The 55792-nt window shown below is 70.6% G+C and carries 53 protein-coding genes (1 of these 53 only partly in view); 24 read left to right on the plus strand and 29 right to left on the minus strand.

Annotation, left to right across the window (positions count from 1 at the left end):
* The first annotated feature begins 157 nt into the window (after nt 1–157).
* From ACFSCV_RS12765 to ACFSCV_RS12780, 4 genes are all read left to right on the plus strand, one after another.
* Nucleotides 158–1270, plus strand: coding sequence for a microcin C ABC transporter permease YejB (locus tag ACFSCV_RS12765; RefSeq protein WP_378799971.1), 1113 nt, complete (start codon nt 158–160; stop codon nt 1268–1270).
* Nucleotides 1271–1438: 168 nt separating this feature from the next.
* Nucleotides 1439–2650, plus strand: coding sequence for an ABC transporter permease (locus ACFSCV_RS12770; RefSeq protein ID WP_378799972.1), 1212 nt, complete (start codon nt 1439–1441; stop codon nt 2648–2650).
* Nucleotides 2647–4278, plus strand: a complete 1632-nt coding sequence (locus ACFSCV_RS12775) for an ABC transporter ATP-binding protein (RefSeq protein WP_378799973.1) — start codon at nt 2647–2649, stop codon at nt 4276–4278. Before ACFSCV_RS12770 ends, ACFSCV_RS12775 begins: the two co-directional genes overlap by 4 nt.
* Entirely contained in the window at nt 4275–4907 is a 633-nt protein-coding gene (locus ACFSCV_RS12780; protein WP_378799974.1) for an NUDIX domain-containing protein, read from the plus strand. The genes ACFSCV_RS12775 and ACFSCV_RS12780 overlap by 4 nt, the downstream gene beginning before the upstream one ends.
* Before the next feature lie 33 nt (nt 4908–4940).
* Here the strand turns inward: ACFSCV_RS12780 and ACFSCV_RS12785 are convergent, their stop codons facing one another.
* The 8 genes from ACFSCV_RS12785 to mmsB all read right to left on the minus strand — a co-directional run bounded on the left by ACFSCV_RS12785 (nt 4941) and on the right by mmsB (nt 12101).
* Nucleotides 4941–5642: an orotate phosphoribosyltransferase gene (locus ACFSCV_RS12785; protein ID WP_271199966.1), complete on the minus strand. Its 702-nt coding sequence runs from the start codon at nt 5640–5642 to the stop codon at nt 4941–4943.
* A gap of 88 nt (nt 5643–5730) precedes the next feature.
* Entirely contained in the window at nt 5731–6726 is a 996-nt protein-coding gene (locus ACFSCV_RS12790; protein WP_378799975.1) for a branched-chain amino acid ABC transporter permease, read from the minus strand.
* The gene (locus ACFSCV_RS12795) at nt 6723–7610 is read right to left on the minus strand and encodes a branched-chain amino acid ABC transporter permease (protein ID WP_378800036.1); all 888 of its coding nucleotides are present in this window, start codon (nt 7608–7610) and stop codon (nt 6723–6725) included. The genes ACFSCV_RS12790 and ACFSCV_RS12795 overlap by 4 nt, the downstream gene beginning before the upstream one ends.
* Before the next feature lie 6 nt (nt 7611–7616).
* On the minus strand, nt 7617–8339 hold the full coding sequence (locus ACFSCV_RS12800; protein ID WP_378799976.1) for an ABC transporter ATP-binding protein: 723 nt from the start codon (nt 8337–8339) through the stop codon (nt 7617–7619).
* Complete coding sequence (locus ACFSCV_RS12805; protein WP_378799977.1) at nt 8332–9087, minus strand: ABC transporter ATP-binding protein; 756 nt, start codon at nt 9085–9087, stop codon at nt 8332–8334. Before ACFSCV_RS12805 ends, ACFSCV_RS12800 begins: the two co-directional genes overlap by 8 nt.
* Before the next feature lie 127 nt (nt 9088–9214).
* The gene (locus ACFSCV_RS12810; protein ID WP_378799978.1) at nt 9215–9769 is read right to left on the minus strand and encodes an amino acid synthesis family protein; all 555 of its coding nucleotides are present in this window, start codon (nt 9767–9769) and stop codon (nt 9215–9217) included.
* 100 nt (nt 9770–9869) lie between these two features.
* Nucleotides 9870–11084: an ABC transporter substrate-binding protein gene (locus tag ACFSCV_RS12815; protein ID WP_378799979.1), complete on the minus strand. Its 1215-nt coding sequence runs from the start codon at nt 11082–11084 to the stop codon at nt 9870–9872.
* A gap of 99 nt (nt 11085–11183) precedes the next feature.
* Nucleotides 11184–12101, minus strand: a complete 918-nt coding sequence (gene mmsB / locus ACFSCV_RS12820; protein ID WP_378799980.1) for a 3-hydroxyisobutyrate dehydrogenase — start codon at nt 12099–12101, stop codon at nt 11184–11186.
* Between the two features lie 192 nt (nt 12102–12293).
* Between mmsB and ACFSCV_RS12825 the strand changes: the two genes are divergently transcribed.
* Nucleotides 12294–13190, plus strand: a complete 897-nt coding sequence (locus tag ACFSCV_RS12825; protein WP_271199972.1) for a LysR family transcriptional regulator — start codon at nt 12294–12296, stop codon at nt 13188–13190.
* A gap of 4 nt (nt 13191–13194) precedes the next feature.
* Here ACFSCV_RS12825 and ACFSCV_RS12830 read toward each other — a convergent pair whose 3' ends face one another.
* Nucleotides 13195–14091, minus strand: coding sequence for a LysR family transcriptional regulator (locus tag ACFSCV_RS12830; RefSeq protein ID WP_378799981.1), 897 nt, complete (start codon nt 14089–14091; stop codon nt 13195–13197).
* Between the two features lie 115 nt (nt 14092–14206).
* Between ACFSCV_RS12830 and ACFSCV_RS12835 the strand changes: the two genes are divergently transcribed.
* A complete protein-coding gene (locus tag ACFSCV_RS12835) occupies nt 14207–15703 on the plus strand; it encodes a CoA-acylating methylmalonate-semialdehyde dehydrogenase (protein ID WP_378799982.1) in 1497 nt (498 codons plus the stop codon).
* A gap of 7 nt (nt 15704–15710) precedes the next feature.
* On the opposite strand, the gene ACFSCV_RS12840 is transcribed toward ACFSCV_RS12835, so the two are convergent.
* From ACFSCV_RS12840 to ACFSCV_RS12860, 5 genes are all read right to left on the minus strand, one after another.
* On the minus strand, nt 15711–16700 hold the full coding sequence (locus tag ACFSCV_RS12840) for an Ldh family oxidoreductase (RefSeq protein ID WP_378799983.1): 990 nt from the start codon (nt 16698–16700) through the stop codon (nt 15711–15713).
* 37 nt (nt 16701–16737) lie between these two features.
* Nucleotides 16738–18030 (minus strand): ATP-dependent protease ATPase subunit HslU, encoded by a 1293-nt coding sequence (hslU, locus tag ACFSCV_RS12845; protein ID WP_271199976.1) that lies wholly within the window; start codon nt 18028–18030, stop codon nt 16738–16740.
* A gap of 10 nt (nt 18031–18040) precedes the next feature.
* Entirely contained in the window at nt 18041–18502 is a 462-nt protein-coding gene (locus tag ACFSCV_RS12850) for a GNAT family N-acetyltransferase (protein WP_378799984.1), read from the minus strand.
* A gap of 32 nt (nt 18503–18534) precedes the next feature.
* A complete protein-coding gene (gene hslV, locus ACFSCV_RS12855) occupies nt 18535–19083 on the minus strand; it encodes an ATP-dependent protease subunit HslV (protein ID WP_271199978.1) in 549 nt (182 codons plus the stop codon).
* A gap of 121 nt (nt 19084–19204) precedes the next feature.
* Nucleotides 19205–19729 carry a Dps family protein gene (locus ACFSCV_RS12860; RefSeq protein WP_378799985.1) on the minus strand — a complete coding sequence of 175 codons (525 nt, stop codon included), beginning with the start codon at nt 19727–19729 and terminating at the stop codon, nt 19205–19207.
* A gap of 209 nt (nt 19730–19938) precedes the next feature.
* On the opposite strand from ACFSCV_RS12860, the gene hisB reads away from it, so the two are divergent.
* The 8 genes from hisB (at nt 19939) to coaA (ending at nt 25718) form a co-directional block, all read left to right on the plus strand.
* The gene (gene hisB, locus ACFSCV_RS12865) at nt 19939–20532 is read left to right on the plus strand and encodes an imidazoleglycerol-phosphate dehydratase HisB (protein WP_378799986.1); all 594 of its coding nucleotides are present in this window, start codon (nt 19939–19941) and stop codon (nt 20530–20532) included.
* A gap of 22 nt (nt 20533–20554) precedes the next feature.
* Nucleotides 20555–21052 carry a DUF2628 domain-containing protein gene (locus ACFSCV_RS12870; protein ID WP_378799987.1) on the plus strand — a complete coding sequence of 166 codons (498 nt, stop codon included), beginning with the start codon at nt 20555–20557 and terminating at the stop codon, nt 21050–21052.
* Nucleotides 21049–21684: an imidazole glycerol phosphate synthase subunit HisH gene (gene hisH / locus ACFSCV_RS12875; RefSeq protein WP_378799988.1), complete on the plus strand. Its 636-nt coding sequence runs from the start codon at nt 21049–21051 to the stop codon at nt 21682–21684. The genes ACFSCV_RS12870 and hisH overlap by 4 nt, the downstream gene beginning before the upstream one ends.
* On the plus strand, nt 21681–22421 hold the full coding sequence (hisA, locus tag ACFSCV_RS12880) for a 1-(5-phosphoribosyl)-5-[(5-phosphoribosylamino)methylideneamino]imidazole-4-carboxamide isomerase (RefSeq protein ID WP_378799989.1): 741 nt from the start codon (nt 21681–21683) through the stop codon (nt 22419–22421). The genes hisH and hisA overlap by 4 nt, the downstream gene beginning before the upstream one ends.
* An 89-nt stretch (nt 22422–22510) precedes the next feature.
* Nucleotides 22511–23503, plus strand: coding sequence for an HWE histidine kinase domain-containing protein (locus ACFSCV_RS12885; RefSeq protein WP_378799990.1), 993 nt, complete (start codon nt 22511–22513; stop codon nt 23501–23503).
* Between the two features lie 111 nt (nt 23504–23614).
* Nucleotides 23615–24406, plus strand: a complete 792-nt coding sequence (gene hisF / locus ACFSCV_RS12890) for an imidazole glycerol phosphate synthase subunit HisF (protein ID WP_378799991.1) — start codon at nt 23615–23617, stop codon at nt 24404–24406.
* Nucleotides 24407–24438: 32 nt separating this feature from the next.
* Nucleotides 24439–24762, plus strand: coding sequence for a phosphoribosyl-ATP diphosphatase (locus ACFSCV_RS12895; protein WP_378799992.1), 324 nt, complete (start codon nt 24439–24441; stop codon nt 24760–24762).
* Nucleotides 24762–25718, plus strand: coding sequence for a type I pantothenate kinase (gene coaA / locus ACFSCV_RS12900; protein WP_378799993.1), 957 nt, complete (start codon nt 24762–24764; stop codon nt 25716–25718). The genes ACFSCV_RS12895 and coaA overlap by 1 nt, the downstream gene beginning before the upstream one ends.
* Before the next feature lie 45 nt (nt 25719–25763).
* On the opposite strand, the gene cysK is transcribed toward coaA, so the two are convergent.
* The 8 genes from cysK to ubiE all read right to left on the minus strand — a co-directional run bounded on the left by cysK (nt 25764) and on the right by ubiE (nt 32121).
* Complete coding sequence (cysK, locus tag ACFSCV_RS12905; RefSeq protein WP_378799994.1) at nt 25764–26750, minus strand: cysteine synthase A; 987 nt, start codon at nt 26748–26750, stop codon at nt 25764–25766.
* A gap of 114 nt (nt 26751–26864) precedes the next feature.
* Nucleotides 26865–27326, minus strand: a complete 462-nt coding sequence (locus ACFSCV_RS12910; RefSeq protein WP_378799995.1) for an RrF2 family transcriptional regulator — start codon at nt 27324–27326, stop codon at nt 26865–26867.
* A 19-nt stretch (nt 27327–27345) separates the two neighbouring features.
* Nucleotides 27346–27795: a dUTP diphosphatase gene (gene dut, locus ACFSCV_RS12915; RefSeq protein WP_378799996.1), complete on the minus strand. Its 450-nt coding sequence runs from the start codon at nt 27793–27795 to the stop codon at nt 27346–27348.
* On the minus strand, nt 27792–29000 hold the full coding sequence (gene coaBC / locus ACFSCV_RS12920; protein ID WP_378799997.1) for a bifunctional phosphopantothenoylcysteine decarboxylase/phosphopantothenate--cysteine ligase CoaBC: 1209 nt from the start codon (nt 28998–29000) through the stop codon (nt 27792–27794). Before coaBC ends, dut begins: the two co-directional genes overlap by 4 nt.
* Nucleotides 28997–29431, minus strand: coding sequence for a type II toxin-antitoxin system VapC family toxin (locus tag ACFSCV_RS12925; protein ID WP_378799998.1), 435 nt, complete (start codon nt 29429–29431; stop codon nt 28997–28999). The genes coaBC and ACFSCV_RS12925 overlap by 4 nt, the downstream gene beginning before the upstream one ends.
* Entirely contained in the window at nt 29428–29697 is a 270-nt protein-coding gene (locus tag ACFSCV_RS12930; RefSeq protein WP_378799999.1) for a FitA-like ribbon-helix-helix domain-containing protein, read from the minus strand. Before ACFSCV_RS12930 ends, ACFSCV_RS12925 begins: the two co-directional genes overlap by 4 nt.
* A 63-nt stretch (nt 29698–29760) precedes the next feature.
* Nucleotides 29761–31332 carry a 2-polyprenylphenol 6-hydroxylase gene (gene ubiB / locus ACFSCV_RS12935; RefSeq protein WP_378800000.1) on the minus strand — a complete coding sequence of 524 codons (1572 nt, stop codon included), beginning with the start codon at nt 31330–31332 and terminating at the stop codon, nt 29761–29763.
* 12 nt (nt 31333–31344) lie between these two features.
* Nucleotides 31345–32121, minus strand: coding sequence for a bifunctional demethylmenaquinone methyltransferase/2-methoxy-6-polyprenyl-1,4-benzoquinol methylase UbiE (gene ubiE / locus ACFSCV_RS12940; protein WP_378800001.1), 777 nt, complete (start codon nt 32119–32121; stop codon nt 31345–31347).
* A 109-nt stretch (nt 32122–32230) separates the two neighbouring features.
* On the opposite strand from ubiE, the gene mutM reads away from it, so the two are divergent.
* Both mutM and ACFSCV_RS12950 read left to right on the plus strand, forming a co-directional pair.
* Nucleotides 32231–33094, plus strand: a complete 864-nt coding sequence (mutM, locus tag ACFSCV_RS12945) for a bifunctional DNA-formamidopyrimidine glycosylase/DNA-(apurinic or apyrimidinic site) lyase (RefSeq protein WP_378800002.1) — start codon at nt 32231–32233, stop codon at nt 33092–33094.
* A gap of 124 nt (nt 33095–33218) precedes the next feature.
* On the plus strand, nt 33219–34001 hold the full coding sequence (locus ACFSCV_RS12950) for an enoyl-CoA hydratase (RefSeq protein WP_378800003.1): 783 nt from the start codon (nt 33219–33221) through the stop codon (nt 33999–34001).
* 4 nt (nt 34002–34005) lie between these two features.
* Here the strand turns inward: ACFSCV_RS12950 and ACFSCV_RS12955 are convergent, their stop codons facing one another.
* The 4 genes from ACFSCV_RS12955 to ACFSCV_RS12970 form a co-directional block, all read right to left on the minus strand.
* Nucleotides 34006–35157 (minus strand): hypothetical protein, encoded by a 1152-nt coding sequence (locus tag ACFSCV_RS12955; protein WP_378800004.1) that lies wholly within the window; start codon nt 35155–35157, stop codon nt 34006–34008.
* A gap of 4 nt (nt 35158–35161) precedes the next feature.
* The gene (locus ACFSCV_RS12960; RefSeq protein ID WP_378800005.1) at nt 35162–36550 is read right to left on the minus strand and encodes an aminotransferase class I/II-fold pyridoxal phosphate-dependent enzyme; all 1389 of its coding nucleotides are present in this window, start codon (nt 36548–36550) and stop codon (nt 35162–35164) included.
* Nucleotides 36547–44127: an SDR family NAD(P)-dependent oxidoreductase gene (locus ACFSCV_RS12965; protein WP_378800006.1), complete on the minus strand. Its 7581-nt coding sequence runs from the start codon at nt 44125–44127 to the stop codon at nt 36547–36549. The genes ACFSCV_RS12960 and ACFSCV_RS12965 overlap by 4 nt, the downstream gene beginning before the upstream one ends.
* Nucleotides 44128–44529: 402 nt before the next feature.
* Entirely contained in the window at nt 44530–44877 is a 348-nt protein-coding gene (locus ACFSCV_RS12970) for a hypothetical protein (RefSeq protein WP_378800007.1), read from the minus strand.
* Nucleotides 44878–45032: 155 nt separating this feature from the next.
* Between ACFSCV_RS12970 and ACFSCV_RS12975 the strand changes: the two genes are divergently transcribed.
* Nucleotides 45033–45953 (plus strand): DMT family transporter, encoded by a 921-nt coding sequence (locus tag ACFSCV_RS12975; protein WP_378800008.1) that lies wholly within the window; start codon nt 45033–45035, stop codon nt 45951–45953.
* 122 nt (nt 45954–46075) lie between these two features.
* Here the strand turns inward: ACFSCV_RS12975 and ACFSCV_RS12980 are convergent, their stop codons facing one another.
* The 3 genes from ACFSCV_RS12980 to ACFSCV_RS12990 all read right to left on the minus strand — a co-directional run bounded on the left by ACFSCV_RS12980 (nt 46076) and on the right by ACFSCV_RS12990 (nt 48579).
* Nucleotides 46076–47749 carry a formate--tetrahydrofolate ligase gene (locus ACFSCV_RS12980; RefSeq protein ID WP_378800009.1) on the minus strand — a complete coding sequence of 558 codons (1674 nt, stop codon included), beginning with the start codon at nt 47747–47749 and terminating at the stop codon, nt 46076–46078.
* Between the two features lie 113 nt (nt 47750–47862).
* Nucleotides 47863–48036: a hypothetical protein gene (locus ACFSCV_RS12985; protein WP_378800010.1), complete on the minus strand. Its 174-nt coding sequence runs from the start codon at nt 48034–48036 to the stop codon at nt 47863–47865.
* A gap of 72 nt (nt 48037–48108) precedes the next feature.
* A complete protein-coding gene (locus ACFSCV_RS12990; RefSeq protein WP_378800011.1) occupies nt 48109–48579 on the minus strand; it encodes a pilus assembly protein N-terminal domain-containing protein in 471 nt (156 codons plus the stop codon).
* 343 nt (nt 48580–48922) lie between these two features.
* Between ACFSCV_RS12990 and ACFSCV_RS12995 the strand changes: the two genes are divergently transcribed.
* The 7 genes from ACFSCV_RS12995 to ACFSCV_RS13025 form a co-directional block, all read left to right on the plus strand.
* Nucleotides 48923–49087: a Flp family type IVb pilin gene (locus ACFSCV_RS12995; RefSeq protein WP_378800012.1), complete on the plus strand. Its 165-nt coding sequence runs from the start codon at nt 48923–48925 to the stop codon at nt 49085–49087.
* 214 nt (nt 49088–49301) lie between these two features.
* Nucleotides 49302–49802 (plus strand): A24 family peptidase, encoded by a 501-nt coding sequence (locus tag ACFSCV_RS13000; RefSeq protein WP_271200009.1) that lies wholly within the window; start codon nt 49302–49304, stop codon nt 49800–49802.
* A 227-nt stretch (nt 49803–50029) separates the two neighbouring features.
* The gene (gene cpaB, locus ACFSCV_RS13005) at nt 50030–50815 is read left to right on the plus strand and encodes a Flp pilus assembly protein CpaB (protein ID WP_378800013.1); all 786 of its coding nucleotides are present in this window, start codon (nt 50030–50032) and stop codon (nt 50813–50815) included.
* Nucleotides 50816–50904: 89 nt separating this feature from the next.
* Nucleotides 50905–52392 carry a type II and III secretion system protein family protein gene (locus tag ACFSCV_RS13010; RefSeq protein ID WP_378800014.1) on the plus strand — a complete coding sequence of 496 codons (1488 nt, stop codon included), beginning with the start codon at nt 50905–50907 and terminating at the stop codon, nt 52390–52392.
* Nucleotides 52393–52419: 27 nt separating this feature from the next.
* Nucleotides 52420–53160 carry a CpaD family pilus assembly protein gene (locus tag ACFSCV_RS13015; RefSeq protein WP_378800015.1) on the plus strand — a complete coding sequence of 247 codons (741 nt, stop codon included), beginning with the start codon at nt 52420–52422 and terminating at the stop codon, nt 53158–53160.
* Between the two features lie 8 nt (nt 53161–53168).
* A complete protein-coding gene (locus ACFSCV_RS13020; RefSeq protein ID WP_378800037.1) occupies nt 53169–54437 on the plus strand; it encodes an AAA family ATPase in 1269 nt (422 codons plus the stop codon).
* Between the two features lie 34 nt (nt 54438–54471).
* Nucleotides 54472–55792, plus strand: partial view of a CpaF family protein gene (locus ACFSCV_RS13025; RefSeq protein WP_378800016.1) — the 5' portion only. 155 nt of this gene lie beyond the right edge of the window; only the first 1321 of its 1476 coding nucleotides appear in the window; it begins with the start codon at nt 54472–54474; its stop codon lies beyond the right edge, outside the window.

Genomic DNA, 55792 nt, shown 5'->3' on the forward strand with positions numbered 1-55792 from the left:
GCGAGGCGAAGCCGAGCGGGTGAGGGGGCTTCGACCCGTCCTGCTTCATCTGGCCAGCCCCCTCACCCGGCCCTTTGGGTCGACCTCTCCCCGCCGGGGAGAGGTGAAGAGGCGCCGCGGCGCGGCCTCGCTCCCTATGTCGAGGGCCTGACCCCGCATGCTCGCCTATGTCGCGCGGCGCCTGCTGCTGATCATCCCGACCATCCTCGGGATCATGCTGATCTCGTTCGTCATCATCCAGTTCGCCCCCGGCGGGCCGGTGGAGCGCGTGATCGCGCAGGTGACGGGCCAGGACACCTCCGCCACCGCCCGGTTCTCCGGCGGGTCGGGCTCCGACCTGTCGCAGGCGCAGACCCAGCGCGGCGGCTCCAACGATCCGATCTCGTCCAAGTACCGCGGCGCGCAGGGGCTCGACCCCGAATTCATCAAGCAGCTCGAAAAGCAGTTCGGCTTCGACAAGCCGGCGCACGAGCGCTTCCTGAAAATGCTGTGGGACTACGCCCGGTTCGATTTCGGCCGCAGCTACTTCCGCGACATCGACGTAATCGACCTCATCCTCGAGAAGATGCCGGTGTCGATCTCGCTCGGCCTCTGGATGACGCTGATCTCGTACCTGATCTCGGTCCCGCTCGGCGTCGCCAAGGCGGTGCGCGACGGCTCGCGCTTCGACGTCTGGACCTCGACCGTGATCGTGATCGGCTACGCCATCCCTGGCTTCCTGTTCGCGATCCTGCTGATCGTGCTGTTCGCGGGCGGCACCTTCCTCGACTGGTTCCCGCTCCGGGGACTGACCTCCGACAACTGGGACCAGCTCTCGCTCTGGGGCAAGATCGTCGACTACTTCTGGCACCTGACGCTGCCTCTGCTGGCGCTCGGCATCTCCGCCTTCGCCACCACCACGCTGCTGACCAAGAACTCGTTCCTCGACGAGATCCGCAAGCAGTACGTCCAGACCGCGCGCATGAAGGGCCTGACCGAAAACCAGGTGCTCTACGGCCACGTGTTCCGCAACGCCATGCTGCTGCTGATCGCGGGCTTCCCCGGCGCCTTCATCGGCGCGTTCTTCTCCGGCTCGCTGCTGATCGAGACGATCTTCTCGCTCGACGGGCTCGGCCTGCTGGGCTTCGAGGCGATCGTGAACCGCGACTACGCCGTGGTGTTCGCGAACCTCTACATCTTCTCGCTGCTGGGGCTCGTCGTCGCGCTGATCTCCGACCTCAGCTACATGTGGGTCGACCCCCGCATCGACTTCGAGACGCGGGAGGTGTGACGGCATGAGGATCCGACCCTTTCCGACACACGCCCCGTCATGCCCGGCGAAGCCGGGCATCCACGACTTCGGCGTCGAGCGCGGCCCCAAGTCGTGGATGCCCGCGCGAAGGTGCGGGCATGACGGCGAGGGTCACCTGATCCGACCGCGTTCCGGCCGAGGCGCGGTATGACCGACGCCGCCACCGCCGTCCCCCCGCCCTCGCCTGGCGCGCCGCCGATGCCGGCCGTCCCGCGCGGAAAACTGTCGCCGATCAACCGGCGGCGGTTCGCGAACTTCCGCGCCAACCGGCGCGGCTACTGGTCGCTCGCGCTGTTCCTGCTGCTGTTCTTCGTCACGCTGTTCGCCGAGTTCATCGCGAACGACAAGCCGTTCCTCGTGAAGCACGACGGCGCGTTCTACGTGCCGGCGGTGATGTTCTATCCGGAGACCGCCTTCGGCGGCGACTTCGACACCGAGGCGGACTACCGCGACCCCTATCTGCAGAAGCTGATCAAGGACAGCGGCGGCTACATGGTCTGGCCGCCGATCCGCTACTCCTACCGCACCATCAACCTGAACCTGCCGACGCCGGCGCCCTCGCCCCCGACCTGGATGCTGACGGACGAGCAATGCTCGAAGGCCTCCGTCGGGCGGACGCCGGACGGCGACGCCGCGCCGACGCAAGGCGGGAACGCGCCGAAGGCCCGCAGCTGCTCCCAGCTCGAATGGAACTGGCTCGGCACCGACGACCAGGGCCGCGACGTGCTCGCCCGGCTGATCTACGGCTTCCGGCTCTCCGTGCTGTTCGGGCTCGCGCTCGCCATCCTGTCGTCGGTCATCGGCGTGGTCGCCGGCGCGGTGCAGGGCTATTTCGGCGGCTGGATCGACCTGCTGTTCCAGCGCTTCATCGAGATCTGGACCTCGGTGCCGACGCTCTACCTGCTGATCATCATCTCGTCCGTGCTGGCGCCGAACGTGTGGGTGCTGCTCGGCATCCTGCTGCTGTTCTCCTGGACCGCGCTCGTCGGCGTGGTGCGCGCCGAGTTCCTGCGCGGACGGAACTTCGAATATGTCCGCGCCGCGCGCGCGCTCGGCGTCTCCGACGGCGCCATCATGTTCCGCCACCTGCTGCCGAACGCGATGGTGGCGACGCTGACCTTCATGCCGTTCATCCTGTCCGGCTCGATCACCACGCTGACCGCGCTCGACTTCCTCGGCTTCGGCCTGCCGCCGGGATCGCCCTCGCTCGGAGAACTGCTCAGCCAGGGCAAGTCGAACCTGCAGGCCCCCTGGCTCGGCATCTCGGGCTTCCTCGTCATCGCGATCATGCTGTCGCTGCTGATCTTCGTGGGCGAAGCCGTCCGCGACGCCTTCGACCCGCGGAAGACGTTCCGATGACCGACGCTCCCCTGCTCTCCGTCCGCGACCTGTCCGTCGACTTCGCCCGCGAGGGCGGGCGGACGCTCGCGGTCGACCGCGTGTCGTTCGACCTCGCCAAGGGCGAGACGCTCGCGCTCGTGGGCGAAAGCGGCTCGGGCAAGTCGGTGACGGCGCTGTCGATCGTGAAGCTGCTGGCCTACCCGGCCGCGGGGCATCCCTCAGGCGAAATCCTGTTCAAGGGCCGCGACCTGCTGAAAGCCTCGGAGCGGGAGCTGCGCAAGGTGCGCGGCGCGGACATCACCATGGTGTTCCAGGAGCCGATGACCTCGCTCAACCCGCTGCACACGATCGAGCGGCAGGTCGGCGAGGTGCTGAAGGTCCATCGCGGCTGGTCGGCGGCGAAGTGCCGCGAGCGGACGCTGGAGCTCCTGGCGCAGGTCGGCATCCCGAACCCGGAGGAGCGGCTCGACGCCTTTCCGCACCAGCTGTCCGGCGGCCAGCGCCAGCGCGTCATGATCGCCATGGCGCTCGCGAACGAGCCGGACCTGCTGATCGCCGACGAGCCCACCACCGCGCTCGACGTCACCGTGCAGGCGCAGATCCTCGCCCTGCTGAAGGAGCTGCAGGGCCGGCTCGGCATGGCCATGCTGTTCATCACCCACGACCTCGGCATCGTGCGGCGCATCTCGGACCGGGTCTGCGTCATGACCGAGGGCCGGATCGTCGAGCATGGCGAGACGGCCCGCGTGTTCGCCTCCCCCGAGCACGCCTACACCCGAAAACTGCTCGCGGCCGAGCCGAAGGGCGCGCCGCCGCCGACGGACGCCGAGGCGCGCGCCGTGGTCGAGGTCGACGACCTCAAGGTGTGGTTCCCGATCCGGCGCGGCCTGCTGCGCAAGACGGTCGGCCATGTGAAGGCGGTCGACGGCGTCTCGGTCACGGTGCGCGAGGGCCAGACGCTCGGCGTGGTCGGCGAGAGCGGCTCGGGCAAGACCACGCTGGGCCTGGCGATCCTCAGGCTGATCGCGAGCGAAGGCCGCATCGCCTATCTCGGGCAGGCGATCGACGGCTTCTCCTCCGCCGCCATGCGGCCGCTGCGCGCCGACATGCAGATCGTGTTCCAGGACCCCTACGGCTCGCTGTCGCCTCGGATGACGGTGGTCGACATCGTGACCGAAGGCCTCGACGTGCAGGGCAAGGCGCTGAAGCCCGCGGAACGGCGGGAGGCGGCGGCGCGCGCTCTCGCCGACGTCGGCCTTGGCGCCGACGCGCTCGACCGCTACCCCCACGAGTTCTCCGGTGGCCAGCGCCAGCGCATCGCGATCGCCCGCGCGCTTGCGCTGGAGCCGGCCTTCATCGTGCTGGACGAGCCGACCTCGGCGCTCGACATGTCGGTGCAGGCGCAGATCGTCGACCTGCTGCGCGCGGTGCAGGCGAAGCGGAAGCTGTCCTTCCTGTTCATCAGCCACGACCTCAAGGTGGTGCGCGCGCTCGCCAACGATCTGGTGGTGATGCGCGGCGGCAAGGTGGTGGAGCACGGACCGGCGGCGGAGCTGTTCGCCGCCCCGAAGACCGACTACACCCGCGCCCTGCTCGCCGCCGCCTTCGACATCGAGGCCAAGGCCTCCCACGCGGTGGCGCAGTGACCGGCGCGAACCTCTTCGCGGCGCAGGCCGGCGAGGTCGCGCTCGACGGGCCGGAGCTGCTGCACGACGGCTACCGCAAGCTGGAGCTCTGGCGCGTGACGCTGCCGGACGCGGGCGGACGCGGCGAGATCAGGCAGCAGCGCGAGGTGCTGCGCGCCGGCCCCTGCGTGGCGGTGATCGCGGTCGACCTCGAGCGCGACGAGGCGGTGTTCATCCGCCAGTTCCGCGCTCCGGCGGCGCTTGCGACCGGCGCCGGGGAGCTGGTGGAGATCGTCGCCGGCCGCATGGAGCCTGGCGAGGACGCGGCCGAAGCCGCGAGGCGCGAGCTCGAGGAAGAAACGGGCCTTGTCCCGCTCGCGCTGTCGAAGCCGCTGCTGACCTTCCTGCCGACGCCCGGCATCGTCGACGAGCACGCCACGCTGTTCCTCGCGCGGGTCGACGCCGGCGCGCTGCCGGAGCATGCGGGGGCGCCGGAGGAACACGAGCTGACCCGGCCCTTCGCGGCGCCGATCGACGCCGCGATCGCCTCGCTCGACGGCGCGACGGCGACCAACGCCTATCTGCTGATCGGCCTGCAGTGGCTCGCCCTGAACCGCGGCCGGCTCAGGGAGCTGCTCGGCGCGGGTTGAGGGGCGCAGCGAAGCTGCGTCGTTCGTTATGGTTCAGCCGGCCTTCAGCTCCGAGGCGCCGCCATGGGCGGCGGACCATTCCGCCGGCGCGTTCAGAAAATTCTCGACCTCGGCCAGCACCTTGGGCTCGAAATGGCCGCTCGCCTTGGCGACCTCGAGCACGTGGCGCCAGGTCGTGAGGTAGTGCAGCTTCAGCCCCATGTCGGCGAGCATCTCGCGGCTGTTCGGGAACACGTCGTAGAAGAAAAACACGAAGCAGTGCTCCACCGTCATGCCGGCGTCGCGCATGGCCTGGGCGAATACGTGCTTGCTGCGGCCGTCGGTGGCGAGGTCCTCGACGAGCAGGCCGCGCGACCCCGGCGTCACCACGCCCTCGATCTGCGCGTTGCGGCCGAAACCCTTCGGCTTCTTGCGCACATACTGCATCGGCAGCATCAGCCGGTCGGCGACCCAGGCCGCGAACGGGATGCCGGCCGTCTCGCCGCCGGCCACCACGTCGATCGCCTCGTAGCCGATGTCGCGCGCGATGGTGCGCACGGCGTAGTCGACCGCCGCGGTGCGCAGGCGCGGGAACGAGATGATCTTTCGGGTGTCGGTGTAGACCGGGCTCGCCCAGCCGGAGGTGAAGATGAACGGCTTGTCGCTGTAGAACTGGACTGCCTTGATCTCCAGGAACATCTTCGCCGTCTCGTAGGCGATGCGGTCCTGGTCGGCGGAGGTGGCGAAGCCGGTCATGGGCGGGTCCTCGGGGGCGCGGGCGAAACGGCCCCTTCTCGACGATCGGCCGGAGAGGGTCAACCGCTCCGGCCGCGCGTCCGCCCGATCAGAGCCGCATCTTCAGCCGTCGCGCCAGCACGCCCACGATGCCCTCGCGGAAGGCGAGCACGCAGACCACGAAGATCACGCCCTGCGCCACCGTCACCCAGGCGCCGAGCTGCGCCAGATAGTTCTGCATCGCGATCACGATGACCGAGCCGACGATCGGGCCGAACACCGTGCCCACCCCGCCGACCAGCGTGATCAGGATCGCCTCGCCCGACATCGACCAGTGCACGTCGGTCAGCGTCGCGATCTGCGAGACCAGCGCCTTCATCGAGCCCGCGAGCCCCGCGAAGCCCGCGGACAACACGAAGGTCGCGAGCTTGTAGCGGGCGGCGTCGTAGCCGAGCGAGATCGCGCGCGGCTCGTTCTCCCGGATCGCCTTCAGCACCTGCCCGAACGGCGAGTGCACGATCCGGAACAACGCCAGCAGCGCCGCCATGAAGACGACGGCGGTGAAGACGTAGAGCGCCCAGTCGCCGCTGATGTCGATCACGCCGAACAGCGCGCCGCGCGGGATCGCCTGGATGCCGTCCTCGCCATGGGTGAACTTCGCCTGCAGGCAGAAGAAGAACACCATCTGGGCGAGCGCCAGCGTGATCATCGAGAAGTAGATGCCCTGCCGCCGGATCGCGAGCGCGCCGACGACGAGCCCGAGCCCGGCCGAGGCCGCGACGCCGAGCAGGATCGCGAGTTCGGGCGTCAGCCCCCAGACCTTGGCGGCGTGGCCGGTGACGTAGGCCGCCATGCCGAAGAAGGCGGCGTGGCCGAAGGACAGCAGCCCGCCATAGCCGAGCAGCAGGTTGAAGGCGCAGGCGAACAGCGCGAAGCACAGCACCGTCATCACGAACACGGGGTAGATGACGAGCGGCGCGACGACGAGAAGGCCCGCGAGCCCGAGGAACAGCAGCCGGTAGGTCGCCATGGCCTCGCGCGGCAGCGAGGCGGGCGTCGGGCCGATCGCCGCGGCGGGCGCGGGAGCGTCGTGGGCGGCGGTCATGCGGTCCTCCCGAACAGGCCGGCGGGCTTCACGAGGAGGACGATCGCCATGATCACGAAGATCACGGTGGTCGAGGCCTCGGGGTAGAACACCTTGGTCAGGCCCTCGATCAGGCCGAGCGCGAAGCCGGAGACGATCGCGCCGAGGATCGAGCCCATGCCGCCGATCACCACCACCGCGAACACCACGATGATGATGTCGGCCCCCATGTTGGGATTGACCGAGTAGATCGGCGCGGCGAGCACGCCGGCGAGCGCCGCGAGGCCAACGCCGAAGCCGTAGGTCAGCGTGACGAGCAGCGGCACGTTGATGCCGAAGGCTTGGGTCAGCGCCGCGTTCTCGGTCGCGGCGCGCAGGTAGGCGCCGAGCTTGGTGCGCTCGATCAGAAACCAGGTGCCGAAGCACACGATGACCGAGGCCACGATCACCCAGGCGCGGTAGTTCGGCAGGAACATGAAGCCGAGGTTGCGCCCGCCCGTCAGCTCCTTCGGCATGGCGTAGGGCATGCCCGAGACGCCGTAATGGTTGCGGAGCAGCCCCTGCATGATCAGCGCAAGGCCGAAGGTCAGCAGCAGGCCGTAGATGTGATCGAGCTTGTAGAGCCGGCTAATCAGAAGCCGCTCCAGCACGATTCCGGTCGCGCCCACGATCAGCGGCGCCAGCAGCAGAGCCCACCAGTAGCCGACGCCGAGGTAATTCAGCAGCATCCAGGCCGCGAAGGCGCCCAGCATGTACTGCGCGCCATGGGTGAAGTTGATGATGTTGAGCAGCCCGAAGATGACCGCGAGGCCGAGGCTCAGCAGGGCGTAGAACGAGCCGTTGATGAGCCCGAGCAGGAGCTGTCCAAACAGCGCCTGGGTCGAGATGTCGAGGAAGGGGATCATCATGGCTCAGACCCCGAGATAGCGGTTGAGCTTGGGCAGGTTGGCCTCGAGCTCGTCGTTCAGGACGGCGTCGACGATCCGGCCCTGCTCGACGATGAGGTGGCGGTCGGCCACGCTCTGGGCGAAGCGGAAGTTGCTCTCCACCAGCAGCACGGTGAAGCCGCGGTCCTTGAGCGTCCGGAGCGTCGCGCCGATCTGCTGCACGATGACGGGCGCGAGCCCCTCGGTCAGCTCGTCGCAGAGCAGCAGCTTGGCGCCGGTCCTGAGGATGCGGGCGAGCGCCAGCATCTGCTGCTCCCCGCCCGAGAGTTTGGAGCCCTGGCTCGACAGCCGCTCCTTGAGGTTCGGGAACAGCTCGAAGATCTGGTCGTCGGTGAGCCCGCCCGGCCGCACCTCGGGCGGCAGGTGCAGGTTCTCCTTCACCGAGAGGCTGGCGTAGATGCCGCGCTCCTCCGGCACATAGCCGACGCCGAGCCGGGCGATCCGGCGCGACGGCAGCCCGACGGTCTCGACGCCGCCGATCCGGATCGAGCCGGTGCGGCGGCCGACCATCGCCATGATCGAGCGCAGGGTCGTGGTCTTGCCGGCGCCGTTGCGGCCGAGCAGCGTCAGCACCTCGCCCTCGCGCACCTCGAAACCGACGCCGTGCAGGATGTGGGACTCGCCGTACCAGGCGTGCAGGTCCTCGATCGCGAGCTCGGCCTTCGCGGCGTTCACGCGCTCAAGCATGTCCCGCTCCGATATAGGCCTCGATGACGCGCGGGTCGGCGGAGACGGCGGCGTAGTCGCCCTCGGCCAGAACCTTGCCGCGGGCGAGCACGGTGATGCGGTCGGAGAGGTCGGCGACCACCGAGAGATTGTGCTCCACCATCAGGATGGTCCGCCCCTCGGCGGCCTTGCGGATCAGGCCGGCGATGCGCGCGATGTCCTCGTGGCCCATGCCGGCCATCGGCTCGTCCAGCAGCATCATCTCCGGCTCGAGCGCGAGCGTGGTGGCGAGCTCCAGCGCGCGCTTGCGTCCATAGGACAGCTCGGTCGCCTCGCGATGGGCGACGTCGGCGAGGCCGAACTCCTCCAGCAGCGCCATGGCGGCGGCGTCGTAGCGCTTCAGCGCCTTCTCGGAACGCCAGAAATCGAACGAGGCGCCGCGCTGCCGCTGCAGCGCCACCCGCACGTTCTCCAGCACCGTCAGGTGGAGGAACACCGCCGAGATCTGGAACGAGCGCACCAGCCCGAGCTGCGCGATGCCGGCGGCGTTCGTGCGGGTGATGTCGCGGCCGTTGTAGCGGATCGAGCCCGCCGTCGGGGCGAGGAACTTCGTCAGCAGGTTGAAGCAGGTGGTCTTGCCGGCCCCGTTCGGCCCGATCAGGGCGTGGATCGTGCCCCGCTTCACCTTCAGGCCGACGTCGGAGACCGCGGCGAAGCCGCCGAAACTCTTCGACAGCCCTTCGGTCTCGAGGATGTGCTCCCCGTCCATTGCGGCCTCCTCTTCTCAAGCGCGCCGCGCGAGCCCGGTTGATCCCAGGTCTTCGGCGGAGACGTTTCCCCAAAGCCGTTCTATCACGCGAGGCGGCGTCGAGGCCGCCCCGCGGGTCCGTGCGCGCTCAGGCGTCCGGCAGCTTAATCCGGTGCAGCGGCCGGCCGCCGATGCCGAGCGCAAGCACCACGACCGCCTCGTCCGCGCGCGGCGCGTCGGGGATCGCGATCTCGGAGGCGTCCATGTCGTCGAAGCTCCAGATCGACGTCTTGCCGGTGAGCGGGAAGGTGATCGCAGCGCCAGGCGCGCCGATCTTCTTGGTGGACGGGATGATGTCCTTGCCGCCGGTGGCGGAGCGCACCGGCGCGCCGAACTTCGGATGGATCAGCGCCGCGGCGTGCTCGATCTCGCCGTCCGTTCCGATGATCGCCGCCTTGCCGTAGCCGGTTATGTCGTCGGGGCCGGCGCCGAGCGCGTCCATCGCGCGCTGCACCAGAACGGTCGAGACCTCGGCGCCGAGCGCGTAGAGCTCGGCCAGATCCTCGACGTAGCGGCCCGCGAAGGGATTACGGATGACCGCCGCGACCGTCGCCTTGCGCGACGGCGGATCGACCGGCCGTCCGAAATCGCTGTGGGTCTCTTCGATCTGCACGACGATCTTGCGCACCATCATCTCGGGCATCGGATGCTCCGTCATTTTCGTTCGGGAAGGAAGGGGGCCGCGGACGTCCCGGCCGTCGCCGGGCCGGACGCCCGCGGACTGCGGAAGCTGACCCGGCGGGTCAGTTCGTGGTGACGAGCGGGCAGCCGCCCTGGTCGATCGGCCGGAACGCCTCGGCCGCCGGGATGGTCTGGCGGAGCTTGTAGTAGTCCCACTCGCCCTTGGACTCGTCGGGCGCCTTGACCTCGAAGAGATACATGTCGTGGATCTTGCGGCCGTCGGCGCGGACCTGGCCCTTGCCCATGACGATGTCGTCGGTCGGCGTGGCCTTCATCTTCTCCACCACGGCCTTGCCGTCCTTGGAGTCGCCGAGCGCCTCGACGGCCTTGAGGTAATGGATGACGGAGCCGTAGACGCCGGCCTGCACCATGGTCGGCCTGCGGCCGCGCATCTCCTTCGAGAACCGGTCGGAGAAAGCGCGCGTGCCCTCGTTCAGGTCCCAGTAGAACGCCGCCTCCAGCAGCAGCCCCTGCGCGATCGGCAGGCCGATCGAATGCACGTCGGTGAGGTAGACCAGCAGGCCCGCGAGCTTCTGGCCGCCCTCGACGATGCCGAACTCGGCCGCCTGCTTGATCGAGTTCGAGGTGTCGACGCCGGAATTGGCGAGGCCGACGATCTTCGCGCCCGAGCTCTGCGCCTGCAGCAGGAAGGAGGAGAAGTCCGGCGTGTTGAGCGGGGTCAGCACCTTGCCGAGCACCTTGCCGCCGCTCGCCTTCACCACCGCCTCGGTGTCGCGCTCGAGCGCGTGGCCGAAGGCGTAGTCGGCGGTCATGAAGTACCAAGTGTCGCCGCCGGTCTGGACGATCGCCTTGCCGGTGCCGTTGGCGAGCGCCCAGGTGTCGTGCGTCCAGTGGATGGTGTTGGGCGAGCACTGCTTGCCGGTGAGCTCCGAGGTCGCGGCGCCCGAGACCAGCTCGACCTTGTTCTTGTCGCGGGCGAGCGAGCTGATGGCGAGCGCGACCGCCGAGTTGGTGACGTCCGTCACCACGTCGACGCCCTCCACGTCGAACCAGCGGCGCGCGATGTTGGAGGCGATGTCGGGCTTGTTCTGATGGTCGGCGCCCAGAACCTCGATCTTCCAGCCCTTCTCGATCAGGCCGGAATCCTGCACGGCGAGCCGCGCGGCGGCGACCGAGCCGACGCCGCCCATGTCGGCGTAGAGGCCGGACTGGTCGTTCAGCACGCCGATCTTGAGGGTCTTGGCGGTCTGGGCCTCGGCCGACATCGGCAGCAGGGCAAGCGCGGCCGCGGCCGCGAGCAGGCGACGGGTCTTCATGGCGTTTCAGCTCCCCTTGATTGCGTTTCCTCGCGCGCCGGTTCTCCGGCGTCATCGTTCGGCCGCCCCTGCGGGCGTCCGCAGTCCCTGTTCCCGGCTTTATTCTCCGGCCTTGGCGATCGGGGCACGCTCCTGCTCCTCCATCTCGCGGATGAAGCGGATCACGCCCGCGTAGTCCACGCCCCGCCCGCCGGCGTCGACGAAACGCTCGTAGAGCGCCGAGGCCGCGGCGCCGATCGGCGTCGGCGCGCCGGACGAACGCGCGCAGTCCTGCGACAGCCGGAGGTCCTTCGCCATCAGCTCCGCGGCGAAGCCTGGCCGGTAGTCGCGGTTGGCGGCCGAGCCCGGCACCGGGCCCGGAACCGGGCAATGGGTGGTGAGCGCGTAGCACTGGCCGGAGGCGTTCGAGGCCACGTCGAACAGCGCCTGCCGCGACAGGCCCAGGCTTTCGCCCAGGATGAAGGCCTCGCTGACCGCGATCATGCTGACGCCGAGGATCATGTTGTTGCAGATCTTGGCGGCGTCGCCGGCGCCTGGGCCGCCGCAATGGACGATCCGCCGGCCCATGACGGCGAGCAGCGGCTGGCCCTTCGCGAAGGCTTGCTCCGAGCCGCCGACCATGAAGGTGAGCGTGCCGGCGGTCGCGCCCTCGACCCCGCCGGAGACCGGCGCGTCGAGCGACAGCAGCCCGGCCTCGGCCGCGACGGCGTGGGCCCGCCGGGCGCTGTCCACGTCGATGGTCGAGCTGTCGATCATCAGCGCGCCGGGCGCGAGCCGCGGCGCGACGCGGGTCCAGACGTCGACCACGGTCGCCCCGGCGTTGAGCATCGTCACCACGATGTCGGCGCCCGAGGCGGCGTCGCCCACGTCCGCCGCGATCGCGACGCCCTGGGCCGCGGCCTCGGCGCAGCGCGCCGCCGCGATGTCGTATCCCCGGACGGCGTGGCCGGCGCGGACGGCGTTCGCCGCCATCGGGGCGCCCATGTTGCCGAGGCCGATGAAGCCGATCTTCGCCATGAGCCAGCGCCCTCCGTTGCTCGGACGGTCGCGGCCGCGCCGGCGCGCTCGTCGCGCGCAGCCCGTCGTCCCCATCCCGGCCGCCCGCTCTTATGGCGGATCGCGCCTTTGACGTTTCCTTCCCAAGGCGTAGCCTGCCGATTGCTGAGCGGCTACAGCCAAAATCACGGCATCCGTTGTGCGGAAATCGACATGAGCCAGACCCCGAACTGGGAGCATCTCAGGGCGTTCCTGAGCGTCGCCCGCGCCGGCACGCTGTCGGGAGCCGCCGTCGCCCTCGGCGTCAAGCACTCCACGGTGAGCCGCCACGTGACCGCGCTTGAGGAGGCGACCCGGGCGCGGCTGTTCGAGCGGACGCCGTCCGGCCTCGCGCTGACGCCCGCCGGCGAGCGGCTGCTGGAGGCGGCGGAGGCGGTCGAGAACCAGATCCATCTGGCGCAGGAGGAGATCGGCGGCCGCGACCTCTCGGCCGGCGGCTCTGTGCGCATCGGCGCGCCGGACGGCGTCGGCGCCTTCTTCCTCGCGCCGCGGCTGCCCGCGCTCACGGAGCGCTACCCCAACCTCACGCTGCAGCTCGTCGCCATGCCGCGGGTGTTCAACCTGACCAAGCGCGAGGCCGACCTCGCCATCGTGCTGTCGCTGCCCGAGCAGGGCCGGCTCGCCACGCGGAAGCTCACGGACTACGCCCTCGGCGTGTTCGCGAGCCGAGCCTATCTCGACGCCGCCCCGCCGATCCGGGTCCCCGCCGACCTGCGCCGCCACCGCTTCATCGACTACATCGACGACCTGATCTTCACGACCGAGCTCGACTATCTCGACGAGGCCGCCCGCGGCGCGCGCGCGAGCCTGCAGAGCTCCAACATCATCGCGCAGATGAACGCCGCGCGCGGCGGCGGCGGGCTGGTGGTGCTGCCGCGCTTCCTCGCCGCCCAGTTCCCGGATCTCGCGCCGGTGCTGAAGAACTCGGTCCGGCTCAAGCGCTCGTGGTGGCTCGTGGTGCACGAGTCCCAGCGCGACATCGCCCGGGTGCGGATCGTGATGGACTACATCGCCGACCAGTTCTGGCAGGCGCGGGAGCTGTTCCAGTGAGCCGTCAGCCGCCCTCATAGGGCAGGAAGCGGGCGCGGCGCTCGCGGAACAGCGAGGCGAGGAAGGCCCGGCAGGTCGCGATCCGCGCCGCGCCGTGGGTGTCGGCGTGGCTCATCATCCAGTAGGCGCGGCGGAAGCTGATCTCCGGCAGGACGCGGACGAGGCCGGGATCGCCCGCGGCGGCGAAGTCGTGCAGCACGCCGATGCCGGCGCCGGCGCGGATCGCCTCCATCTGGCCGACGACGCTCGCGCAGCGGAACAGCCGCCCGGCGCCGTCCTCGAGCGCGGTCGCGTAGTCGAGCGCGGCGGCGTAGAGGAAGTCCTCGACCCCCGTCACCACCGCGTGGCGCGATAGCGCCTCGCGGGTCTCCGGCCTCCCGGCGCGGGCGAGATAGGCGGGCGCGGCGTAGACCCCGAGGCTGTAGTCGCCGAGCTTCGCCGCGATCAGCCGGCCGTGGGTCGGCCGGTCGAGCCCGATCGCGATGTCCGCCTCGCGCCGCGACAGCGAGAAGGTGCGCGGCAGCGGCACCAGCTCGATCGCGAGGCCGGGATGGCGCTCGGCGAACGCGCCGAGCTCGGCCGCCAGCAGCAGGTTGCCGAGCCCGTCCGGCGCGCCGATGCGCACCGGCCCGGCGACCTCCGCCTCCCCCGCCCGCATGGAGGAGGCGAGTTGCAGCAGCTCGGTCTCCATCCGCTCCGCGACCGGCACGAGCCGCTCGCCCGCCGGCGTCAGCGCCGAGCCGGAGGGCCGCCGCTCGAACAGCGTCGCCCCCATGTCCGCCTCCAGCGCGTCGAGCCGGCGGGCGACGGTGGTGTGGTTCAGCCCGAGCGCCCGGGCGGCCCCGAGAAGCTGGCCCTTGCGCGCCACGGCAAGGAAGACGCGCAGATGGTCCCAGTCCATGTTCATATTTCCGCACAACGGATGCGGAAACTATGCCGTTGATGTGCGCCTGCGCAACAATGAAGCTGCGGTTCAAGGCCGGCGCCGTTTCGAGCGCCGCCGATAGGAGGATGCCATGGCGACCCCGATCCCGCATTTCATCGGCGGCGCGCGCCGCGACGGCTCCGGCCGCAGCGCGGCCGTGTTCAACCCCGCGACCGGCGAGCAGACCGGCGCGGTCGCGCTCGCCGACGAGGCGACCGTCGACGCCGCCGTGCAGGCCGCGCTCAAAGCCTTCCCCGCCTGGGCCGCCTCGCCGCCGCTGCGGCGCGCGCGCATCCTGATGAAGTTCCTCGCCATCGCCGAGGCGCGCTCCGACGAGCTCGCGACCGTCATCAGCGCCGAGCACGGCAAGGTGTTCTCCGACGCCAAGGGCGAGATTCAGCGCGGCCTCGAGGTGGTCGAGTTCGCGACCGGCATTCCCGAGCTGCTCAAGGGCGAGTTCACCGAGAACGTCGGCACCCGCGTCGATAGCCATTCGCTGCGCCAGCCGCTCGGGGTCGTCGCCGGGATCACGCCGTTCAACTTCCCGGCCATGGTGCCGATGTGGATGTTCCCGGTTGCGCTCGCCTGCGGCAACGCCTTCGTGCTGAAGCCGTCCGAGCGCGATCCGTCCGCGGCCCTGCTGATCGCCGACTGGCTGAAGGAGGCCGGCCTTCCGGACGGCGTGTTCAACGTCGTCAACGGCGACAAGCAGGCGGTCGACGCCCTGCTCGCCCATCCGAACGTCGAGGCCGTGAGCTTCGTCGGCTCGACCCCGATCGCGCGCTACGTCTACGAGACCGCGACGAAGGCGGGCAAGCGCGCCCAGGCGCTCGGCGGCGCCAAGAACCACATGATCATCATGCCCGACGCCGACATGGACCAGGCCGTCGACGCGCTGATGGGCGCGGCCTACGGCTCCGCCGGCGAGCGCTGCATGGCGATCTCGGTCGCGGTTCCGGTCGGCGAGAAGACCGCCGACATCCTGATCGACAAGCTCGCGCCGAAGGTGCGCGCGCTGAAGGTCGGTCCCGGCACCGATCCGGAGGCGGAGATGGGGCCGCTCGTCACCGCGCAGCACCGCGACAAGGTCTCGGGCTATGTGGACCTCGGCGTCGACGAGGGCGCGGAGCTGGTGGTCGACGGCCGCGGGCTGTCGCTGCAGGGCTACGAGAACGGCTATTTCGTCGGCGGCACGCTGTTCGACCGCGTGACCCCCGAGATGCGCATCTACAAGGAGGAGATCTTCGGCCCCGTCCTCTCGGTCGTCCGCGCGGACAACTACGCCGAGGCGGCGAAGCTCGTGAACGAGCACGAGTTCGGCAACGGCACGGCGATCTTCACCCGCGACGGCGACGCCGCCCGCGAGTTCGCCCATTCGATCAAGGTCGGCATGGTCGGGATCAACGTGCCGATCCCGGTGCCGATGGCGTTCCACTCCTTCGGCGGCTGGAAGGCCTCGCTGTTCGGCGATCACCACATGCACGGGCCGGAGGGGGTGCGCTTCTACACGCGCCTCAAGACCATCACGACCCGCTGGCCGACCGGCATCCGCGCCGGGGCCGAGTTCGTGATGCCGACGATGGGCTGAGGCCGCCTCAGAGCGCCCGTATCTCCGCGACGAGAGCGTCCGCGACCGTGAGCCCCGCGGTCGCGGCCTTCGCGCGCGCTGCGAGCCGGCGGGCGCCGGGCAGCCGCGCCCCGGCCTGGGCCTCGATCGCCGCGGCCAGAACCGCGAAGCGGGCGGGGCCGGCGTCCGAGAACGCCGCGGGATCGAAGGCGAGCAGGAGCTGCCCGGTCCCGGGCGGCCCGCCCTTGTCGTCCAGGAAGGACGAGGCCTCGCCGGCGTAGTTCGCGCCGGTCATCCCCGCCGCCAGCAGCTCCACCATCAGCGCCAGCGCGACGCCCTTGGCGTCGCCGGCGGGCGCCATGGTCCCGCCGAGCGCGGCGTCCGGATCGGTCGTCGGCCGCCCTTGCGCGTCGAAGGCCCAGCCCTCGGGGATCGGCTCACCCTTCTGCTTCGCCGCCATAATGTTTCCGCGCGCGACCCTGGACAGCGAGAGGTCGACCACGATCGGGGCCCGCCCCGGCCGCGGACAGGCGAAGGCGATCGGGTTGGTGCCGAACACCGGCATCGCGCCGCCCCAGGGCGCCATGGCGGCCGGGGTGTTGGCGAACAGCAGCGCGACGAGCCCCTGATCGGCCAGCGCTTCGACGGGGCGGCCGGCCGCCCCGCAGTGATGCGAGCGGAAAAGCGACGCCGCCGCGATCCCTTGCGCCCGCGCGACCGCCGGCAGCTCGGCGACCGCGAGGTCGAGCGCGGGATAAGCGAAGCCTTCCGCAGCGTCGATCCGAAGCGCGCCCGGCCGCGGCCGGGCGAGAGTCGGCGTCGCGTCGCCGCGCACCTTGCCGGCGCGAAGCTGGCCCGCGTAGCCCGGAACCCGCGACAGGCCATGGCCCTTCAGCCCGTCGGCCTCGGCGCCGGCCAGCGCGCGGGCGACGCTGTCCGCGACAGGCGCCGACGCGCCGTTGCGCTCCAGGGCGCCGGCCGCGAGCGCCATGGCCTCGTCGAGGGTGAGAACGGCCATGGTCCGGGCTCCCGCAGCGCGCGCCGACGCGCCGTCTTCAGAGGATGAAGCGGCTGAGGTCGGCGTTCTTCGCGAGGTCGCCGACATACTTGCGCACGTAAGCGCCGTCGACCGTCACCGTCTGGCCGCCCATGTCGGCGGCGGTGAAGCTGATCTCGTCGAGCACCCGCTCCATCACCGTCTGCAGTCTGCGCGCGCCGATGTTCTCGACCGTCGAGTTGACCTCGACCGCCACGTCGGCGAGCGCGTCGATGCCGTCGGGCGTGAACGCCAGCGTCACGTTCTCGGTCGCCAGCAGCGCCACATACTGCTTCACGAGGCTCGCTTCCGTGTCGTCGAGGATGCGGACGAAATCCTCGCGGGTCAGCGCGTTGAGCTCCACGCGGATCGGCAGCCGGCCCTGCAGCTCCGGCAGCAGGTCGGACGGCTTCGCCACATGGAACGCGCCGGAGGCGATGAACAGGATGTGGTCGGTCTTCACCGGCCCGTGCTTGGTCGCGACCGTGGTGCCCTCGATCAGCGGCAGGAGGTCGCGCTGCACGCCTTCCCGGCTGACGTCCCCGGCGCGGCCCTCGCGGGCGCAGATCTTGTCGATCTCGTCGAGGAACACGATGCCGGCGTTCTCCACCGTGCGCACCGCCTCGGCGACCAGGCTCTCCTGGTCGAGCAGCTTGTCGCTCTCGTCGGCGATGAGCTGCTCGTAGCTGTCCTTGACCGTGACGCGGCGGGTCTTCTTCTGGCCGCCGAGGCCTTTGAACATCTCGCCGAGCGAGATCATGCCGACCTGGCCCGGCATGCCGGGGATCTCCATCGCCGCGGGGCCGGAGGCCGCCACCTCGATCTCGATCTCCTTGTCGTCCATGTCGCCGTCGCGCAGCTTCTTGCGGAAGCTCTCGCGGGTCGCCGGGCTCGCGGTCGCGCCGACGAGCGCGGTCAGCACCCGCTCCTCCGCCGCCATGTGCGCCTTGGCCTGCACGTCCTTGCGCTTCTGCTCGCGCGTCAGGCCGATCGCGACCTCGACGAGGTCGCGCACGATCTGCTCCACGTCGCGGCCGACATAGCCGACCTCGGTGAACTTGGTGGCCTCCACCTTCAGGAACGGCGCGTTCGCGAGCTTCGCCAGACGGCGCGAGATCTCGGTCTTGCCGACGCCGGTCGGCCCGATCATCAGGATGTTCTTGGGCTGCACCTCTTCGCGCAGGTGGCCCTGAAGCTGCAGACGCCGCCAGCGGTTCCGAAGCGCGATCGCGACCGCGCGCTTGGCGTCGCGCTGGCCGACGATGTGCCGGTCGAGCTCGGAGACGATTTCGCGAGGGGAAAGGTCGGTCATGTCATTTTCCTCAAGCCCGATCCCTGGCCATCAGCACCGCGGGACCGTCTTCCGTATGGATCAGTCTTTCCCGTCGAAACCCGGCCATTTCATAGGCCCGGATCGCGACGGCGTTGTCAGGATGAGGGTCGGTCACGACCCTCGGGGCGCCCGCAGCGAACAACGTCGCCACGAAAACCTCGGTCAGCGCGGGGCCATGCCCTTTGCCGACGAGGTCCGGCGCGCCGATGAACTGGTCGATCCCCTTCGATCCCGCGGGCTGGCCCTCCAGTGCCCCGAAGTCGAACGGTCCATAGGCCTGGACATAGCCGGACGGCCGACCGTCGATCGAGACGATGCTGAGCGCCATGCGCGGCTCCGAAAGATCTTCGCGGATCGACGCCAGCTGCTGGTCGGGATCGCCCCACCACCGCGCCACGTGCGGTTCGCGCAGCCAGCCGGCGATCTGCGGGAGATCGTCGGGCGTGACCACGCGAAACGCGTAGGCCGCCGGAGCGCGTGGGATCATCCCACCGTCTCCAGGCTCTCCACCGTCAGGTTGGCGTTGGTGTAGACGCAGATGTCGGCCGCGATCTTCATCGACTTGCGCACGATCGCCTCGGCGTCGAGCTCAGTGTCGGCGAGCGCGCGGGCGGCGGACAGCGCGTAGTTGCCGCCGGAGCCGATGGCGGCGACGCCGTCCTCGGGCTCAAGCACGTCGCCGGTGCCGGTGATGACGAGCGCCACATGCTTGTCGGCGACAAGCATCATGGCCTCCAGCCGGCGGAGATAGCGGTCGGTGCGCCAGTCCTTGGCGAGCTCGACCGCGGCGCGCAGAAGCTGGCCGGGATACTGTTCGAGCTTCTGCTCGAGCCGCTCGAACAACGTGAAGGCGTCGGCGGTCGCGCCGGCGAAACCGGCGATGACCTCGCCCTTGGCGATGCGGCGGACCTTCTTCGCGGTCGCCTTGAGCACGGTCTGGCCGAGCGTGACCTGGCCGTCGCCGCCGATGACCACCTTGCCGCCCTTGCGGACGAGCACGATCGTGGTCCCGTGAAGGATGATGTCGGACATGAAAGCTCCGGGGGAATGACTGGAGCTCAGGTATGCATTCCCCCGGGCCATGAAAAGGGCGGCGCTCCCCCCTGTCCCGGCTCAGGGCCGGGACAAGAACGATGCGGCGCTCCCCGCCCACTCAGGCGCCGCGGCTGGTCTCGAACAGGAACCAGGCGCGCTTCTCGGCCTGGTCAATCCAGTTCTCGATCAGGCTCGCGGTCGCGACGTCGTCGTGCTCGTCGGCGAGGCTGTGAACCTCGCGCAGGCGCTTGACGTGGTCGAGATTGTCCTCGCGCAGCTCGGCCAGCATGTCCTGCGGCGTCACGAAATCGGCGTCGTTGTCCTTGACCCGCTGCAGGCGCCCGATGTGCCCGACCGAACGGATCGTCGTGCCGCCGATCTTGCGCACGCGCTCGGCGATGTCGTCGGTGGAGGCGAGGATTTCGGCCGCCTGGTCGTCCAGCAGCAGGTGATAGTCGCGGAAATGCGGGCCGCTGACGTGCCAGTGGAAGTTCTTGGTCTTGAGGAACAGCGCGAAGGTGTCGGCGAGGATCGCGTTCATCGCGCCCTGCAGATCGCGGATCGCGTTGGAGCCGAGGTCGGTCGGCGTCGCGAGCGCCGCCTTCTTGCGCGCCTTGACGTCGTCAGACGGTTTCTTGGCCATGACAGTCACCTGATGCAGACCGGCCCCAATGCCGGCGTATCCCTCAAGTAGAGGCCAGGACGATCACGTCGATGTGTCGCCCGCGCGCGCCGCGCATGCGCCATGCGGCCTTGTAGGGACGGGCCGTTGGCCTTGCGCGCGCCGCCGTGCTATCGACCGCGCGTTTCCATGACAGCTTCGCGACGGAACGCGCGATCAACGAGGCTCCCATGCGCCGCGCCGAGGTGACCCGGACGACCGCAGAGACCGACATCACCCTCACGCTCGACCTCGACGGGACGGGCGCGAGCCGGATCGAGACCGGCGTCGGCTTCTTCGACCACATGCTCGAGCTGCTCGCCCGCCACGCGATGATCGACCTCGACGTGACGGCCAACGGCGACACCCATGTGGACTTCCACCACACCGTGGAGGACGTCGGCATCGCGCTCGGCCAAGCCGTGCGCCGGGCGCTGGGCGACATGAAGGGCCTGACGCGCTACGCCGACGTCGCGATGCCGATGGACGAGGCCCTGACCCGCGTCGCGATCGACGTCTCGGGCCGCCCGTTCCTGGTCTGGCGCACGGAGTTTCCGGCGCCGAAGGTCGGCGAGTTCGACACCGAGCTGGTGCGCGAGTTCTTCCAGGCCTTCGCCACCCACGCCGCGGTGACGCTGCATGTGGAGACGCTCTACGGCGCCAACGCGCACCACATCGCCGAAAGCTGCTTCAAGGGTCTCGCCCGCGTGCTGAAGAACGCGCTGGCGCTCGACCCGCGGGCCGGCGACCGCCTGCCCTCGACCAAGGGCCGCATCGGCGACTGACTTCATCTGCTGAGGTTCGATCTTGAACACCTGGCTGATCTATGAGCCGCCCGGCGGCGCGGCCCGCACCCTCGAGGACGCCGAGCGCTTCGTAAGCCTGCGCGAGGGCTTCTCGAAGGGCGCGTTCCTGTTCCCGCTCGTCTGGCTGATCTGGCAGCGCTGCTGGCTGGCGCTCGCGCTCTATCTCGCCGCGGCGGTCGCGCTGGCGCTGGTCGCGAACCTGCTGTCGCTCCGAAGCGGCGAGGCGATCCTGCTGGCGCTGCTGCCGAACCTCGCCGTCGGCTTCGAGGCCGCCTGGCTGCGCGCCCGGTCGCTGGAGCGGCGGGGCTACCGCTTCGTCGCCGCGCTGATGGCCCGTTCGCGCGACGAGGCCGAGGCGCATTTCTTCGCCGAATGGTCCGCGGACGCCCACGACCCCGCGCCTGCGCCCCGCCCGTCGGCGGGTCCCGCCGCGGCCTATCGCCCGGCCGCCTCCGGCGGCGTGCTCGGCCTGTTCCCGCAGCCCGGAGCGGCGCGGTGACCATCGCGGTCGTCGACTACGGCGCCGGCAACCTGCGCTCGGTCGAGAAGGCGCTGACGCGCGCCGGCGGCGCCGGCGTGGTGGTGACGAGCGATCCCGAGCGGGTCGCGACCGCCGACCGCGTGGTGCTGCCCGGCGACGGGGCCTTTCCCGACTGCCGCCGGGCGCTGGGCGAAGCCACCGGCCTCGGCGAGGCGCTCGACGAGGCCGTGCGCCGGCGCGGCCGGCCGTTCCTCGGCATCTGCATCGGCATGCAGCTGCTGGCCACCGAAGGCGAGGAGCACGAGCCGACGCAGGGGCTCGGCTGGATTCCCGGCCGGGTGGTGCGGATCGAGCCGGGCGACGCCGGGCTCAAGGTGCCGCACATGGGCTGGAACACGCTGGAGCGCCGCCGCGCGCACCCGCTGACCGACGACCTGCCGCTCGGCGAGGGCGGCCTGCACGCCTATTTCCTGCACGCCTACCACCTGACGCCCGACGACGCCGGCGACGTGGTGCTGGCGGCCTCCTATGGCGGCGACGTCACCGCGCTGGTCGCGCGCGACAACGTGGCCGGCGTCCAGTTCCATCCCGAGAAGAGCCAGGCGCTCGGCCTGTCCCTGCTCGCGAGCTTCGTGCGGTGGCGTCCATGATCCTCTATCCCGCGATCGACCTAAAGGGCGGCGCCGTGGTCCGCCTGAAGGAGGGCGACATGGACCGCGCCACCGTCTACGGCCACGATCCGGCGGCGCAGGCGAAGAGCTTCGCCGACGCCGGCTTCGAGTGGATCCACGTCGTCGACCTCGACGGCGCCTTCGCCGGCGCGAGCGTCAACGCCGCGGCGGTCGACGCGATCCTCGACGCGGCCGGCGTTCCCGTGCAGCTCGGTGGCGGGGTGCGCGACATGAAGGCGGTCGACGCCTGGCTGAAGCGCGGTGTCGCCCGCGTCATCGTCGGGACGGCGGCCGTCCGTGACCCCGAATTCGTGAAGGCGGCGGCGAAGGCCCATCCCGGCCGGATCGCGGTCGGCGTCGACGCCCGCGGCGGCAAGGTCGCGGTGCAGGGCTGGGCCGAAGTGTCAGACATGACCGCGCTCGACCTCGCGCGCCGGTTCGAGGACGCCGGCGTCGCCGCGATCATCTTCACCGACATCGCCCGCGACGGATTGCTCAAGGGACTTAACCTCGAACTTACCCGGGAGTTGGCCGAGGCGGTGAATATTCCGGTGATCGCCTCAGGCGGATTGGCCGACATCGAGGACGTCCGCCGGCTGACGGCGCCCGAGAACGCGAAGATCGCCGGCGCCATCACCGGGCGCGCGCTCTACGACGGCCGCCTCGACGCGAGAGAGGCGCTCGCTCTGGCCGGGACCTCGCGCGACGCCCCTTAAAGGTCTAGTTTCGGTTCTTATCTCGACCCGTCGCGCGGCCCCTGCGTCGCCGGATCCGACCTCCGCCGGCGCGCCCTGAGGCCTACAGCATGACCAGCGAGACCGATCCGTCGGACCCGAACCGGGAGGCCCGCTTCATCCGCAGCGTGCTGGCGGCGTCCGAGGACTGCATCAAGATCCTCGATCTCGACGGCGCCCTCGTCTTCATGAGCGAGGGCGGCCAGAAGGTGATGGAGGTCGACGACTTTGAGCAGCTCCGCGGCTGCCATTGGCCCGACATCTGGACCGGCGGCGGCGCCGCCCACGCCAAAGCCGCCCTCGCCGCTGCGCGGGCCGGCCGGAGCTACCGCTTCCAGGAGATGGCGAACACCGCGCGCGGCAATCCCCGCCACTGGGACGTGCAGGTGACGCCGATCTTCGGTCCGGACGGCCGGCCGGAGTCGATCCTCTCTGTCTCGCGCGACGTCACCGCGCTGAAGGAGAGCGAGGAGCGCTACAAGCTGCTCGCCGCCGAGCTGCATCACCGCATCAAAAACATGCTGGCGCTGACCCAGTCGGTCACCGCCCAGACGCTGCGCGCTGGCGGCGAGGCGCTCGCGCCCTACCGCGCCCGGATCGACGAGCGGCTGGTGGCGCTCGCCCGCGCGCAGGACATGCTGTTTCAGGCCGAGAGCGCGGAAGCGCAGCTCGACGCGTTGGTCCGCAGCGTGCTGACGCCACATGACCTGGAGACGCGGATCGTCATCGACGGCCCGCCGGTGCGCCTGCGCGACCGCGCCGCAACCGCCATGACGCTCGCGATCCACGAACTGGGCTCCAACGCCGCCAAGTACGGCGCGCTGTCTCGGGCCGAAGGCCGCGTCGCCCTGTCCTGGAGCTACGGGGACGATGTGTTCCACATGGAGTGGCGGGAAACCGGCGGCCCCATCGTAGCGGCCCCCACCCGACGCGGCTTCGGCTCCCAGCTCATCGAGAAGACGCTGTCCGTGCAGCTTCGGGGCAAGGCCGTCGCCGACTACCGCCCCGAAGGCGTCGTCTTCCGTCTCGAGGCGCCCCTCGACGCGCTGCTCGCCCGCGAATGATCGTCCCCGGATTATGTGACGGGGCTGTCGTATCGCGAGCGATCCGCCTATAGGACAGGACGAAACCGGGCCTGCAGGCTCCGCCCCGTTATCGCGACACCATCGGCGCCCATGTTGAAGATCCGCGTCATCCCCTGCCTCGACGTCAAGGACGGCCGCGTCGTCAAGGGCGTCCAGTTCGTCGACCTGCGCGACGCCGGCGATCCGGTGGAGGCGGCGATCGCCTATGACGCGGCCGGCGCCGACGAGCTCTGCTTTCTCGACATCACCGCGAGCCACGAGGAGCGGGCGATCCTGCTCGACGTGGTCGCCCGCACGGCGGAAAACTGCTTCATGCCGGTGACCGTCGGCGGCGGCGTGCGCTCGGTGGAGGACGTGCGGGCGCTGATGCTCGCGGGCGCGGACAAGGTCTCCATCATGTCGGCGGCCGTGAACGACCGCTCGGTGGTCGCCCGCGCCGCCGACAAGTTCGGCGCCCAGGCGATCGTGGTCGCGGTCGACGCCAAGAAGGTTTCGGGCGCGGGCGAGGCCGACCGCTGGGAGGTGTTCACCCATGGCGGCCGGCGGCCCACCGGGCTCGACGCCGTCGCCTACGCGGCCGAGGTCGCCGCGCTCGGCGCCGGCGAGATCCTGCTGACCTCCATGGACAATGACGGCGCCAAGGACGGCTACGACATCGCGCTGACCCGCGCGGTGGTGGACGCGGTGCCGGTGCCGGTGGTCGCCTCGGGGGGCGTCGGGACCCCGGCCCACATGGTGGACGGCGTGGTCAAGGGCGGGGCGAGCGCCGTGCTGGCGGCCTCGATCTTCCATTTCGGCGAGTTCACCATCGGCGAGGCCAAGGCCGCGATGGCCGCGGCCGGACTGCCGGTGCGTCTCGACCCAGGCGCCCAGGGCGCCTGAAGCAGCGCGCGTCGACGGGAGATGACGACGGCATGACGACCACCTTCAGCCTCGACGACCTCGCCGCCATCGTCGACGACCGCTCCGCGGCCGACGCGGGAAGCTCCTACACCCGCTCGCTGATCGAGGCGGGGCCCGCGCGCGTCGCCAAGAAGCTCGGAGAGGAAGGCGTGGAGGCCGCGCTTGCGGTCGCTTGCGGCGCCAAGGTCGAACTCGTCGGCGAGGCCGCCGACGTGCTCTACCACCTGATGGTCGCGCTGAAGGTCAGGGGCGTCTCCGTAGCCGAGGTGATGGCGGAGCTCGAGCGCCGCACGGCGCAGTCGGGCCTCGCGGAAAAGGCCGCCCGGAAGAGCTGATGGACGATCGCCCGCGCGTTTCGAACCCCTCGCCCTACGCCACCTTCGGCCGCGCCGCATGGGCGAAGCTGCGCGCCGACACGCCGATGACGCTGGACGCGGCGGACCTCGACCGTTTGAGTTCGCTGAACGACCCGATCGACATGGACGAGGTCGAACAGATCTACCTGCCGATCTCGCGCCTGCTCGCGTTCTACGTCACCGCACGCCAGCAGCTGTTCCGAGCGACGCAGCGCTTCCTCGGCCACAGCGAGACCAAGGTGCCCTATGTCATCGCGGTGGCGGGCTCGGTCGCGGTCGGCAAGTCGACCACGGCGCGCGTGCTGCGCGCTCTGCTCGCGCGCTGGCCGGCGACGCCGAAGGTGGACCTCGTCACCACGGACGGCTTCCTGCTGCCGAACGCCGTGCTCGCCCGCGAAGACCTGATGAGCCGCAAGGGGTTTCCGGAGAGCTACGACGTCCAGGCGCTGCTGCGGTTCATCTCCGACATCAAGGCCGGCAAGCGCGAGGTGGCGGCGCCGGTCTACAGCCATCTCGTCTACGACGTGGTGCGCGGCGAGAAGATCGTCATCGATCAGCCGGACATCGTGATCCTGGAGGGCCTCAACGTGCTCCAGACCGGCGACAAGCCGCAGAACGGCCGCGTGGCGCCGTTCGTCTCGGACTTCATCGACTTCGGCATCTTCCTCGACGCCGACGAGCCGCTGCTGCATCGCTGGTACGTCGAGCGCTTCATGCGGCTGCGCGAGACCGCCTTCCGCGACCCGCAATCCTACTTCCGCAAGTACGCGCAGGTCTCCAAGCGGGAAGCGCTGGAGCAGGCTGAGAAGCTCTGGACCGAGATCAACCTGCCCAATCTGCGCAAGAACATCCGGCCCACGCGCCCGCGCGCCGACCTGATCCTGAAGAAAGGCAAGAGCCACCGCATCGACGAGGTGCGGCTCAGGAAGATCTGACCGCCCGGGAGAAAGGCTCCGGCCGCTGGCCGAAGCCTTTCCGGGTCAGAGTCCTTCGAACAGCGCGGTCGAAAGATAGCGCTCGGCGAAGCTCGGGATGATGATCACGATGTTCTTGCCGGCGGCCTCCGGACGGGCTCCGATCTCGAGCGCCGCCGCGACCGCGGCCCCCGACGAGATGCCGACCGGCACCCCCTCGAGCCGCGCGACCAGACGCGCGGTCTCGAACGACGTCTGGTTGCCGACGGTGATGACCTCGTCGATCACCGAGCGGTCGAGGATGCCCGGCACGAAGCCGGCGCCGATGCCCTGGATCTTGTGCGGGCCGGGCTGCCCGCCGGACAGCACCGGCGAGTCCTCGGGCTCCACAGCGACGATCTTCAGCGTGTCCTTGCGCGGCTTCAGCACCGAGCCGACGCCGGTGATGGTGCCGCCGGTGCCGACGCCGGAGACGACGTAGTCGACGGTCCCTTCGGTGTCGTTCCAGATCTCCTCGGCGGTCGTGCGGCGATGGATCTCGGGGTTCGCCGGGTTCTCGAACTGCTGCGGGATGACCGCGTTCGGGATCTCCTTGACGAGTTCCTGCGCCTTGGCGACGGCGCCCTTCATGCCCTTCGGCCCCTCGGTCAGCACCAGTTCGGCGCCGAGCAGCGCCAGCATCTTGCGGCGCTCGATCGACATGGTCTCGGGCATGACCAGGATGAGGCGGTAACCGCGCGCGGCCGCCACGAAGGCGAGCGCGATGCCGGTGTTGCCGGAGGTCGGCTCCACCAGGACGCTGTCCGGCTTCAGCACGCCGTCGCGCTCGAGCGCGTCGATCATGGCGACGCCGATGCGGTCCTTGACGCTCGAGATCGGATTGAAGAACTCGAGCTTCGCCAACAGGTTCGCCTTGACGCCCTTGTGCTTGGCGAGCCGGTCGAGCCGCACCAGAGGGGTGTCGCCGATGGTGTCGGTGATGGAGTCGTAGATCCGGCCGCGGCCGGGCGCGCGCTGCGCGACCTCCGTCGGCTTCAGGGCGGGCTGCGTCATGGCGACGTCTCCTCAGGCGGCGAACCGTCCCGTGGGCGGCCCGCGTTCGATTGGCTTCAGCGCGACGATAGCGATGTCACAGCGGAATGTCGATGAATGTATCATTTATCATAATTAGATTGTGAAATCGTAGCTCGGCCGGCTGTCGGCGAACACGGAGCGCCGCTCGGCCTCGTTGCAGAGGTCGTCGACGTTGATCTCGTCGAGGCGCTCCAGAAAACTCTCCGAGGCGGAGCGGATCATCGGCTTGACCACGTCGACGACGAGCTGGGAGCCCTCCCGTTCGGCCTCCTCGATCGAGCCCGGCTCGTCGCTTTCGCCCAGCGCCGCCCGGACGATGTCGGCGATGGTGATGCGGCGGCGCTCGCGGGCGAGCTCGTAGCCGCCGCGCGGCCCCCGCACGCCCTTCAGGATGCCGGACCGGACGAGCACCTGGAGAAGCGTCTCCAGGTGGCGGGGCGGCAGCCCGTGGCGGGCGGCGAGCGTCTTGGCGGCGATGGGCGTTGGACGCGCGTGGTAGGCGATGTCCACGACGGCGGCGACGGCGAGAAGGCTGCGGCGCGGCAGCAGGTTCATTCGTTCTGGTCCTTCCGCTTCACCGTCCCGTTGAACCGAACCCGCCTTCCCCTCGCGTGGTGGGATCGAGCGCATCCGCTTCCGTCACTTCCGCCCGCGCCACCGCCGCGACGACGAGCTGCGCGATCCGCGCGCCGCGCGAGACAAGGAAGTCCTCCTCGCCCAGATTGACGAGAAGAACCTTGAGCTCGCCGCGGTAGTCCGCGTCGATGGTCCCCGGTGCGTTGAGCACCGTCACGCCGTGCCGGAACGCCAGTCCCGACCTCGGCCTGACTTGGGCCTCGAAGCCGACTGGGAACTGGAGCAGCAGGCCCGTGGGGACAAGGGCGCGCGCGCCCGGCGCGATCATGATCGGTTCATCTTCCGGCACGGCCGCGGCGAGGTCCATCCCGGCGGCCGCTTCCGTCTCGTAGCGCGGCGCGGGCAGGCCCTGCGCATGGGCCAGCCGGACGAATCTGATCTCCGTCATTCCGGCGCTCCCAGCCGCCCGGCGAAACGGGCGACAAGCGCCTCCGCCACCGCCTCCTTGCTCATGGTCGTCCAGGACTCGACGCCGTCCGCCGTCACGAGATGGACGGTGTTGGAGCCGCCGCCCATGACGCCGCCCGCATGCGACACGTCGTTGGCGACGATCAGATCGCAGCCCTTGCGCGCGAGCTTGGCGCGCGCGTTGTCCAGCACGTTTTCGGTCTCGGCGGCGAAGCCGACGACCAGCGTCGGGCGGCCTTCCTCGCGGCGGGCGACTGTCGCGAGGATGTCCGGGTTCTCGACCAGCGTCAGCGCCGGCGGTCCGCCCGCCCCCTTCTTCATCTTCTGGGCGGCGTCGGTCGCGACGCGCCAGTCGGCGACCGCCGCGGCGAACACGGCGACATCCGCCGGCAAGGCCGCCTCGACCGCGGACAGCATCTGGCGAGCGCTTTCCACATGGACGACCGTGACGCCGGCCGGATCGGGGATCGCGACCGGCCCGGACACCAGCGTGACCTCGGCGCCCGCCCGCGCCGCGGCGGCGGCGATGGCGTGCCCCTGCCGCCCGGACGAGCGGTTCGCCAGCACCCGGACGGGATCGATCGGCTCGTGGGTCGGGCCCGAGGTGACGAGCACGCGCCGGCCCGCGAGCGCCCCGGACGACGGCCGCAGCCGGGCCTCGACCGCCGCGACGATGGCGAGCGGCTCGCTCATGCGCCCAAGGCCGCTCTCGCCGCGCTCGGCCATCAGGCCGACCTCCGGGCCGACGAAGCTCACACCCTGCGCTTCGAGCCACGCCACGTTGCGCCGGGTCGCGGGATGGGCCCACATCGTCGGGTTCATCGCCGGCGCCGCGAGAATCGGCGCGGTCGTCGCGAGCAGCGTCGTCGACGCGAGATCATTGGCGAGGCCGTTCGCCATCTTGGCGAGCAGATCGGCGGTCGCCGGCGCGATGAGCGCCAGATCGGCGTCGCGCGCGAGCCGGATGTGGCCGACGTCCTGCTCCTGCGTCAGGTCGAACAGCTCCTGGAACACGGGCTCGGCGGTCAGCGTCCCGACCGACAGCGGCGTCACGAACTCGGCCCCCGCCTTCGTCAGGATGGCGCGCACGGAGAAGCCGCGCTCCTTCAGCCGGCGGATCAGGTCGAGCGACTTGTACGCGGCGACGCCGCCGCCGATCACGAGCAGGATGCGAGGCGCGGTCACGGGGCGGGGTGGTCCCAGGGGTTGATCACGGTAAGTCCCTCCGCTCCGAAATCCGACACGTTCCTGGTCGCGACGGCGAAGCCCTTCGAAAGCGCGATGGCGGCGATCTGAAGATCAGCCGTCGTTCGAGACAATCCCTTCGCGCGGCGCTCTGACGATATCTGGGCGAAGGCGCTCACCGCCTCCGCGCCGAACGGCAGGATCCGCCCGTCGAGATCGATCATGATCACATCGCGCGTGGCCTGAAGCGTCAGTTCCTTCCGACGTCCGCCCGGCATCGCGTACACGCCGGCCAGAAGCTCGGCGTAGGTCACGCTTGTCACCCAGAGAGCGTCCAGCGGCTGGCGTTCGAGCCAGGCGACGGCCGCGGCCGAACGCGTCTCACGGGAGCGGGTCAGTTCCACTATCACGTTCGTGTCCAGAACGATCATCGCCCGGCGTCGTCGCTGTCCGGCGGATCGCGCAGCGGCGTCCGCGGCGGCAGCTCCAGCTCCACGCCGCCCAGCGGATCGAAACGTGCCGCGATCGCCTCCGCCAGATTCCTGTAGGGCTTTCGCTCGCCGCGCCGGCGCCGCTCGACCGCTTCCCGCAACAACTGACGCACGTCCTCCTCCATCGAACGGCCCCGTTCGGCCGCCTGAACGCGGAGCTCGGCTTTGATCGCATCGTCGAAGTTGCGGACCGTCAGCGTCGCCATGATCGCCCTCGTTAAAAACGCGGCGGCCATGCTAGCATTGACTTCGTTGACAGCAAAACGGAGCTATCGGAACAGGTAGACCACCACCCCCAGAGCGAGCACGACAAGCGCCAGATTGCTCCAGAACGCCGCCCGGCGGACGCCGCCCACGATCGCCTGGATGCTGTCCTCCGAGTAGCTCAGGCCGCCATGGACGACCTCCTCGAGGTCGACCGAGATGCGCTCGAGCCGCAGCAGGAGCTCCGGCCCGGCCGCGATGCCGCGGGCGAGCTGCCGAAGCTCGTCGACGGCGTTCTCCGCGATCCCGATCGGACCGAGGTTGCGTTCGAGCCATTCGCGCACCACGGGCGCAGCGGTCGCCCACATGTCGAGCTTCGGGTCGAGCGAACGCGCGACGCCCTCGACCACGACCATGGTCTTCTGCAGCATCAGCAGCTCGGGCCGGGTCTGCATCTGGAACAGCTCGGTGACCTCGAACAGCAGCGTCAGCAGCTTCGCCATGGAGATCTGGTCGGCGGTGCGGGAGTGGATCGGCTCGCCGATCGCGCGCAGCGCGCGGGCGAACTCGTCCACCGACTGCTCTGGCGGCACGTAGCCCGCCTCGAAATGCACCTCGGCGATGCGCCGGTAGTCCCGCACGATGAAGCCGTGGAGAATCTCGGCGAGGAACCGGCGCTCCTTCATGCCGAGCCGGCCGGTGATGCCGAAATCGACCGCGACCAGCCCGCCGGCTGCGTCCACGAACAGGTTGCCGGGGTGCATGTCGGCGTGGAAGAAGCCGTCGCGCATGGCGTGGCGCAGGAAGGTCTGCATCACATGGCGGCCGAGCGCCGGGAGATCGTGGCCGGCGGCCGCGAGGGCGGCGCGGTCGGATAGCTTGACGCCGTCGATCCACTCCATGGTCAGCACGCCGCGGGCGGTGCGCTCCCAGTCGACGGCGGGCACGCGGAAGCCGGGATCGGCTGCGGTGTTCTCCGCGATCTCCGACAGCGCGGCGGCTTCGAGCCGGAGGTCCATCTCGATCGCGACCGAGCGGGCGAGCGTCTCCACCACCACCACCGGCTTCAGCCGGCGCGTCTTCGGCGCGAAGCGTTCGATCAGGCGCGCGATCCGGAAGAAGGCCTTGAGGTCGCGCCCGAAGCGGTGGGTCACGCCCGGCCGGAGCACCTTCACCGCCACGACGCGCTCGCCGAAGGCGTCGCTCACCGTCGCCCGGTGCACCTGCGCGATCGAGGCCGCCGCGACCGGGGGGCCGAGATGCGTGAAGCGGCTCGAAAGCGGCGCGGCCAGCGCCTCGGCGATCGCCGCCTCGGCGAGCTCCTGCGGGAACGGGTCGACCTGATCCTGCAGGCGTTCGAGGTCGCGCGCGGTCTGGATGCCGACCACGTCGGGCCGGGTCGCGAGGAACTGGCCGAGCTTGACGTAGGACGGCCCGAGCCGCTGCAGGGCGCGAGCGAGGCCTTCCGCGCCGTCCCGCGCGCTGCGGCGCTCGATCAGACGACCGAGGCCGACCAGCGTGCGGGCCGCGGGCGGCAGGTCGATCGGATCGACGAGCCGCAGCGCGCCCTCGCGCGCCATGACGAACCCCGCGCGGGCGAGACGGAACAGGCTGGAAACGGCGCCGAACGCGGACACGCGATTGGGCGCCTAGATCCGGAAGCCGACGTGGAGCGCGGCGACTCCGCCGGTGAGCGGCGTCGCCGAGACCTGCTCGAAGCCGGCCTCCCGCATCATGTCGGCGAAGGTCTCCGCGTCGGGAAACCGCCGGATCGACTCCACGAGATACTGGTAGGGCTGCGCGTCGCCGGCGACCATCTGGCCGATGCGCGGGATCACGTTGAACGAGAACGCGTCGTAGACCCGATCGAGCACCGGCACGTCGACCTTCGAGAATTCCAGCACCAGCGCCCGGCCGCCCGGCTTCAACACGCGGCGCATCTCCTTCAGCGCGGCGGGGATGCGCGGCACGTTGCGGATGCCGAACGCGATCGACACCGCGTCGAACGAACCGCTCGCGAACGGCAGCTCCTCGGCGTTGCCCTGCACGAACTCGACCCGGTCGCCGAGCTTCTTCTCGCGCGCCCGCTCGCGGCCGACGTCCAGCATGGCGCCGTTGATGTCGAACACCGTCACGGCGACGCCCTGCCCGCCGTGTTTCAGCGCGCGGAAGGCGATGTCGCCGGTCCCGCCCGCGACGTCGAGCAGTTTGAACGCGCGCGGGCCCTTGGGAAGCCCGATCGCCGTGACCATGGCCGACTTCCAGGCCCGGTGCAGGCCGCCCGACATCAGGTCGTTCATCAGGTCGTAGCGCGACGCGACCTTGTGGAACACGTCGTCGACGAGGCCCTGCTTCTCGTCGAGCCGCACGTCGGAGAAGCCGAAATGGGTCGCGTCGTCGTCGGGCTTGGAATCGTGGCGGTCCATGGCGTCCTCGGAAGGCTTCCGCAGCCTCGGGCGGGCGGAACCTAGCGTGCGGGGCCGCGCGGCGCTAGACACGGCGCCTCGACGGCCGCCCATTCGCGAGAGAGCACCGATGCCCGAACTTCCCGAGGTCGAGACCGTCCGCCGGGGGCTCGCGCCGGTGATGGAGGGCCGGCGCATCGAGAGCGTGGAGGCCCGCCGCCCGGACCTGCGCTTTCCCTTCCCCGAACGCTTCGCCGAGCGTCTCGTCGGCCGCACCGTCACCTCGCTCGGCCGGCGCGCGAAGTACCTGCTCGCCGATCTCGACGACGACGAGGTGCTGGTGATGCATCTCGGAATGTCGGGCTCGTTCCGCGTCGAGCCGCCCGACGCGGCGATTGCGCCCGGCGCCTTCCACCATCCGCGCTCCAAGGCCGCGACGCACGACCATGTGCGCTTCGCCTTCGCCGGCGGCGCTTCGATCACCTACAACGACCCGCGCCGGTTCGGCTTCATGACGCTGTCGCCGCGGGCGAACCTCGAAGCGCATCCGCTGTTCCGGCACGTCGGGGTCGAGCCGCTCGGCAACGCGCTCGACGGGGCTCTGCTGCTGAAGCTGTTCGCGGACAAGAAGACGAGCCTGAAGGCCGCCCTGCTCGACCAGCGGCTGATCGCGGGCCTCGGCAACATCTATGTCTGCGAGGCGCTCAACCGCTCGCGCCTGTCGCCGACGCGCGCCGCGGGAACGTTGAAGCCGAGCCAGGCCGAGGCGCTCGCCAGCGCCATCCGGGCGACGCTCGAGGACGCGATCGCCGCGGGCGGTTCGACGCTGCGCGACTTCGCCCACGCCGACGGGGCGCTCGGCTACTTCCAGCACGCCTTCCGGGCCTACGACCGCGAGCACGAGCCGTGCGCGACGCCGGGCTGCCGCGGCGTGATCCGGCGCATCGTCCAGACCGGACGCTCGACCTTCTTCTGCCCGGAGTGCCAGAAGTGACCGTCATCCCGGACGGCGAAGGCCGAACCGGGATCGTGCTACGGATATGGCGCTCTGTCCTGCGCACGATCCCGGCTCTCGCCTACGCTCGGCCGGGACGACGCTCTCCCATCGCGAGGCCCTCATGACCGACGCAGCTTACGAAACCATCCTGGTCGAGACCCGCGGCGCGGTGGGGCTCGTGACCCTCAACCGCCCCAAGGCCCTCAACGCGCTGAACGCCCGCCTGATCGGCGAACTGGGCGACGCGATCCAGGCCTTCGAGGCGGACGAGGCCATCGGCGCGGTGGTGATCGCGGGCGGCGAGAAGGCCTTCGCGGCGGGCGCCGACATCACCGAGATGGCGTCGAAGAGCTTCACGGACGTCTACTTCGCCGATCTCGGCGGCGCATGGGGCCGGCTCGTCGCCTGCCGCAAGCCGCGGATCGCGGCGGTCTCGGGCTACGCGCTCGGGGGCGGCGCGGAGCTGGCGCAGATGTGCGACGTCGTGATCGCGTCCGAGACCGCGAAGTTCGGCCAGCCCGAGATTACGCTCGGCATCATCCCCGGCTTCGGCGGCACCCAGCGGCTGACGCGGGCGATCGGCAAGGCCAAGGCGATGGACCTGATCCTCACCGGCCGGATGATGGACGCGGAGGAGGCCGAGCGCTCCGGGCTCGTCTCGCGCGTGGTGCCCGGCGACCGCCTGCTGGATGAGGCGCTGTCGGCCGCGGCGAAGATCGCGTCGTTCTCGCGCGCCGCCGTGCTCGCCGCGAAAGAGGCCGTGGAGGTCGCCCACGAGACGGGCCTGTCCGAGGGCGTGCGCTTCGAGCGCCGCGCGTTTCAGGCGCTGTTCGCCACCGAGGACCAGAAGGAGGGTATGGTCGCCTTCGTGGAGAAGCGCAAACCGGCCTTCCGCAACCGCTGAGGCCTTACAGCGAGCGCTGGTAGATCCGCCACGTCTTGGTGCGCCGGGCCGGCATGCCGGCGACGAGGTGGATGACGTTGCGGTTGTCCTCCAGCATCCAGCTCACCTCGAGGCGCTTGGCCTTGGCCTTGCGCGCCTTCTCGACGGCGTCCGCCAGCAGCATGGCCGCCGCCATCGCGCCGACGCGGGTGCCGCGCCAGCCGCGCCGGACCCCGATGATCGGCACACGGACTCGGGCGAGGCCCGCGACCTTGAGCCGCCAGAGCAGCTTGGCCCAGCCGAACGGCGCGAGCCGGCCGCCGAGATCGTGGATCGCCTCGTTGAGGTCGGGCGCCATGGTGAGGATGCCGATCGGCTCGCCGCGCCAGTCGGCGATCGTCGACCAGTCGCGCGGCAGGATCGGCTGGGCGAGTTCGGCCAGGAACCGCGCCTCGTCGATCGTGACCGGCACGGCGCCCCAGTTCACCGACCAGCCGTCGTTGTAGACGTCGTTGATGGTGGCCACCGCGTCCGGGCCGACGGCGCTGCGCAGGGTCAGATCGGACGCCGACCGCCATCTCGACCGCGCCCTGGCGACGCGCTCCGGCAGGCGGCTTTCGGCGAGTTCGCCCTCATAGCCGACGATGTCCTTCACGCCGCGGAAGCCGAGCCGTTCGAGCTGGCGCGCGTAATAGGGCGGCGCGTAGTTGGTGTGGGTCGTCGACGGCGTGTCGAAGCCCTCCACCAGCAGCCCGCATTCGTGGTTGACCGAGGCGCTGTAGGGCCCGGTCACCTGCGTCAGGCCGCGCTCGCGGAGGAAGCCGAAGGCGGTCGCGAACAGCGCGTCCCAGACCGCGTCGTCGTCGATCGCCTCGAGGAAGCCGAAATGGCCGGCGCCGTCGCCATGGGCCGCGAGATGGGCGTGGTGCTTGACCGCGTAGATCCGCCCGACCGGCGCGCCGTCCCGGAACGCCGTCCAGGCCCGGCCGTCATTGGCGCGGGCGAAGGGCGTCGCGCCGGGGGTCAGCGTCTCCTTCAGCTCCTGCAGAAGCGGCGGCGAGAAGTTCGGGTCGCCGCCCTGCGCGGCGAGCGCCGCGCGCCAGAACGGCTTCAGGTCGCGCGCGGATCGGACGGGGCGGACGTCGACCGCCGACGATGGGTGCTGGACGGGCGGCAAGCGGTCAGCCCGGCCTCGTGGCCTTGGCGAGCGCGGCCGCCATCTTGATGCCGAAGCCGGCCTTGGCGAGCTTGGCGTGCTCCTCCGCCGTGACGGCGACCGCCTCGTCGATCTGGTCGAAGGAATGCTCGCTCGTCAGGAAGAAGCGCAGCCGCGCCGAACGCTCCGGCACCGCTGGATGCACGATCGGCAGCGCGTTGACGCCGCGCTCCAGCAGGCGGTTCGCGAGGTGCACGGCGCGCAGGCTGTCGCCCACCATCACGGGCGAGATCGCGAAGCCGGCGCTGTCGCCGACATCGAGACCGGCCTGCTTCGCCTTCTCCACGAAGCGCAGCCCGTTGGCGCGCAGCTTCGCCACGCGCTCCGGCTCCCGCTCCAGCACGTCGAGCGAGGCGATGGCCGCGGCCGCGACCGGCGGCGGCATGCCCACGGAGTAGACGAAGCCCGGCGCCGTGAACTTCATGTATTCGACCAGCGCCTTCGAGCCCGCCACATAGCCGCCGCAGCCGGACAGCGTCTTGGACAGCGTGCCCATCCAGATGTCGACCTCGTTAGGATCGACGCCCTGCTCCTCGGCCACGCCGCGCCCGGTGCGGCCGAGGACGCCCAGCGAATGGGCCTCGTCCACCATCAGCCAGAAGCCGTAGCGCTCGCGCAGCGCGACCAGCCGGGGCAGGTCCGGGATGTCGCCGTCCATGCTGTAGAGCCCCTCGACGACGACCAGCACGCGGTCGTGGCCGTGGGCGTGCTGGCTCAGCAGTTCGTCGAGCGCGTCGAGATCGTTGTGCGGGAACATCCGCCGGGTCGCGCCCGAGAGCGTCGCGCCGACCACGATCGAGTTGTGCGAGAGCGAGTCGTACAGGATCAGGTCGTTCGGCCGCATCAGATGGCCGAGGATCGCCACATTGGTGGCGTGGCCGCTGACGAAGACGACCGCCGCCTCGACGCCGATGAAGCCGGCGACGCGCGCTTCGAGCTCCTGGTGGATCGGCCGCTCGCCCGCCACCAGACGGCTCGCCGAGACCGAGGTGCCGTAGCGGTCGATCGCGGCCTTGGCGGCCTCGGCGACCTCGGGATGCCCGTTCAAGCCGAGATAGTTGTAGGAGGCGAAGTTGACGTGCGCCCGGCCGTCGATGTCGGTGGTCGCGCCCGCCCGTCCGTCGTGCAGCCGGAAGAACGGGTTCGGCACGTTCAGCAGCGAAGCGACGGCCTGCTGCGTGTGGATGTCCTTCAGCTCCGGCAGGTCGGCGAAGCGGTTGCGGGCGCGCTTCGCCCGCGGCCGCGGGGCCGCGACGCCTTCTTCGGCCGGCTTCGGCGCGGACGACCGCAGCGCGCCGAGGATGCCGTCCTTCGCGGAGCGCGAAAGCCCGCCCATGCCACGCCGGACGCTCATCCCGCGGCTCCGCCGAGGGCTGCGCGGCGCGCCTCCACCGCCTCGCCGAACTCGGCGAGGTCCTCGTGACCAACGTCGTCGGCGATGTGGCGGTGGACGAGGTCGGCGTTGACGGCGCTCGTCTCCGCGCCGGCGTCCGGGTCGTGGATGCGGGCGACGATCGACTGCGCGATCGTGATGAGCGTCGTGGAGTCGCCGATCGCCACCAACGGCAGCTCGACGTCGAACCGCCGCTCAACGCTCATGCGCAGCTCCAGTCCCATCAGCGAGTCCATGCCGAGCTCGGCCAGCGGCCGCTGCGGCGAGATTTCCTTCGCCGGCAGCTTGAGGATGCGGGCGACCTCGCCGGCGAGGATCTCGGCCACGATGTCGCGGGCGGCGCGGGCGTCCTTGCCGCGCACCAGCGCCGCGAGGTCGATCTGCTCCACCGCGTCCTGCGGCCCCATCTCGGCGCCGGCCAACACCTGCGCGAACATGGGCGAGGCGAGATAGGCGAGATCGCGCCGGGCCGCGGCCCAGTCGATCGGCGCGATCGCGACGACGGCCGCCTCCGGCGCGGGATCGCCGGCGGCGAGCACGGTCCCGAGACCTTCGAGCGCCTCGGCGCCCGAGAGCGTGGCGTGGCCGAGACGGCGCTGGATCTTCTCCTTCACCTCGCCGGTGCGGGCGAGATAGCCGACGTCGCCGAGCGCGCCCCAGGCGACCGCAAGCGCGGGCTTGCCCGCCCGGCGGCGGTTGCGCGCCAGCGCTTCGAGCCACGCATTGGCGGCGACGTAGTTCGCCTGGCCGGGATTGCCGATCACGGTCGTCGCCGACGAATAGATCACGAACTGGCCGAGCGGATCGCCCGCCGTCAGGCGGTCGAGCGCCTTCGCGCCGTCGATCTTGGGGCGCAGCGCCGCCTCGAACCGTTCGGCGTCGAGATTGGCGAGCAGCGCGTCCTCCAGCACCATGGCCACATGCCACGCGCCGCCGATCGGCCCGAGCGCCGCGCGGACGTCCTTGAGCACGGCCTCCAGCGCCGCCTCGTCCGCCGCGTCGCAGGCATAGGCGCGAACCGTCGCGCCGAGCGCCTCGAGCCGCGCGACGCCCGCGGCCGCCGCCGCGCTCTTCGCGCCCGAGCGCCCGATCAGCGCGAGTTTCGTCGCGCCGTGCGCCACCAGCCATTCCGCGGTGGCGAGGCCGAAGCCGCCGAGGCCGCCGACGAGCACATGCGCGCCGTCCGCCGCGCGGAACGGCTCGGGCGCGGAGGCCGGCAGGTCGGCCGGGTCGAGCGGCCGCACCACGATCTTACCGACATGGCCGGACTGCTGCATCAGCCGGAACGCGTCGCCGACCTCCGTCGCCTCGAAGGCGCGGTAGGGCAGCGGCGCGAACACGCCCTTGCCGAACAGCTTCAGCACGTCCCGGAACAGCTTGCGGCCGAGTTCCGGCCGGTGGACCAGCAACTGGTCGGCGTCGATGCCGAAATAGGAGATGTTGCGCCGGAACGGCCTCAGGCCCAGCCGGCTGTTGGCGTAGAAGTCACGCTTGCCGAGCTCGAGGAAGCGGCCGAACGGCTTCAGCGTCGCGAGGCTGCGCTCGATGGCTTCGCCGAACAGCGAGTTCAGCACCACGTCGACGCCCTCTCCGCCGGTGAGGCGCCTCACCTCGTCCATGAACTCGAGGCTGCGGCTCGACAGCACATGGGTCGCGCCGAGCGTGCGCAGCAGGGCGCGCTTCTCGTCGGAGCCGGCGGTCGCGATGACCTTGGCGCCCTTCCATTGCGCGATCTGCAGCGCGGCGAGGCCGACGCCGCCGGCGCCGCCATGGATCAGCACCCACTCGCCGCGCTTGAGGTTGGCGAGTTCGACCAGCGCGTAATAGGCCGTGAGGAAGCAGACCGGGATGGTCGCGCCCTCTTCGAAGGCGAGCCCTTCCGGCAGCGGCGCGACCGCGATCTCCGGCACGGTGACGTGGCTTGCGAAGGCGCCGGAGGCGAAGGCCACCACGCGGTCGCCGACCGCGAGCCCCGACACGCCGTCGCCGACTGCGGTCACGACGCCCGAACATTCAATGCCAAGTCCAGGACCGGCGAAGCCGTCCTCCAGCGCCTCTTCCGGCAGCAGGCCGAGCGCCCACATCACGTCGCGGAAATTGAGTCCGACGGCGGCGACCTCGATCGCCACCTCCCCGGCGGCCGGCGGCTTCAGCGGCGCCGCGCGCCACGCGACGTCGTCGAGCCCGCCCTCGCGGCCGGTGTCGAGCGCGGCGGCACGCGGCGCTCCGGAATCGCCCGCCTGAGGCGCGAGCGGCAGCCCGTGCCGCAGCCGCGGCGCGCGGACGCCGTGAGCGTCGATGACCAGCTCCACGTCCGCGCGCGGCGCGGCGATCTCGGCGGCGACCGCGCGCGCGGCCTCGTCCGTCCCGAGATCGGCGGAGACGTCGATCAACCGGATGTCGTGGCCGCGGAACTCGTTTCGCACCACGCGCAGGAAGCCTGCGAGCGCGGCCTGGTCGGCGCGCTCGCCCGCGACGCCGACGGCGCCCGACAGGCTGCCCGGCGCCACCACCCACAGTCGCGCGTCGACCGCGGTCGCGGCGCGGACCAGCCCGAGCAGCCAGCCGGCGCGCAGCGTCGCCGTCGCGGCGTCGTCCGGGCCCTCGCCGTCGAGCGCCACGACGACTTCGGGCTTCGGGCCGTTCTTCGCTGCGGCCGTGAGGCCAAGCTCCGCCGGCTCGCCCCAGGGACGGGGCTCGTGGCGACCGTTTCCGTTCGCGCCCGAGGTCGCGGCATGAAGGCTTGCGGCGCGGCCGTCGCCGTCCAGCGCCCGCGCGAGCGACTGCGCAAGCGCGCCGCGCCCGCCGGCCGCCTCGCCCACCACCAGGACGCCGGCGCGCACGGCGTCCGCGTCGTCGCCGGCCCGCCGGCGTCGGGTGGCGAGCACGAGGCTGGTCGGAGCGCGGGCGCCGTCGAGCGCGAGGACCGCATGGTCGGAGAGCCGGGCGTCGGCGAGATCGGCCGTCCACTCGCCCGCCTCGCGGGCGAAGCCGGCCGCGTCATGGTCCGCGTCGGAACGCTCGAACCACGATGGATCAAGGCCGAACACCACGTCGAGGAACGCGGACGGCTGGAGCGCCGTGAGCGCGAGCGCGCCGTTGTCGGCGAGACGGCCGGCGAGCCTGCGGACCGCCTCCGGCGAGGCGAGCGCGCGTCCCCATCCGAGAGCGCCGACGACAAGGTCGAACACGTCCGCGTCGCCGCCGTCGACGGCGGGATCGAACGCCGTCACCGCGACGCCCGGCCGCCCGGCGAAGGCGAACCGCAGCCGCTCGACGGCGGTCGCGTCCGGATCGCTGACCGTGAGCGTCACCCGCGGGTCGAGGCCAAGCTCCGCCAGCGCGCGCGTCAGCGCGCCCGTCCCGGCGGCGATCTCAAGGATGCGGATCGGCCTGTCGGCGGTCGCGTCGGCGACCAGCGCCCGGACGAGGTCTGCGACCGCGCGGACGCCGTCGGCGACGAGCGGCGCCGCCGAACCGGCGTGGGCGAGGGTGGCCGCGCCGAAAGGCGCGCCCTCTTCGGCGCCCGAGGCGAGCACGCGCGGCATGAGCGCGAGCGCGCGGGAGGCCATGACGCATTCCGCGCCGCGGTCCGGATGGTCGGACAGCACGGTGCGGACGATGTCGGCCGCCGCCGGCAGCCCAGTCGAGGGCGCGAGCGTCCAGACGTCGCCCGCGCGGGAGGCGTGGCCGCGCTGCTGCAGAAGGGCGAGCAGCCGGCCGGCGTAGCGCACGGACGTCGGCGCGAGACGGCCCCGGCGCACGAGGTCGGCCAGCGTCGCGGGCTTGCGGCCCCGGCCGAACACGCCGGACAGCGCGTCATGGGCGGCCACGACCGCGAAGGCCTCCAGCAGCAGGTCGTCGTCGGCGCGCTCCGGCGCATCAGTGACGAGACCAAGCGCGCGGGCGCGCGCCACGATGTCCGAAGCCTCGACCGCGGCGGCCTCCGGCGCGCCGGGCGCGGGGCCGACCAGCGCCGGCGCGACGTGATAGGCGAGCCGTTCGAGCGGAGTGCGGCGCGCGAGCGTCACGGCGCGGAAGCGCGCGTCGCGGAGCGTGGCCACCACCTCGCCCGCGGCGTCGGTGAGGGTGAAGGTCGCGTCGATCGACCGCGCGCTGAAGCGGCGGATCGCGATGTCGGCGCGCGCGATCGTGGCCCCGGGCCTGAGCAGCCTCAGCGCGCCGAACCGCATCGGCAGGTAGGTCACGTCGGGCCGGTGGCCGTGCGCGCCGAACAGCGCCAGCAGTCCGTGGAAGCAGGCGTCGAAATCGGCCGGGTGCAGGCCGTAGCGCGCGTCCCGCGGTCCGCGCGCCGCCTCGGGCGCGAGCGTGACGACGAGACGGTCGGGCGTCGGCCGTTCGATCCGCTCGGCGACCTGGAAGGACGGGCCGAAGTCGAGCCCGTGCTGGCCGGCGAGCGCGTAGAGTTCGGCGCCGGAATAGGTTTCGCCGACTTCCGCGGCCGGCGCCGGCGCTTCGGCGGCGAGGCTCGGCGGCGCGCCGACGCGGCCGACGGCGTGCAGCGTCCAGTCGTCGGAGCGGAGCCGCGGCCGGCTCAGGATCTCGACGGTGCGGCTCTCCGGCGACAGCCGGGTGCGGACCTCGGTGATGGCGTCGGCGTCGAGCGTGAGGGCGTGGCTGATCTCGAAGTCGAGCAGCTCGACCGCCTCGACGCCGAGCCAGGCGCGGCCCGCGGCGAGCGCCATCTCGGCCAGCGCCGCGCCCGGGATCACCACGCGGCCGCCGACCTTGTGCTCGGCGATCAGCGGCGCGTTCGCCGGATCGAGATGCGCGATCCAGTCGTCGGCGAAGGCGCGCAGCCGCGCCCCGATCAGCGGATGGCGGTCGTAGCCCTGGTAGAACTGCTCGCCGTCGGCGGTGACGCCGACCGCGAAGCGGGCGTTCTGCCAGGGGTAGCCGGGCAGGCGCACGGCCGGACCGTTGAGCTTGCCGAACACCTGGTCCCGCGCCACGCGTCCGCCCTTGGCGACGACGCGGGCGAGAGCGCGGCGGACCGGGTCGTGGTCGCCGGGGCCGTGGTCGTCGCAGCTCAGGACGCCGGCCGGAATCTCCGCCGCCGCCAACACATCGTTGACATAGGTCTGCAGCACCGGCCGCGGGCCGATCTCCACGAACACGCGGGCGCCCGCCGCGGCCGCCGCCTCGACGGCATCAGCGAAGCGCACGGGCTGGCGGACGTTGTCCCACCAGTAGTCCGCGTCGAGAGCCGCGCCGTCGGTCAGGGCGCCCGTGACGCTCGACACGAAGGCGACCTTGCCGGCCTTGGGCTTGAGCGTGGCGAGATCGGCGAGCAGCGGCGCCCGGACGCCTTCGATCAACCCGGTGTGGAAGGGATAATCGATGTCGAGCACGCGCACCGCGATCCGGCGCCCACGGGCGAAGCGCCCGAGTTCGCGGATCTCGGCTTCGGGCCCAGACACCGTGACCGAGCGGGCGCTGTTGACCGCCGCGATCTCGACGCCGCCGAAGCCGCCGTCCGCGAGCAGCGCCTCGACCTCGTCCGCCGGCAGCAGCACCGCCGCCATCACGCCGGCCTTCCACGCGATCTCCTGATGGAGGCTGCGCGAATGCACCACGGCGCAGGCCTGCTCCAGCGTCAGCGCGCCGGAGGCCAGCGCCGCCGCGACCTCGCCGACCGAATGGCCGAGCACAACGTCGGGCGTGACGCCCGCGGCCGCAAGCGCGGCGGTCGTCGCCTCCTGAACGGCGAACAGCAGCGGCTGCGCGAACTCGGCGCGCTTGAGCCGATCGGCGAGATCGTCGGCGAACAGGATCTCCTTCACCGACCATCCCGCGAGCGCGCCGAAGACGGCGTCGATCTCGTCGAGGCGGGCGCGGAACGCCGCGTCCTGCGCGTGCAGCCGGCGGCCCATGCCGGCCCACTGCGAACCGTTGCCGGAATAGGCGAAGGCGACGGGCGCCTCGCGCGCGACCGCGCTGTCGAGGGTCGCGCCGGGAGCCTCGCCGGTCTCGGCGAAGGCGGCGAGCGTCGGACCCCATGTGGCGGGATCGTCGCTCTCGAGCACGAGGCGGCGGCCGAGCAGGTCGCGCGTCGCGGCGACGCTGGTCGCCACGTGCCGCGCGCGGGCGACGTCGCGGCCTTCGAGCGTCTTTGCGTAAGCTGCGGCGAGCTCCGTCAGCGCCTCGCGCGAGCGCGCCGACAGCGCGAGCACAGGCGCAGGGCCGCCGGCCTCGACGGCGCGCGGCGAGGACCGGCCGGCGCGGTCGTCCGGCGTCGGGTCGCAGACCACCACATGAGCGTTGGTGCCGCCGAAACCGAAGGAGTTCACGCCCGCGAAACGCGGACCGGCGCCGCGCGGCAGCGGCGTCGCCGCGGTCGCCACGGCGAGCTTCAGCTCCTCGAACGGGATGTCGGGATTGAGCTCGCGGACATGGAGCGAAGCCGGCAGCAGGTCGTGCTCCAGCGCGAGATCGGCCTTCAGCAGGCCGACGAGGCCGGACGCCGCCTCGAGATGGCCGACGTTGGTCTTGACCGAGCCGATCGGTAGCGGCGGCCCCTTGCGGGCCTTCAGCAGGCCGCCGACCGCCCCGGCCTCCGCCGGGTCGCCGACGCGCGTGCCGGTGCCGTGCGCCTCGATGAAGGCGAGCCGTTCAAGATCGATGTCCGCCTCGCGATAGACCCGCTCCAGCAGCGCGAGCTGGGCGTCGGGCGAGGGCAGCGACATGCCGACGGTGCGGCCGTCGGAATTGACGTCGGAGGCGGCGATCATGACCCGCATGCGGCGGTGCGCCGCGCGGGCGGCGTCCGCGCGCTCGATCACCACCGCGACGCCGCCTTCGGCGCGCACATAGCCGTCGGCGTTGGCGTCGAAGGCGCGGCAGCGGCCGCCCGGCGACAGCATGGTGGCCTGGGCGAATGAGATGAACGGGAACGGGCTGCCGAGGATGTTGACGCCGACCACGATCGCCCGCTCGATCCGGCCGGAGCGCAGGGCCGCGACCGCCTCGTTCAGGGCGACGAGCGAGGAGGAACAGGCGGTGTCGACCGTGAAGCTCGGGCCGCGCAGGTCGAACAGATACGAGATGCGGTTGGAGACGATCGACAGCGTGTTGCCGGTCGCGAAATAGGGATCGGCCGAGGCCGGGTCGAAGATGATGCGGTTGCCGTAGTCGAGCGCCGATGCGCCCACGAACACGCCGGTCTCGCCGCCGGCGATCGACGACGGCGGGATGCCCGCGTCCTCCAGCGCCTCCCAGACGAGCTGCAGCGCGAGGCGCTGCTGCGGGTCCATCTGCTCGGCCTCGCGCGGGCTGACGCCGAAGGCGGCGGGATCAAAGGCGTAGATGTCGTCGAGAACGCCGGCCGCGAAGGTGTAGCTCTTGCCCGGCTCGCCCTTGCGGGGATGCAGGTAGCGGGCCGACGACCACCGCTCCTCGCCGATCGAGGTCACGGCGCAGCGGCCTTCGGAGAGCAGCCGCCAGAAGGCCGGGACATCGGGAGCGCCGGGAAGCCGACACGAACGTCCAACGACAGCGAGAGGCGCGGTTTTTTTCATGAGCGACGACGCGGACCTGCCTCGATTGCTGCGCCCAACGCCTGCCGGCGGAAGGCGGACGCGCGCCGCCCCGGAGCGACGCGACCGAATCGCGAAACCTCGGCCGGGCGCCACATGGTCGGACGCGCGTGACGGAAACGTGACGGTCGAAGGGGGCGCAGCCGAGATATCCCGTCTGCCTCAGGGCCTGTCAAGCGCGCGCCGACGTCCGACCCGCGACGGCCGGAGAGCCGGAACGCCGCCGCCCCGCTGCTTACGCCTGTCGTCGAACGCGCCGGCGCGAGCCGAGCCATGTGTTCCCCTTGCCTGCGGTCCGGCCTGCACCGGGCCGCTCCCGCAAACAGGCTACACGACTTTGGGAGCGCTCCGCCATCGTCCTCTGCGCAATGGGGGAACGGAGCTTTACGGCTTGGAGAGCCGCCGCGCGTTCGCCCGCACCGCGCGGGCGGCGGGGCGCATCGCCGCCTCGCCGGCCGCGACCATGACGCCGGCGGCGGCGACCGGCGAAGCCGCCACGCCGAGCCGGCTGAGCACGCGCCCGGCCGCCAGTCCGCCTTCCCAGGCGGCCATGACCTTCTCCGACAGCATACGCTGGGCTTCGGCGGCGCCGGCCGCGGTGGGCGAATAGCCCTCCTGGGCCATGCGCGCGACGCGGGTCGCGACCACGAACCCTGCGAAAGGCCCCATGGCGGCGAACCCGCCGACGAGCGCCGCCTGGCGACGCCAGAGGTCGAAAATGTCGGATGTCATGCGCGCTGGGCGCTCCTGGTTGGGCAGGCCGACGCTCCGTTTCGGGACAGCCATGCGTGGCCGGACCTTGGACCCGGCGTGCGAGCTGGTCCATGCTGCTTTCGGCCGCGTCTGCTTCGCGCCGCACCCCACATACTCGCCATAAAGCGAGCGTCATGCGTCTCACCGACATCGGCCGCGACCTGTTCGGGCGGCCCTACCTCCTGCTGTCCCTCACCTCGCTGTTCTGGGCCGGCAACATCGTGCTGGGCCGGTTCGTCGCCGGCCACATTCCTCCGATCGCGCTGGCCTGGATGCGCTGGAGCGGCGCGGCCTGCATCCTGCTCGCCTTCGCCTGGCCGCATCTGAAGCGCGACTGGCCCTTGGTGCGCGCCAACATCCCCGTGCTGACGCTGCTCTCCTTCACGGGCGTCAGCATCTACAACGCGATGGCCTATTGGGGCCTCCAGCGCACGGAGGCGCTCAACGCGCTGCTGATCCAGTCCACCGGACCGCTGCTGATCGCGCTCTGGGGCTTCGCCCTGTTCCGGGAGACGCTGTCCGCGCGCCAGTTCGCCGGCATCATCGTCTCGCTCGCGGGCGTCGCGGTGATCGTGACGCGGGGCGATCCGGCGGCGCTCGCCGACCTCCGGCTGAACCCCGGCGACGTCTGGGTGCTTTCGGCGATGATCCTCTACGCGCTCTATTCCGCCCTGCTCAGGATCAAGCCCGCGATGCACTGGCTGTCCTTCGTGGCGGCGACGAGCGCGCTCGGCGCGCTGCTGCTGACGCCCGCCTTTCTCTGGGAGCTGGCGCAGGGCCGCGCGCCGACCGCCGACGCCACGACGTTCGCGGCCATCGCCTACGTCGCGCTGTTTCCCTCCACGCTCGCCTACCTGTTCTTCAACCGCGGCGTGGAGCTGATCGGCGCGAACCGGGCCGGGCCGTTCTTCCATCTGATGCCCGTCTTCGGTTCGGTTCTGGCGATCGGCTTCCTCGGTGAACGGCTCGCCGCGTTTCACGCGATCGGCTTCCCGCTGGTTCTGCTCGGCGTGTTCGTCGCCTCCCGCGCCGCGAAGCCCGCGCCCCCGCCGTAAGCGACCCGTCGGGAAACGCGCACAAAAAAGGACCGGCTCCGAGAGTGGAGCCGACCCCTTCCTGTCTCAATCCCGGACGAGTGCGTAGGCCCGGCGGCGCGGGGCTCCGCGGCGCCTGCTTGTCAGGCGATGCCGTCGATCGTGCCGTCCGGCAGCAGCTTGATGTTGGCCGAAGCCGGAACCTTCGGCAGGCCCGGCATGGTCATGATCTCGCCGCAGACCACCACCACGAAGCCCGCGCCGGCCGAGAGCCGGGCCTCGCGGATCGGCAGCGTGTGTCCGGTCGGGGCGCCGATCGCGTTCGGATCGGACGAGAACGAGTTCTGGGTCTTGGCGATGCAGACCGGGAACTTGCCGTAGCCGGCGTCCTCCCAGTCCTTGAGCTGCTTCTTGATCGCCGGCGACGCCGTCACCTTGTCGGCGCGGTAGATCTCCTTCGCGATGGTCTCGACCTTCTCGAGCAGCGGCAGGTCCTCGGAATAGAGCGGCTTGAAGTTCGACGGCTCCTCGCCGGCGATCTTCACCACCGCGCGGGCCAGATCCTCGGCGCCGGCGGCGCCGTCCGCCCAATGCTTGCAGACCACGGCCTCGACGCCGAAATCCTCGCGCACCGCGTCCCGCAGCGTCTCGATCTCGGCGTCGGTGTCGGCGAAGAAGTGGTTGATGGCGACAACCACCGGCACGCCGAACTTCTTGGTGTTCTCGATGTGACGGCCGAGGTTGACGAGGCCCTTCTTAAGCGCCTCGACGTTCTCGGTCTTGAGGTCGTTCTTGGCCATGCCGCCGTGCATCTTGAGCGCGCGCACGGTCGCGACGATCACCACCACGTCGGGCGCGAGCCCCGAGAAGCGGCACTTGATGTCCATGAACTTCTCGGCGCCGAGGTCGGCGCCGAAGCCGGCCTCGGTCACGGTCCAGTCCGCGAGCTTCATCGCGGTCGTGGTCGCGATCACCGAGTTGCAGCCATGGGCGATGTTCGCGAACGGGCCGCCATGGATGAAGACCGGCGAGCCCTCGATCGACTGCACCATGTTGGGGCGGAGCGCGTCGCGCAGCAGCACGCCGAGCGAGCCCTGCGCGTCGACGTCCTTCGCCGTGATCGGCTTGCGGTCGGGCGTGTAGGCCACGACGATGCGACTGATGCGCTCCTCGAGGTCCTGCAGGTCGTTCGCGAGGCAGAAGATCGCCATGATCTCGGAGGCCACGGTGATGTCGAAGCCGGCCTCGCGGGTGTAGCCGTTGGTCGGCGCGCCGACGCCCGAGATAATGGAGCGCAGCGTGCGGTCGTTCATGTCGAGCACGCGGCGGAACACGATGCGGCGCGGATCGATGTTGAGCGGGTTGCCCCAGTAGAGCGAGTTGTCGACCAGCGCGGCGAGCAGGTTGTTCGCCGAGGTGATGGCGTGGAAGTCGCCCGTGAAGTGCAGGTTGATCTGCTCCATCGGGATGACCTGCGCCTTGCCGCCGCCGGCCGCGCCGCCCTTCACGCCGAACACCGGCCCGAGCGACGGCTCGCGCAGGCACATGATGGCCTTCTCGCCGATGTGGTTCAGCGCGTCGCCGAGGCCGACCGTCGTGGTGGTCTTGCCCTCGCCCGCAGGCGTCGGGGAGATCGCCGTCACGAGGACGAGCTTCGCGCCCTCCTTCTTCGGCAGGCCCGCGATGAAGCGGTCGTCGACCTTGGCGATGTGCTTGCCGTGGAGGTGCAGGGCGTCTTCGGGAATGCCCGCCTTGGCGGCGATCTCGGTGATCGGCTTGAGCGTCGCGGCGCGGGCGATCTCGATATCGGTCGGCATAAGGCGGTGTCCCGGGGCGGTCAGAAAAAAGGAGCGAGGCCGGTGCGGCCGGGCGCTTTTTTCACCTGTCGGACGCAGCTTCGCAACCGTGTCGGAGCACCGCAGACGAAGGTCTATGCCTCGGGACAGAGGCGAATCGCGGGTCCTGCGCAGGGCTCGGGAGCCACGATGACGGCGTGGCGGCGCACGATGTCGACCAGCCGGTCAGCGGCGGCGACAATCGCGGATTCGCAGGTGGCGAGCAGCAGAAGAAGCAGCGGCGCGGCGACCGCCGCAAACCGCTTCACGGCCGCGCGGCCTCCCCTCCGTGGAAGCGCCGCAGATTCGGGCGAGCCCGTCGCCATGTCGGCCCGACCGCGTTACTGACCGACGCCGACCGACATGCCCTGCCGCTGACTGATCTGGCCCGCGGTCGCCTCGAACGTTTCCTTGTTGTCGCCGATGGCGAGCACCGGCTCGCAGCGCGGGTTGCAGGCGAAGCTCTCGCGCTTGGTGCCGCGCTGGACCATGACCGTGTTGTTCCGGCCGCGCGCCACGCTGACGATCGTCTCGGACAGCACCTCGCCCTTGGCGTCGAGCAGCACGATGTTGGTGCTGCCGAAGCTCTTGCCGGTCACGACGATGACGCCGTTGCGCTGGGTCGTGGCGTCGGCGATCAGGGGGTTGCCGATGACGATGGTCGCGACGCCGTCCGGCGCGCGCATCAGGCTGGCGCGATCGACGGTGACGTCGAGCTGGCTCTCGGCCGCCTGCGCGGCCACCGCCGTCGCCAGCGTCGCGGCGGCGATCGCCGAGGCGCGCAGAAAATTCGTCGCAGTGCGTATGCGCATGGCTTCGGTCCCCGCAGGTGATCCACGCCATTCCAGCGCAGTTTGGTGAACGAACCGCTAACGTCCGGAACCCCGCGATGCGCGGCGGAGACGAAGCATCATGACCGCCTCCGGTTTCCACGAGGCGCGATTCCAAGACTTCAACTGTCGTTAATCATACTGATGATCGCAATATTACTTTAACCGAGAAAAACTCCAGTTTGATTCAGTTCGTTTTCAACGGTCGGATTAACTTAATCGCAATGGGCGCGCCGGTAGGTTGAGGACGTTCCGGCGCACCGACGAACACTGAGGGGACGCGGGACTGGAGCTGTCGCAACCTTCCAGAGTTCAGGAGACTCTCATGACCATTCTCAAGCGTTTCGCCAAGGACGAGTCCGGCGCCACCGCCATCGAGTACGGCCTCATCGCAGTCGGCATCGCCGTCGCCATCATCGTGACCGTCCAGACGGTCGGCACCAACCTGTCGGGCGCCTTCACGAAGGTCGCCACCAACCTGACCAAGTGATCTAAGCCGAGACGCTCGCGTCGACGCTCCCTCCCGCAAGCGGCGGGCGCGCCAGCGGCCGTCGCCCCGGCAGGGCGATAAAGCCGCCGATCTCCGACAGCCGGGGACGGCGGTTTCGTCGTTTCAGAGGTCGGAGTTCGTCTTCTGTTAGCGCTTCGCCGGTCAGCATTGGCGCAAGCTTTCTCGAACAACGCCGGCCGCCCGGGAAGACGCCATGCTCGAAACCGTCGTCGTCATCGTTCTTCCCGCCCTCGTCGTGGTCGCGGCGGTCTCCGACCTGCTCACCATGACGATCCCGAACCGGCTCGTGCTGGCGCTCGTGGCGGCGTTCGCGGCGACGGCGCCGTTCGCAGGGCTCGGCCTCCAGGACCTCGGCCTGCATCTCGCGGCCGCGGCCGCGGTGCTCGCGGTCGGGATCGCGCTGTTCATCCCCGGATGGATCGGCGGCGGCGACGCCAAGCTCGCGGCGGCGCTCGCGCTCTGGCTCGGCTTCGCTCCGCTGCTCGAATGGCTCGTGCTGTTCGCCCTGTTCGGCGGAGCGCTCACGCTCGGCGTGATGATCTACCGCAAGTACCCGCTGCCGGCCCAGTTCGTGCGGATCGGCTGGCTCGCCAAGCTGCACCATCCCGCCTCGGGCGTTCCCTACGGCGTGGCGATCGCGGCCGGCACCCTGCTGCTGCTGCCGCAGACGCAGTGGTTCGCTCTCGTCGGCTGAACGGCGCCCCCGGCCCCGTCTCGCAATACGCCGGCGACGACTATGTCATCCGGTTCGAGGAGTCCCGCCGAGCGACAGTTGTCGAACGAACAATTGAAGCGAATAAACAACTTAACAGCGCTGCAGACTGATTGTTAACCATGAATTGACGAATGGCTGTTTGACTGTCCCGAGAGTTCGAGGACTGCGGAAACGTGGCTTCGGAGGCGTGAAGGGGGAGCCGTTCGATGAAGGCCGCGCGCATCGTTGTTCTGGGAATTGCGATCGTCGCAGGCATCGGGGCCGCGCTGCTCGCCGGTGGATCGAACGAACCGGCGCCCGCCGTCACGGACGTCGCGCCGCTCAAGACCGTCGAGGTGCTCGTCGCCGCCTCCGACATCCAGATGGGCGGCGTGATTCGCTCCGAGGACATGCGCTGGCAGGCCTGGCCCGAAGAGGCCGCGAGCCCGCATTTCGTGACGAAAGCCGGCGCGCCCACCGCCGCGCAAGACAATGTCGGCGCGATCGCGCGGTCGCCTTTCGTCGCCGGCGAGCCGATCCGTCCCGACAAGCTGATCAAGGGCTCCGGCTCCGGCTACATGGCCGCGATCCTGCCCGCCGGCATGCGCGCCATCTCCGTCGAGATCTCGCCCGAAACCGGCGCCGGCGGCTTCATCCTGCCGAACGACCGCGTCGATGTGATCCTGACCCGCCGCGTGCAGGGCGCGGGCGGACGGGACGAGACCTATTCCGAGACGATCGCCGCGAACATCCGCGTCCTCGCCATCGACCAGGCGGTCGAGGACAAGGACGGCCAGAAGGTCGTCGTCGGCAAGACCGCGACGCTTGAGCTGACGCCGTCCCAGTCCGAGCAGCTCGCCCTCAGCCGGCAGCTCGGCACCATCGCCCTGGCGCTCCGCTCGCTGATCGACTCCAGCCCGAACGCCGCGGACGCGTCGCTCGACCCGGCGGAGAAGCGCGGCCGCGTGACCGTCGTCCGGTTCGGCGTCGCCAGCCAGGGAGCCGCCCGGTGACCGCGCGCCGCTCCTGGCTTCAGCATCTCTCCTTCGCTCTTCCCGCCCCGCGCCGGACCGACCGGCCCTCGGCCAGGACTTCGACCGCCATGAGCCTACTCAGCCGCCATGACGACAATCGCCGCCCCGACGGCCTCGCGCGCAGCCTGCGGATGGCGCTTGTCGCGACCTGCGCGTTCGCGCTGGCGGCGCCCGCGCCGGCCTTCGCCGCCGACCCGACCTATCTCGAGCAGGGCTATGGCGGGGGCGATTCCGGACATGTCGATCTCGGCATCGGCAAATCCTTCTCGGTGACCCTGCCGCGCGACGCGAAGGAAGTGTTCGTCGCCGATCCCGCCGTGGCGAACGCGGTCGTCCGCACCGCCCGCAAGGCCTATCTGATCGGCGCAGGCCCCGGCCAGACGGACGTCAAGTTCCTCGACAGCGACGGACGAGAGATCGCCTCTTACGAGGTCTCGGTCTCCCGCGACGTCGGCTCGATCCGCTCCTCGATCAACCGCTCCATCGACGGTGGCCGCGTGCGCGTCGAAGGCGTCGGCGACGGCGTGGTCGTCACCGGTTCGGTGAAGTCGGCGCAGGAGGCGCAGACCGCGATCGACATCGCGTCCGGCTACATGGCGGACCCGAAGAAGGTCGTGAACGCGCTGAAGATCGAAGGCCAGGACCAGGTCATGCTGAAGGTCAAGGTCGTCGAGATGCGCCGCGACGTGCTCAAGCAGCTCGGCTTCGACTACGCCGCCAACGGCCTCGACATCCTCGGCGTCAAGGTCGTCGGATCGACCCTCTTCCCCTTCAGCGCCTCCGGCGCGGTGCCCAGCAACCTGTTCCCCCCGATGATGGCGGGCGGCGACGCGACCGGCGTCCTGACCAACCCTGTGCTTGGCGGATTCAACCGGTCCGGCACCTTCGGCGCGCAGCTTCAGGCGCTCGAGCGCAACGGCGTCTCGCGCACCCTCGCGGAGCCGACCCTGACCGCGATCTCGGGCGAGACCGCCAAGTTCCTCGTCGGCGGCGAGTTCCCGATCATCACCGGCGTCGACCGCGAAACCAACGCCGCCACCGTCACCTTCAAGGAGTTCGGCGTCGGCCTGAACTTCGTTCCGGTCGTGCTGTCGTCCGGCCGCATCAACCTGAAGGTCGCGACCGAGGTCAGCGAAATCGACAGCACGACCGCGATCCAGATCAGCGGCACGTCCATCCCCGGCCTCAAGACCCGCCGCGCCGACTCGACGCTCGAACTGCCTTCCGGCGGCTCCATCGTCCTCGCCGGCCTGATCCAGCAGAGCACGCGCCGCGCCGTGAACGGCCTGCCCGGCCTGATGAACCTGCCGGTGCTCGGCACGTTGTTCCGCTCCAACGACTTCGTTCGCAACGAGACCGAGCTCGCGATCTTCGTGACGCCCTACCTCGCCAAGCCGACCACGCCCGCCAAGCTCGCCGCGCCGGACGCCGGCTTCGCCGAGCCCACCGACCAGTCGGCCATCCTGCTCGGTCGCCTGAACCGCCTCTACGGCGTGCCGGGCAAGATCGACCCCTCCACCGTCAGCCACCGCCGCGGCGGCTTCATCATCGACTGAGCCAGCGCGCTCCCGGAGTTCTGACCGATGAAGTCCTTTCTCTCATCATCGACGCGCGCCAGGCTCGGCGTCCTGCTCGTGGCGGCGTCCTCCGTCACGCTCGCGGGCTGCCACGGCGACCGGATCGTCGCCGACGACTACCCGCAGCAGTATGACCAGCGGCATCCGATCGTGCTGACCGAAGGCGCGGCGCGGCTCGACCTGCCCGTCGGGGCGGGCCGCGACGGGCTCACCGCGCGCCAGAAGGAGGACATCCGCGCCTTCGCGGCGGACTGGCGCAAGAACGGGCGCGGCCCGCTCGCCATGATGGTGCCCCGTGGCGGCGCAAGCGACGCAGCGGCGGCCTATTCGGCCTCCGCGCTCCGCGCGACCCTCGCCTCGGCGGGCGTGCCGTCGACCGCGGTGCTCACGCAGCGCTACTCCGCCTCCGGCCCCGACCATCTGGCGCCCATCAAGCTCGGCTATGTGAAGCTCAAGGCCGAGGTCCCGCACCCCTGCGGCCTGTGGCCGGACGACATGGGCAACGGCGGCGGCGACTGGTACGGCGCGACCCAGAACCGCGACTACTGGAACTTCGGCTGCGCGACGCAGCAGAACCTCGCGGCGGTCGTGGCCGATCCGGAAGACCTCGCCCGCCCGCGGACGGAGACGCCGATCTACGCCGGTCGCCGCCAGACGGTGATTGAGAAGCACCGCGTCGGCGAGGTCACTTCCGCCCGCTACAAGACCGAAGGCGTCCGGGCCAGCAACACGGGAGGCGCCCAGTGACCGATCGCATCTACACCGGGGACTACGCCGCGGGCGCCCGTTCCGGCGCCTCCCCCTCGGAAGTGATCGCGCCGCTGCCGCGCGTGTCGATCCAGGCCTTCTGCGAGACGCCGGAGATCGCCCGCCTCATCGAGCAGGTGACGACGGACCGCCGGATGGAGAAGGCGCACGTCAAGGTCCAGATGGGCGGCGGCCTGGCCGCCACCGAGGCCTACAAGGCCGCGCCGACGCCCAACGTCGTCGTCATCGAGGGCGACGCCCACCGCGAGCGGCTGATCGACACGTTGCAGCGCCTCGCCGAGGTCTGCGACGCGGGCACCAAGGTGGTCGTGATCGGCCAGGTCAACGACGTGCTGCTCTACCGCGAGCTGATGCGGCAGGGCGTGAGCGACTATCTCGTCCCGCCCTTCGGCGTGGTCGATCTCGTGCGCTCGCTGTCCGAGATCTTCCGCGCCCCGGGCGCCGATCCGGTCGGCCGCACGATCGCCTTCGTCGGCGCCAAGGGCGGCGTCGGCGCGTCGACGATCGCCCACAACGTGTCCTGGGCGATCGCGCGCCAGCTCAAGCTCGACAGCGTGGTGGTCGATCTCGACCTCGCCTTCGGCACCGCAGGCCTGAACTTCAACCAGGACCCGCCGCAGGGCGTCGCCGAGATCGTGTTCGCCCCGGACCGCCTCGACGGCGCCCTGGTCGACCGCCTGCTGTCGAAGTGCACGGAGCAGCTCTCGCTGCTCGCCGCGCCGGCGACCCTCGACCGCGTGTACGACTTCCACGAGGACGTGTTCGATCCGCTGCTCGACATCATGCGCTCGAACGTGCCCTGCAGCGTGCTCGACGTGCCGCACGTCTGGACCGCATGGTCGAAGCGCGCGCTGATCTCGGCCGACGAGGTCGTGATCGTGGCCTCGCCCGACCTCGCCAACCTGCGCAACGCCAAGAACCTGATCGACCTGCTCAAGGCCGCCCGTCCCAACGACGCGGCCGCCCGGCTGGTGATCAATCAGGCCGGCATGCCCAAGCGCGCCGAGATCAAGCCGAGCGACTTCTGCAAGGCGCTGGATCTCGAGGCGGCGGCGATCATCCCCTTCGACCCGGCGCTGTTCGGCGCCGCCGCGAACAACGGCCAGATGATCGCGGAGACCGCTCCGAGCAACAAGATCAACGACATCTTCGTCGATCTCGCCAAGCGCCTCACCGGCCGTTCGGAAGCGCGCGCGGCCAAGCGCGCGTTCCTGGAGCCGCTGATGGCTCGCATGAACCGGAAGAAGGCCGGCTGACCTTCCGGTCGGTGCGGGAAGAGGAGCGGATCGCATGTTCGGAAAACGCGGATCGCCGACGCCTTCGGGCGCCGCCGGCTTCACGCGGAACACGATCGCGGCGGGCCTCGGCGCGCCGTTGATCAACGTCGCGCCGATCGCTGCGCCGGAGCCCGAGCCACGCCCGGCGTCGCCCAGCGCCGTACCGCCTCCGGTGGCTTCCGACGGCCGCCGCAACGAAGAGTACTACCAGACGAAGAGCCGCATCTTCGGCGCCCTGATCGAGGCGATCGACCTCGCTCAGCTCGCCCGCCTCGACACCGAGAGCGCGCGCGAGGAAATCCGCGACATCGTCAACGAGATCATCGCGATCCGGAACGTGGTGATGTCGATCGCCGAGCAGGAGGAGCTGCTCGACGACATCTGCAACGACGTCCTCGGCTACGGCCCGCTGGAGCCGCTGCTCGCCCGCGACGACATCGCGGACATCATGGTCAACGGCGCCGACCGCACCTACATCGAAGTCGCCGGCAAGGTGCAGGCGACGGCGGTGCGCTTCCGCGACAACGCCCAGCTCCTGAACATCTGCCAGCGCATCGTCAGCCAGGTCGGCCGCCGCGTCGACGAAAGCTCGCCGATCTGCGACGCGCGTCTCCCGGACGGCTCCCGCGTCAACGTGATCGCGCCGCCGCTCGCGCTCGACGGCCCGACGCTCACGATCCGGAAGTTCAAGAAGGACAAGCTGACGCTCGACCAGCTCGTGCGCTTCGGCTCGATCAGCCCGGAAGGCGCCGAGATCCTCAAGATCATCGGCCGCGTCCGCTGCAACGTCCTGATCTCGGGCGGCACGGGGTCGGGCAAGACCACGCTGCTCAACTGCCTCACGCGCTACATCGACGAGGACGAGCGCATCATCACCTGCGAGGACGCCGCCGAGCTCCAGCTCCAGCAGCCGCATGTGGTGCGCCTCGAGACCCGCCCGCCGAACCTCGAAGGCGAAGGCCAGGTCACGATGCGCGACCTCGTCAAGAACTGCCTGCGCATGCGTCCCGAGCGGATCATCGTGGGCGAGGTGCGCGGACCCGAGGCCTTCGACCTGCTGCAGGCCATGAACACCGGCCATGACGGCTCGATGGGGACGCTGCACGCCAACTCGCCGCGCGAAGCCCTGTCGCGTCTCGAATCCATGATCACCATGGGCGGCTTCACGCTGCCGTCCAAGACGATCAAGGAGATGATCTGCACCTCGGTCGACGTCATCGTCCAGGCGTCGCGCCTGCGCGACGGCTCGCGCCGCATCACCCACGTGACCGAGGTGATGGGCATGGAAGGCGACGTGGTGATCACGCAGGACATCCTGCTCTACGACATCCTCG

It is taken from the genome of Methylopila henanensis (genome assembly GCF_042681025.1).
GTDB classification, from domain to species: Bacteria; Pseudomonadota; Alphaproteobacteria; order Rhizobiales; family Methylopilaceae; genus Methylopila; species Methylopila henanensis.

Coding starts and splice junctions, on each gene's coding strand:
- ACFSCV_RS12765 (WP_378799971.1), top strand. CDS start 158: ATGCTCGCCTATGTCGCGCGGCGCCTGCTGCTGATCATCCCGACCATC.
- ACFSCV_RS12770 (WP_378799972.1), top strand. CDS start 1,439: ATGACCGACGCCGCCACCGCCGTCCCCCCGCCCTCGCCTGGCGCGCCG.
- ACFSCV_RS12775 (WP_378799973.1), top strand. CDS start 2,647: ATGACCGACGCTCCCCTGCTCTCCGTCCGCGACCTGTCCGTCGACTTC.
- ACFSCV_RS12785 (WP_271199966.1), bottom strand. CDS start 5,642: ATGACCGGCTTCGCCACCTCCGCCGACCAGGACCGCATCGCCTACGAG.
- ACFSCV_RS12790 (WP_378799975.1), bottom strand. CDS start 6,726: ATGACCGCCGCCCACGACGCTCCCGCGCCCGCCGCGGCGATCGGCCCG.
- ACFSCV_RS12795 (WP_378800036.1), bottom strand. CDS start 7,610: ATGATCCCCTTCCTCGACATCTCGACCCAGGCGCTGTTTGGACAGCTC.
- ACFSCV_RS12800 (WP_378799976.1), bottom strand. CDS start 8,339: ATGCTTGAGCGCGTGAACGCCGCGAAGGCCGAGCTCGCGATCGAGGAC.
- ACFSCV_RS12805 (WP_378799977.1), bottom strand. CDS start 9,087: ATGGACGGGGAGCACATCCTCGAGACCGAAGGGCTGTCGAAGAGTTTC.
- ACFSCV_RS12810 (WP_378799978.1), bottom strand. CDS start 9,769: ATGCCCGAGATGATGGTGCGCAAGATCGTCGTGCAGATCGAAGAGACC.
- ACFSCV_RS12815 (WP_378799979.1), bottom strand. CDS start 11,084: ATGAAGACCCGTCGCCTGCTCGCGGCCGCGGCCGCGCTTGCCCTGCTG.
- mmsB (WP_378799980.1), bottom strand. CDS start 12,101: ATGGCGAAGATCGGCTTCATCGGCCTCGGCAACATGGGCGCCCCGATG.
- ACFSCV_RS12825 (WP_271199972.1), top strand. CDS start 12,294: ATGAGCCAGACCCCGAACTGGGAGCATCTCAGGGCGTTCCTGAGCGTC.
- ACFSCV_RS12830 (WP_378799981.1), bottom strand. CDS start 14,091: ATGGACTGGGACCATCTGCGCGTCTTCCTTGCCGTGGCGCGCAAGGGC.
- ACFSCV_RS12835 (WP_378799982.1), top strand. CDS start 14,207: ATGGCGACCCCGATCCCGCATTTCATCGGCGGCGCGCGCCGCGACGGC.
- ACFSCV_RS12840 (WP_378799983.1), bottom strand. CDS start 16,700: ATGGCCGTTCTCACCCTCGACGAGGCCATGGCGCTCGCGGCCGGCGCC.
- hslU (WP_271199976.1), bottom strand. CDS start 18,030: ATGACCGACCTTTCCCCTCGCGAAATCGTCTCCGAGCTCGACCGGCAC.
- hslV (WP_271199978.1), bottom strand. CDS start 19,083: ATGTCCGACATCATCCTTCACGGGACCACGATCGTGCTCGTCCGCAAG.
- ACFSCV_RS12860 (WP_378799985.1), bottom strand. CDS start 19,729: ATGGCCAAGAAACCGTCTGACGACGTCAAGGCGCGCAAGAAGGCGGCG.
- hisB (WP_378799986.1), top strand. CDS start 19,939: ATGCGCCGCGCCGAGGTGACCCGGACGACCGCAGAGACCGACATCACC.
- hisA (WP_378799989.1), top strand. CDS start 21,681: ATGATCCTCTATCCCGCGATCGACCTAAAGGGCGGCGCCGTGGTCCGC.
- ACFSCV_RS12885 (WP_378799990.1), top strand. CDS start 22,511: ATGACCAGCGAGACCGATCCGTCGGACCCGAACCGGGAGGCCCGCTTC.
- hisF (WP_378799991.1), top strand. CDS start 23,615: ATGTTGAAGATCCGCGTCATCCCCTGCCTCGACGTCAAGGACGGCCGC.
- ACFSCV_RS12895 (WP_378799992.1), top strand. CDS start 24,439: ATGACGACCACCTTCAGCCTCGACGACCTCGCCGCCATCGTCGACGAC.
- coaA (WP_378799993.1), top strand. CDS start 24,762: ATGGACGATCGCCCGCGCGTTTCGAACCCCTCGCCCTACGCCACCTTC.
- cysK (WP_378799994.1), bottom strand. CDS start 26,750: ATGACGCAGCCCGCCCTGAAGCCGACGGAGGTCGCGCAGCGCGCGCCC.
- ACFSCV_RS12910 (WP_378799995.1), bottom strand. CDS start 27,326: ATGAACCTGCTGCCGCGCCGCAGCCTTCTCGCCGTCGCCGCCGTCGTG.
- dut (WP_378799996.1), bottom strand. CDS start 27,795: ATGACGGAGATCAGATTCGTCCGGCTGGCCCATGCGCAGGGCCTGCCC.
- ACFSCV_RS12925 (WP_378799998.1), bottom strand. CDS start 29,431: ATGATCGTTCTGGACACGAACGTGATAGTGGAACTGACCCGCTCCCGT.
- ACFSCV_RS12930 (WP_378799999.1), bottom strand. CDS start 29,697: ATGGCGACGCTGACGGTCCGCAACTTCGACGATGCGATCAAAGCCGAG.
- ubiE (WP_378800001.1), bottom strand. CDS start 32,121: ATGGACCGCCACGATTCCAAGCCCGACGACGACGCGACCCATTTCGGC.
- mutM (WP_378800002.1), top strand. CDS start 32,231: ATGCCCGAACTTCCCGAGGTCGAGACCGTCCGCCGGGGGCTCGCGCCG.
- ACFSCV_RS12950 (WP_378800003.1), top strand. CDS start 33,219: ATGACCGACGCAGCTTACGAAACCATCCTGGTCGAGACCCGCGGCGCG.
- ACFSCV_RS12960 (WP_378800005.1), bottom strand. CDS start 36,550: ATGAGCGTCCGGCGTGGCATGGGCGGGCTTTCGCGCTCCGCGAAGGAC.
- ACFSCV_RS12965 (WP_378800006.1), bottom strand. CDS start 44,127: ATGAAAAAAACCGCGCCTCTCGCTGTCGTTGGACGTTCGTGTCGGCTT.
- ACFSCV_RS12970 (WP_378800007.1), bottom strand. CDS start 44,877: ATGACATCCGACATTTTCGACCTCTGGCGTCGCCAGGCGGCGCTCGTC.
- ACFSCV_RS12975 (WP_378800008.1), top strand. CDS start 45,033: ATGCGTCTCACCGACATCGGCCGCGACCTGTTCGGGCGGCCCTACCTC.
- ACFSCV_RS12980 (WP_378800009.1), bottom strand. CDS start 47,749: ATGCCGACCGATATCGAGATCGCCCGCGCCGCGACGCTCAAGCCGATC.
- ACFSCV_RS12990 (WP_378800011.1), bottom strand. CDS start 48,579: ATGCGCATACGCACTGCGACGAATTTTCTGCGCGCCTCGGCGATCGCC.
- ACFSCV_RS12995 (WP_378800012.1), top strand. CDS start 48,923: ATGACCATTCTCAAGCGTTTCGCCAAGGACGAGTCCGGCGCCACCGCC.
- ACFSCV_RS13000 (WP_271200009.1), top strand. CDS start 49,302: ATGCTCGAAACCGTCGTCGTCATCGTTCTTCCCGCCCTCGTCGTGGTC.
- cpaB (WP_378800013.1), top strand. CDS start 50,030: ATGAAGGCCGCGCGCATCGTTGTTCTGGGAATTGCGATCGTCGCAGGC.
- ACFSCV_RS13010 (WP_378800014.1), top strand. CDS start 50,905: ATGAGCCTACTCAGCCGCCATGACGACAATCGCCGCCCCGACGGCCTC.
- ACFSCV_RS13015 (WP_378800015.1), top strand. CDS start 52,420: ATGAAGTCCTTTCTCTCATCATCGACGCGCGCCAGGCTCGGCGTCCTG.